General features: G+C 66.2%; 43 protein-coding genes and 2 pseudogenes. 28 read left to right on the top strand and 17 right to left on the bottom strand.

The window, feature by feature from the left end:
- Nucleotides 1–117 precede the first annotated feature (117 nt).
- Both HCU64_RS24665 and HCU64_RS24660 read left to right on the top strand, forming a co-directional pair.
- A pseudogene (locus HCU64_RS24665) lies at nucleotides 118–324 on the top strand (histidinol dehydrogenase); the annotation flags it as partial.
- 160 nt (nucleotides 325–484) lie between these two features.
- Nucleotides 485–841: pseudogene (locus HCU64_RS24660) on the top strand (LysR family substrate-binding domain-containing protein); the annotation flags it as partial.
- Nucleotides 842–1,292: 451 nt separating this feature from the next.
- Here HCU64_RS24660 and HCU64_RS24655 read toward each other — a convergent pair.
- Complete coding sequence (locus tag HCU64_RS24655) at nucleotides 1,293–2,186, bottom strand: LysR family transcriptional regulator (RefSeq protein ID WP_233387089.1); 894 nt, start codon at nucleotides 2,184–2,186, stop codon at nucleotides 1,293–1,295.
- A 123-nt stretch (nucleotides 2,187–2,309) separates the two neighbouring features.
- On the opposite strand from HCU64_RS24655, the gene HCU64_RS24650 reads away from it, so the two are divergent.
- The 14 genes from HCU64_RS24650 (at nucleotide 2,310) to HCU64_RS24585 (ending at nucleotide 17,061) form a co-directional block, all read left to right on the top strand.
- Nucleotides 2,310–3,809, top strand: coding sequence for a CoA-acylating methylmalonate-semialdehyde dehydrogenase (locus HCU64_RS24650; RefSeq protein WP_233387078.1), 1,500 nt, complete (start codon nucleotides 2,310–2,312; stop codon nucleotides 3,807–3,809).
- 246 nt (nucleotides 3,810–4,055) lie between these two features.
- Nucleotides 4,056–4,994, top strand: coding sequence for a LysR family transcriptional regulator (locus HCU64_RS24645; protein ID WP_233387076.1), 939 nt, complete (start codon nucleotides 4,056–4,058; stop codon nucleotides 4,992–4,994).
- 276 nt (nucleotides 4,995–5,270) lie between these two features.
- Nucleotides 5,271–6,005, top strand: coding sequence for a succinate dehydrogenase/fumarate reductase iron-sulfur subunit (locus tag HCU64_RS24640; RefSeq protein WP_233387074.1), 735 nt, complete (start codon nucleotides 5,271–5,273; stop codon nucleotides 6,003–6,005).
- Complete coding sequence (locus HCU64_RS24635; protein ID WP_183509046.1) at nucleotides 6,002–6,331, top strand: succinate dehydrogenase; 330 nt, start codon at nucleotides 6,002–6,004, stop codon at nucleotides 6,329–6,331. Before HCU64_RS24640 ends, HCU64_RS24635 begins: the two co-directional genes overlap by 4 nt.
- A complete protein-coding gene (locus tag HCU64_RS24630) occupies nucleotides 6,328–6,678 on the top strand; it encodes a succinate dehydrogenase, cytochrome b556 subunit (protein ID WP_233387072.1) in 351 nt (116 codons plus the stop codon). Before HCU64_RS24635 ends, HCU64_RS24630 begins: the two co-directional genes overlap by 4 nt.
- 8 nt (nucleotides 6,679–6,686) lie before the next feature.
- Complete coding sequence (locus HCU64_RS24625) at nucleotides 6,687–8,423, top strand: L-aspartate oxidase (protein WP_233387071.1); 1,737 nt, start codon at nucleotides 6,687–6,689, stop codon at nucleotides 8,421–8,423.
- Between the two features lie 40 nt (nucleotides 8,424–8,463).
- Nucleotides 8,464–9,423 (top strand): fumarate hydratase, encoded by a 960-nt coding sequence (locus tag HCU64_RS24620; RefSeq protein ID WP_233387070.1) that lies wholly within the window; start codon nucleotides 8,464–8,466, stop codon nucleotides 9,421–9,423.
- Nucleotides 9,424–9,428: 5 nt separating this feature from the next.
- The gene (locus tag HCU64_RS24615; protein ID WP_233387069.1) at nucleotides 9,429–10,100 is read left to right on the top strand and encodes a fumarate hydratase C-terminal domain-containing protein; all 672 of its coding nucleotides are present in this window, start codon (nucleotides 9,429–9,431) and stop codon (nucleotides 10,098–10,100) included.
- Nucleotides 10,101–10,292: 192 nt separating this feature from the next.
- Nucleotides 10,293–11,036, top strand: coding sequence for a TSUP family transporter (locus HCU64_RS24610; RefSeq protein WP_233387068.1), 744 nt, complete (start codon nucleotides 10,293–10,295; stop codon nucleotides 11,034–11,036).
- A gap of 90 nt (nucleotides 11,037–11,126) precedes the next feature.
- Nucleotides 11,127–12,755, top strand: coding sequence for a thiamine pyrophosphate-binding protein (locus HCU64_RS24605; RefSeq protein WP_233387067.1), 1,629 nt, complete (start codon nucleotides 11,127–11,129; stop codon nucleotides 12,753–12,755).
- Between the two features lie 34 nt (nucleotides 12,756–12,789).
- Nucleotides 12,790–13,803 (top strand): ABC transporter substrate-binding protein, encoded by a 1,014-nt coding sequence (locus HCU64_RS24600; RefSeq protein WP_233387066.1) that lies wholly within the window; start codon nucleotides 12,790–12,792, stop codon nucleotides 13,801–13,803.
- A 513-nt stretch (nucleotides 13,804–14,316) separates the two neighbouring features.
- The gene (locus tag HCU64_RS24595) at nucleotides 14,317–15,081 is read left to right on the top strand and encodes an ABC transporter ATP-binding protein (protein WP_233387087.1); all 765 of its coding nucleotides are present in this window, start codon (nucleotides 14,317–14,319) and stop codon (nucleotides 15,079–15,081) included.
- Nucleotides 15,074–15,985, top strand: a complete 912-nt coding sequence (locus HCU64_RS24590; protein ID WP_233387065.1) for an ABC transporter permease — start codon at nucleotides 15,074–15,076, stop codon at nucleotides 15,983–15,985. Before HCU64_RS24595 ends, HCU64_RS24590 begins: the two co-directional genes overlap by 8 nt.
- Complete coding sequence (locus HCU64_RS24585) at nucleotides 15,967–17,061, top strand: ABC transporter substrate-binding protein (RefSeq protein WP_325170024.1); 1,095 nt, start codon at nucleotides 15,967–15,969, stop codon at nucleotides 17,059–17,061. The genes HCU64_RS24590 and HCU64_RS24585 overlap by 19 nt, the downstream gene beginning before the upstream one ends.
- Nucleotides 17,062–17,099: 38 nt before the next feature.
- On the opposite strand, the gene HCU64_RS24580 is transcribed toward HCU64_RS24585, so the two are convergent.
- Entirely contained in the window at nucleotides 17,100–17,930 is an 831-nt protein-coding gene (locus tag HCU64_RS24580; RefSeq protein WP_233387064.1) for a 3-keto-5-aminohexanoate cleavage protein, read from the bottom strand.
- A 321-nt stretch (nucleotides 17,931–18,251) separates the two neighbouring features.
- Here HCU64_RS24580 and HCU64_RS24575 point away from each other — a divergent pair, with 321 nt between their 5' ends.
- The 4 genes from HCU64_RS24575 (at nucleotide 18,252) to HCU64_RS24560 (ending at nucleotide 22,219) form a co-directional block, all read left to right on the top strand.
- Complete coding sequence (locus HCU64_RS24575; protein WP_233387063.1) at nucleotides 18,252–19,022, top strand: SDR family NAD(P)-dependent oxidoreductase; 771 nt, start codon at nucleotides 18,252–18,254, stop codon at nucleotides 19,020–19,022.
- Nucleotides 19,023–19,041: 19 nt separating this feature from the next.
- Nucleotides 19,042–20,049: an ABC transporter substrate-binding protein gene (locus HCU64_RS24570; RefSeq protein ID WP_233387061.1), complete on the top strand. Its 1,008-nt coding sequence runs from the start codon at nucleotides 19,042–19,044 to the stop codon at nucleotides 20,047–20,049.
- A gap of 35 nt (nucleotides 20,050–20,084) precedes the next feature.
- Nucleotides 20,085–21,026 (top strand): 3-hydroxyacyl-CoA dehydrogenase NAD-binding domain-containing protein, encoded by a 942-nt coding sequence (locus tag HCU64_RS24565; protein WP_233387060.1) that lies wholly within the window; start codon nucleotides 20,085–20,087, stop codon nucleotides 21,024–21,026.
- A gap of 143 nt (nucleotides 21,027–21,169) precedes the next feature.
- Nucleotides 21,170–22,219, top strand: a complete 1,050-nt coding sequence (locus HCU64_RS24560; protein ID WP_233387059.1) for an ABC transporter substrate-binding protein — start codon at nucleotides 21,170–21,172, stop codon at nucleotides 22,217–22,219.
- Between the two features lie 326 nt (nucleotides 22,220–22,545).
- On the opposite strand, the gene HCU64_RS24555 is transcribed toward HCU64_RS24560, so the two are convergent.
- Complete coding sequence (locus HCU64_RS24555; protein ID WP_233387058.1) at nucleotides 22,546–23,319, bottom strand: alpha/beta fold hydrolase; 774 nt, start codon at nucleotides 23,317–23,319, stop codon at nucleotides 22,546–22,548.
- Between the two features lie 31 nt (nucleotides 23,320–23,350).
- The gene (locus HCU64_RS24550; protein ID WP_233387057.1) at nucleotides 23,351–24,739 is read right to left on the bottom strand and encodes a UbiD family decarboxylase; all 1,389 of its coding nucleotides are present in this window, start codon (nucleotides 24,737–24,739) and stop codon (nucleotides 23,351–23,353) included.
- A gap of 182 nt (nucleotides 24,740–24,921) precedes the next feature.
- Here HCU64_RS24550 and HCU64_RS24545 point away from each other — a divergent pair, with 182 nt between their 5' ends.
- Nucleotides 24,922–25,848 carry a LysR family transcriptional regulator gene (locus HCU64_RS24545; protein ID WP_233387056.1) on the top strand — a complete coding sequence of 309 codons (927 nt, stop codon included), beginning with the start codon at nucleotides 24,922–24,924 and terminating at the stop codon, nucleotides 25,846–25,848.
- Nucleotides 25,849–25,907: 59 nt separating this feature from the next.
- Nucleotides 25,908–26,561, top strand: a complete 654-nt coding sequence (locus tag HCU64_RS24540) for a UbiX family flavin prenyltransferase (RefSeq protein WP_233387055.1) — start codon at nucleotides 25,908–25,910, stop codon at nucleotides 26,559–26,561.
- Here the strand turns inward: HCU64_RS24540 and HCU64_RS24535 are convergent.
- From HCU64_RS24535 to HCU64_RS24475, 13 genes are all read right to left on the bottom strand, one after another.
- The gene (locus tag HCU64_RS24535; protein WP_233387054.1) at nucleotides 26,486–26,971 is read right to left on the bottom strand and encodes a TIGR02444 family protein; all 486 of its coding nucleotides are present in this window, start codon (nucleotides 26,969–26,971) and stop codon (nucleotides 26,486–26,488) included. The genes HCU64_RS24540 and HCU64_RS24535 overlap by 76 nt on opposite strands.
- Nucleotides 26,971–28,263, bottom strand: a complete 1,293-nt coding sequence (locus HCU64_RS24530; RefSeq protein WP_233387052.1) for an MFS transporter — start codon at nucleotides 28,261–28,263, stop codon at nucleotides 26,971–26,973. Before HCU64_RS24530 ends, HCU64_RS24535 begins: the two co-directional genes overlap by 1 nt.
- Before the next feature lie 94 nt (nucleotides 28,264–28,357).
- The gene (locus HCU64_RS24525; RefSeq protein ID WP_233387051.1) at nucleotides 28,358–29,149 is read right to left on the bottom strand and encodes an enoyl-CoA hydratase/isomerase family protein; all 792 of its coding nucleotides are present in this window, start codon (nucleotides 29,147–29,149) and stop codon (nucleotides 28,358–28,360) included.
- A 36-nt stretch (nucleotides 29,150–29,185) separates the two neighbouring features.
- Nucleotides 29,186–30,733 carry an AMP-binding protein gene (locus HCU64_RS24520; protein WP_233387050.1) on the bottom strand — a complete coding sequence of 516 codons (1,548 nt, stop codon included), beginning with the start codon at nucleotides 30,731–30,733 and terminating at the stop codon, nucleotides 29,186–29,188.
- Nucleotides 30,726–31,271, bottom strand: a complete 546-nt coding sequence (locus tag HCU64_RS24515; protein WP_233387049.1) for a (2Fe-2S)-binding protein — start codon at nucleotides 31,269–31,271, stop codon at nucleotides 30,726–30,728. Before HCU64_RS24515 ends, HCU64_RS24520 begins: the two co-directional genes overlap by 8 nt.
- Nucleotides 31,268–32,110 (bottom strand): FAD binding domain-containing protein, encoded by an 843-nt coding sequence (locus HCU64_RS24510; protein WP_233387048.1) that lies wholly within the window; start codon nucleotides 32,108–32,110, stop codon nucleotides 31,268–31,270. The genes HCU64_RS24515 and HCU64_RS24510 overlap by 4 nt, the downstream gene beginning before the upstream one ends.
- The gene (locus HCU64_RS24505; protein WP_233387083.1) at nucleotides 32,107–35,055 is read right to left on the bottom strand and encodes a xanthine dehydrogenase family protein molybdopterin-binding subunit; all 2,949 of its coding nucleotides are present in this window, start codon (nucleotides 35,053–35,055) and stop codon (nucleotides 32,107–32,109) included. The genes HCU64_RS24510 and HCU64_RS24505 overlap by 4 nt, the downstream gene beginning before the upstream one ends.
- Before the next feature lie 125 nt (nucleotides 35,056–35,180).
- Complete coding sequence (locus tag HCU64_RS24500; RefSeq protein ID WP_233387047.1) at nucleotides 35,181–36,032, bottom strand: AraC family transcriptional regulator; 852 nt, start codon at nucleotides 36,030–36,032, stop codon at nucleotides 35,181–35,183.
- 52 nt (nucleotides 36,033–36,084) lie between these two features.
- Nucleotides 36,085–37,494 (bottom strand): sodium:solute symporter family protein, encoded by a 1,410-nt coding sequence (locus HCU64_RS24495; RefSeq protein ID WP_233387046.1) that lies wholly within the window; start codon nucleotides 37,492–37,494, stop codon nucleotides 36,085–36,087.
- A 321-nt stretch (nucleotides 37,495–37,815) separates the two neighbouring features.
- Nucleotides 37,816–38,616, bottom strand: coding sequence for an anti-sigma factor family protein (locus HCU64_RS24490; protein ID WP_233387045.1), 801 nt, complete (start codon nucleotides 38,614–38,616; stop codon nucleotides 37,816–37,818).
- Nucleotides 38,613–39,248, bottom strand: a complete 636-nt coding sequence (locus tag HCU64_RS24485) for a sigma-70 family RNA polymerase sigma factor (protein WP_267922690.1) — start codon at nucleotides 39,246–39,248, stop codon at nucleotides 38,613–38,615. The genes HCU64_RS24490 and HCU64_RS24485 overlap by 4 nt, the downstream gene beginning before the upstream one ends.
- Before the next feature lie 164 nt (nucleotides 39,249–39,412).
- Complete coding sequence (locus HCU64_RS24480) at nucleotides 39,413–39,781, bottom strand: cupredoxin domain-containing protein (RefSeq protein WP_233387043.1); 369 nt, start codon at nucleotides 39,779–39,781, stop codon at nucleotides 39,413–39,415.
- Nucleotides 39,782–39,809: 28 nt separating this feature from the next.
- Nucleotides 39,810–40,763, bottom strand: coding sequence for a metallophosphoesterase family protein (locus HCU64_RS24475; protein ID WP_233387042.1), 954 nt, complete (start codon nucleotides 40,761–40,763; stop codon nucleotides 39,810–39,812).
- Nucleotides 40,764–41,112: 349 nt separating this feature from the next.
- Between HCU64_RS24475 and HCU64_RS24470 the strand changes: the two genes are divergently transcribed.
- The 6 genes from HCU64_RS24470 to HCU64_RS24445 form a co-directional block, all read left to right on the top strand.
- Nucleotides 41,113–41,415 (top strand): hypothetical protein, encoded by a 303-nt coding sequence (locus HCU64_RS24470; protein ID WP_233387041.1) that lies wholly within the window; start codon nucleotides 41,113–41,115, stop codon nucleotides 41,413–41,415.
- Between the two features lie 123 nt (nucleotides 41,416–41,538).
- Complete coding sequence (locus tag HCU64_RS24465) at nucleotides 41,539–42,087, top strand: DUF302 domain-containing protein (protein WP_233387081.1); 549 nt, start codon at nucleotides 41,539–41,541, stop codon at nucleotides 42,085–42,087.
- 599 nt (nucleotides 42,088–42,686) lie between these two features.
- Entirely contained in the window at nucleotides 42,687–42,926 is a 240-nt protein-coding gene (locus tag HCU64_RS24460; protein ID WP_233387040.1) for an MbtH family protein, read from the top strand.
- A gap of 5 nt (nucleotides 42,927–42,931) precedes the next feature.
- Nucleotides 42,932–43,678 carry a thioesterase II family protein gene (locus HCU64_RS24455; protein WP_233387039.1) on the top strand — a complete coding sequence of 249 codons (747 nt, stop codon included), beginning with the start codon at nucleotides 42,932–42,934 and terminating at the stop codon, nucleotides 43,676–43,678.
- Nucleotides 43,679–43,724: 46 nt separating this feature from the next.
- Nucleotides 43,725–44,693, top strand: coding sequence for a TauD/TfdA family dioxygenase (locus HCU64_RS24450; RefSeq protein ID WP_233387038.1), 969 nt, complete (start codon nucleotides 43,725–43,727; stop codon nucleotides 44,691–44,693).
- Nucleotides 44,623–54,454, top strand: a 9,832-nt coding sequence (locus HCU64_RS24445) for an amino acid adenylation domain-containing protein (protein ID WP_442786011.1), incomplete at its 3' end; no start/stop codon positions are given. The genes HCU64_RS24450 and HCU64_RS24445, both read left to right, overlap by 71 nt.

The raw sequence follows: 54,454 nt of genomic DNA, 5'->3' as shown, positions 1-54,454 counted from the left end.
GCTCGTGAAGCGCCAGATGTACGGCCGCGGCAAAATGGATCTCCTCCAAGCCCGGCTCATTGGCCTATCGCCATAAGCATCAGCGAGAGTGAGTCAGAGCCAAAGTTGCACGCCGAAACACACACAGGGGGCCTGTGGGTTGGGAAGTTCCTCAAAACCTGCACCTATCAACGTGTCCTGACAGACGAGGCCTCGGCCCTGGTCGGCGAGTACTGCTCCCGTCTCTGCATGCTCGAAGGCTTCGTCGGCCACGCCGAACAGGCGAACATCCGGGTTCGCCGATACGGCGGCAAGAACGTGCCTTATGCGACAGCCGCCGAGTGACCCTCTGACCTCAAGCCTGTCCGAGCCCGAACGGTTCGGACAGGTCGAGGTGCAGCGTGGACCATAGGATGAGTTATCCCGATCTCCCTGTAACGCCGTCCCAACATCTCGGAGGCCGGCGCGCGCTCGTTACAGGAGCCGGGCGAGGCCATGCACATACAATCTCGTGATGCGCTACTTCGACGAGGTCGGCGTTCAACCGAACGTCGTGCAGGAAGCGACGGAGAAGCAGACCATCATCAGCATGGTTTCAGCCGGCATGGGCTTGGCTCTCGTTCCCGAATGGGTCGAAAAGTTGCAGATGGCCGGTGTCGTCTATCGCCCGCTCAACTTTGTTCTAGCCGACCCGCCGCCGGAGGCCCTGTTGGGAGTCTGCTGGCGCAGGCATCAGAAACTCAAAGGGCGCGATCATTTCCTAACCTACCTGCACGAGTTCAATCGCAGGGGATCGGCCGCAGAAGAGAACAACGCCGTAAGCAGCAACGTCGCACCATTCCCTTTGAAGCGGAGCCAGTAGTGGCTCAAATCCGACGTTCTGTACCTACTGCCTTCGGCTGCTTCGGGCCAATTTATGCCGAACGTCCGCTTCGCTCAATTGTCGCCTGGAAGCAGCCTAGCTACATCCGGCCGGCGCAAGCCCTTGAACGCAGCCGGCCAGCTGCCGTCCAACCTCCGAGATACGGGATCGCGTGGACTTTCCATAGACACTTATCTAGTAATCTCAATGACATAGGTGTTCGCAGTTTTATTCTGATTGGTGCGCCAGATTACCTGTATTTCAAAATAGAGCTACGAGCACTTTATTTGGGCGACTCCGTTGTATCTTTTGAGATCGCGCCGCTGCAAGCGGTCCCTTTGTGTTCTCTCGGCACTCCGCTTCACGCCAGTCCATGCCGTTCAAGCTCTATTCTTTCGATCTCAAAAGCGGGCATGAGCCGATCAGGCGGAGCGCGCCGCCTGATCGGCAATCATGATTGCCCTGGCAGGAACCGGTGCCGTTCGTCGCGAAACCGACGAACGATGAACTCCCGGCAGACCGCAACGCGCCGCGCGTCGTGGCTGTCGGGATGGGACATTAGCCAGTAGGTTCTCTGGAATTGGGTGTCCGGCAAGACACGGACGAGCTCTTGGCAATCGGCCACCGCGAAATCGTGCAGGATACCGATGCCTGCTCCGCCTCTCACTGCTTCGAGCTGTCCGATCGCGCTGGCGCACCTGAACACGCGCCGTGTTCGATCCTCCAGGAAAGCGGCGTAATCGAGCGCGGACGCGTAAGTGTAATCGTCGACGCCCGTCACGCCCGCATGCCGCGATAGATCGGACGGCGTCTCGGGCATTCCCTCGCGTTCGAGGTAGGACCGCGCCGCATAGAGCCCCAGGCTGTAGTCGGTCAGCTTCGCGAGGGTCATGCGGCCGTGGGTCGGACGGTCGAGAGCGATGGCGAGCTCGGCTTCCCGCCGCGACAGCGAAAACGTCCGCGGCAACGGCACGAGCTCGACGACCAGATCGGGATAGCGGATGGCCAGCTGGCCGAGTTCGCGTGACAAGAAGAGGTTTCCGAGCGCGTCGGGAGCACCGATCCTGACGGTGCCGGCCGGCTCGACGTCGCCGAGATGCATCTGCGAGGTCGCGGCGATGACCTCCGCCTCGATGCGCTCCGCGACGGGCATGAGGCGCTCTCCGGCTTCGGTGAGAGCGGAGCCGTTCGGCCGGCGATGGAACAGCGTCGTGCCGATCTCCTCCTCCAGACTGTCGAGACGGCGCGCGACCGTCGCGTGGTTGAGGCCCAGCCTTCGCCCGGCCTCGAGCATTTGCCCATGGCGCGCGACGGCGAGGAAAATCTGGAGATGGTCCCAGTTCAAGGGCATTGATTTGCGCACAACGGTTGAGCGGCATCAGCTATTGAAACATATTTTTCGTAGTCCAAAAAAGGCTCGACATAAATGGGCAGGTGCGTCGCTGCCGCCCGAATGAGAGGAAGCGCCATGCCCACCGAGATCGGCCACTACATCGACGGCGGCCGCGCAGGCGGCCGAAGCGGCCGGACTTCGCCGGTCTTCAATCCGGCAAGTGGCGAACAGACGGGTGTCGTCGCACTCGCGAGCACCGCTGACGTCGATCGTGCGGTCGCATCTGCCGTTGCAGCGTTCCCGAAGTGGTCCCGTACGCCTGCGCTACGCCGCGCGCGGATCCTCAACAAGTTCCTCGGTATCTGCGAAGAGCGCATCGACGAGCTGGCGGCCCTGATCACGGCCGAGCATGGCAAGGTGCACTCGGATGCGAAGGGCGAGGTTCAGCGCGGACTGGAAATCGTCGAGTTCGCCGTCGGCATCCCTCAACTCCTCAAGGGTGAGTTTTCCGAAAACGTCGGGACGCAGGTGGACAGCCATGCGCTGCGGCAGCCCCTCGGCGTCGTCGCCGGCATCACGCCGTTCAACTTTCCCGTCATGGTGCCGATGTGGATGTTCCCCGTCGCACTGGCTTGCGGGAACTGCTTCGTCCTGAAGCCGTCGGAGCGTGATCCAAGCCCGTCGATCCTGATGGCTGAGTGGCTGAAGGAGGCGGGTCTTCCGGACGGCGTGTTCTCCGTGGTCCAGGGCGACAAGGAGGCGGTCGACGCCCTGCTTCACCATTCCGACATCGCCGGCGTGAGCTTCGTCGGCTCCACTCCGATCGCGAAGTACATCTACGCCACCGCTACCGCGAACGGGAAGCGCGCGCAGGCCTTGGGCGGTGCCAAGAACCACATGATCGTCATGCCCGATGCCGACATGGATCAGGCGGTCGATGCTCTGATGGGCGCGGCTTTCGGCTCGGCGGGCGAGCGTTGTATGGCGATCTCGGTCGCCGTGCCGGTGGGCGAGAAGGCCGCAGATGCTCTGATCGGGAAGCTCGTCCCGAAGATCAATGCCCTCAAGGTCGGCCCTGGAACCGATCCCGAGTCGGAAATGGGACCGCTGGTGACGAGGCAGCACTACGAGAAGGTGCGCGGCTATATCGATCAGGGCGTTGCCGAAGGGGCCCAACTGCTGGTCGACGGTCGCGACCTCAAGCTCCAGGGCTACGAAGGCGGCTACTTTCTCGGCGGCACGTTGTTCGATCACGTCACGCCGGACATGCGGATCTACAAAGAGGAGATCTTCGGACCCGTCCTCGGGATCACCCGAGCCCCCGACTACGCGACGGCCGCCAAGCTGATCAACGAGCACGAGTTCGGCAACGGCACCGCGATCTTCACCCGCGACGGCGATGCGGCTCGGGAATTCGCTCATGAGATCCAGGTGGGCATGGTCGGGATCAATGTGCCGATCCCGGTGCCGATGGCCTTCCATTCGTTCGGCGGCTGGAAAGCCTCATTGTTCGGCGATCACCACATGCACGGGCCGGAGGGCGTCCGGTTCTATACCCGCCTGAAGACCATCACGACCCGCTGGCCGACCGGCATTCGCGCAGGCGCCGAGTTCGTCATGCCGACCATGAAATAGGGTCGGCCGAGGTCGAGGGATGGGCGCGCGAGCACGTCCGAACACGCCTTGAGGACGATGACGGGAGCCGGTTGTTCAGACCGGCTCCGGTTCGCATCCGGAGAACCATTCGCAGCCCGAGGGCTTTGGGCCACGGGCCGGCTTGACCGAACACGTATCCGATGAACGTGGCGACGGCGGAATTGAGCCGATTGGCACCTACCCGTATGATTTCTTGAACGGCGCTCAAGAAGAAGAGTCGGCAGATTGTCACTTCGGGAACTTCGCACTTTCGTTGCCGTCGCCGAGGGCGGATCCTTCGCAGCGGCCGCCAAGACCGTCGGGCGAACGCAGTCGGCGATCACGGTCCAGATGAAGGTGCTGGAAGACGAGTTCCGGGTGGCGCTCTTCGATCGTTCGAACCGTCCCCCTACCTTGACGTCGGTCGGGCGGGCCTTGCTGCCGCACGCCATTGAGGCGGTCGCTGCCTACGACCGCCTGTTTCAGGTGATCAACGACACGACGGTCGAGGGACATCTCAGGCTCGGCGTCGTGCCGAGCGTGATGACCGGCGTCATGCCGAAGGCGCTCAAGGCTCTCCGGGAGCGCTACCCAGCGCTTCACGTCGAACTGGCCATGGGCCTGTCGAAAGACTTGGTCGGCCGCGTCCAGAAGGGCGCGATGGATGCGGCGGTCGTGAGCGATTTCAAGCTTTCGAACGCTGGCCTTCGCTGGTCGCCGTTTTCTCAGGAACCGCTGGTCCTGATCACTCCGCTCGATGCTCCGGCGAAGAAGGCGGAAGACCTGCTGACGGCATACCCGTTCATCCGCTACTCGCGACACGCGTGGGTCGGGCAACTGATCGACGACTTCCTGAAACGACGAAAGATCCAGGTCCGCGAGGCGATGGTGCTCGACACGCTGGAGGCGATCCGAACCATGGTCCATCACGGATTGGGCGTGTCGGTCGTTCCTCAGCGTTCGACGGACGACGCGAGCGATTTGCCCGTGCGGACCGTTCGGTTCTCAGGGCCGACGACGCAGAGGATCGTTGGTGTCGTCCAAATGGAGGAGCACGCGAAAGCGGCGCTGGTCGACGTCCTTCTGGACGTCCTGAAACGCGAAGCGGCTCCCGGCTCGGGACGGATCGATCGCGTCGCGACGCGGCGGCCGAAGCGAGCCGGCAACGGTGGCGACCCGACCTGAAAACGCGGTCGAAGACCCTGCGTCATCGACGATCCGGGCAATTGCTCCCGCCATCGATCCCGCCGCCGCGTTCCGTACACGGAAGCTGAGAACGGCTCTCTGTTCGTGCCGGGGCGACGCCGCGTGCGCAGCTCCATCGAGGCCTGCCCAGGCAAGGCGAGCTGCCGCGTATCTTCAAAATTGTCGAAGATAATCTTGAGGGAAATTCGATTGTTATAAATCAACGTCGATGTTAGAAAAATTCTCAAGAAAGCCATACGCGGGAGGATATCGAGGATGCCGCAGGCGGATAATGCCTCCCTGACGGTGTCTATCTGGCGCGGCGGCCAGGACGGAAACTTCGAAACATATTCCGTCCCCAATCGTCAGAACCAGACAGTTCTTGATGTCGTCACGCATGTTCAGCGGCACATCGACCCGACACTGAGTTATCGTTTCGCGTGCCGCGTCGGAATGTGCGGCTCATGCGGCATGACAGTGAACGGTCGTCCGAGATGGACCTGCCGCACACACGTCTCCAAGGTTGCGAAGGACGGAAAGCTCCAGATCGCGCCGCTTTCGAACCTGCCGGTCATCAAAGATCTTGCCGCGGACATGCAGCCCTTCTTCGATAAGTGGCAGAAGGCCGGCGGCGTGTTCGAGCCGTCGAAGTCGCGGGCCGAGCCGGTTGAACCGATACGCCCCAACGAGCCGCAACGCATCGCGGCCGACGCGGGCATCGAATGCATCAATTGCGGCGTCTGTTACGCCGGCTGCGACACGGTGCGTTGGAACGACGACTATCTCGGACCGGCCGCCCTCAACAGGGCGTGGACGCTGATGAACGACCTTCGCGACAGCGCTCAGAAGCCGCGACTCGCCGCTGTCGCGGCCAATGGCGGATGCCATGCCTGCCACACCCATCAATCTTGCCAAGAATACTGTCCTCAGAGCCTCAACCCGACGGGTTCGATCTCGCTCCTGAAGCGGCTGGCGACGAAAGCTTATCTCAAGGGTGAGCTGAAGCCATGAACGTGAGGCTCTACATCTGGCAGCGCGGGACTGCCGCGCTGATGGCACCCTTGGTGCTCATCCATCTGGCCGTCATGTTCTACGCGACGCGCCAGGGTCTGACGGCGCACGACATCCTCGGCCGTACCCGCGGCAGCATCGCCTGGGCGATGTTCTATGGAACATTCGTCGTCGCAGCAGCCATCCACGCTTCGATCGGCATCCGGAACATCCTCGTCGAATGGCTTCCCGTCCGGGACCGGGCTGCGGCGTTTCTGTCGTCCGGACTGGGCATCCTCCTGATCCTGCTCGGCGCCAGGGCCGTCTTCGCCGTGGTGTTCGCATGAGCGCACCTCCGCGCCCCTATCGCCGGAATGCGCTCTGGATCGCCGCCATGGTCCACCGGGTCTCCGGCATCGGCCTCGCACTCTTCCTCCCGCTTCACTTCCTGGCGCTCGGTCTGTCGCTTCAAGGTGCGGCCAGGCTCGATTCCTTCCTGCGCTGGACCGACATCCCGCTGATCAAGCTGGCCGAAGGCGGTCTCGTCTTTCTGCTCGGCGTCCATTTCCTGGGAGGATTGCGCGTCCTGTTCGTCGAGAACTTCGACTGGCGCGTGAACCAGTTTCGGGTGGCGACGGCGGCCGGTGGCGCTGCGGCGATGCTCGCATTCGCATTCCTGATCCAGGTTCTGTGAGGTCGACGATGACGATCGAACGCATCGAGACCGATATCCTGGTCCTGGGTTCAGGTGGGGCAGGTTTGTTCGCCGCCCTGCACGCGCACGACCGCGACCCGTCGCTGACCGTCACCATCGCCACCAAGGGGCTGCTCGGCAAATGCGGCTGCACCCGGATGGTCCAGGGCGGCTACAACGTCGCCCTGCACAATGGCGACTCGATCGAGCGCCACTTCATGGACACGATCGAGGGCGGCAAATGGTTGCCCGACCAGGACTTGGCCTGGACACTGGTCTCGACAGCGCCCGAGCGGGTCCGGGAACTCGAGAACGAAGTCGGCTGCTTCTTCGATCGGAACGCCGACGGTTCGCTCCATGGCAAGGCCTTCGCCGGCCAGACGTTCGACCGCACCGTCCACAAGGGCGACCTGACGGGCATCGAGATCATCAACCGGCTGATGGAGCAGGTGTGGAAGCGCCGCTCGATCCGGAAGCTCGAGGAGCATCGGGCGATCGCGATGATCCCGGACACCAGCGGGAAGGCGCTGTCCGGTATCCTGATGATCGACATCCGGACCGGCAAGCTCCGCTTCGTGCAGGCGCGGGCCGTCCTGATGGCGACCGGCGGCGGCCCGACGATGTACCGCTATCACACGCCGTCCGGCGACAAGAGCATGGACGGGCTGGCCATGGCTTTGCGCGCCGGCCTGCCGCTGCGCGACATGGAGATGGTCCAGTTCCATCCCACCGGCCTTCTCGCAGGCCCTGACACGCGCATGACGGGCACGGTCCTCGAGGAGGGCCTGCGCGGTGCCGGCGGTCATCTCCTCGACGGTGCCGAGCGCCGGTTCATGGGCGACTACGATCCGAAACTGGAACGCGCGACCCGCGACGTGGTCAGCCGTTCGATCTATGCCGAGATGAAAGCGGGCCGGACCTCACCCAACGGGGGGGTCTACATCCGCATGAGCCATCTCGGCCCCGACGACGTGGCCAAGAAGTTCAAGGGCATGGTCGATCGCTGCCGCGATTGCGGTTTCGATCTCGCCGGCGGCCTCGTCGAGGTGGTTCCGACGGCCCACTATTTCATGGGCGGCCTGATCTGCCTTCCCGACACGTCCACGGATATGCCGGGGCTCTTCGTTGCGGGCGAGGATGCGAGCGGCATGCACGGTGCCAACCGCCTCGGTGGCAACGGAGTCGCCAACTCGACGGTGTTCGGCGGGATCGCGGGCGACGTCATGCCGGCATGGATCGCCGCCAATGGCGGCCATCGGCCTCCTGACGAAGCCGCGATCGCCCATGAAGCCGAGCGCTGCACCTATCCGTTCGGCCGCAAGCCCGGGGACGTCAATCGCCTGCGCGAACGGTTGATGGACCTGATGTGGGACGATGTCGGTGTGGTGCGCGACGCCGCCGGGCTTGCCCGTGGGCTCGCAGGCCTGGACGCGATCGAGGCCGAGTTGATGGAGATCGGCGTCCCGGATGGCGACCGTGCCTTCAACCTGACTTGGCACGACTGGTTGAACCTCCGGTCTCTCGTCGAGACCAGCCGCGTCATCGCGCTCGCGGCGGCCCGGCGGACGAACTCCCGTGGTGCTCATTTCAGGTCGGACTTCCCCGAACCCGGCGATCTCGAAACCTCGACCTTCACTGTCGTGAGACAGACGGGCTCGGACCTGACGATCACCGACGAGCCCGTCCAGTTCACCAGGGTTCGGCCGGGCGAGTCGCTGCTCGTGCAGGCCGTCGCCGCGGAATAGCGGGCACTCCATCTCCAGATCGATATTCGTCGAGACAGCCATGATCCCTCTCGCAACGATCGAGAAGACGGCCGAAACTCTGATGGAGAAGGCTGCCATCGAGATTCCCGAAGACTATCTCGGTGGCCTCCGGCGTTGCGCCGATACGGAGAAGGGCGACCTTTCTTCGTTCGTGATCCAGGCGATGCTGGAGAACTACGAGGCGGCGAAGGAAGATCGGCGTGCGATGTGCGGCGATACGGGCGTGCCGCGCTGGTACGTGAAATACGGCAACGACGCCCGGCCTGAGAGCGGTCCCATCGGCGTCGAGAGCGCCCTGAGGCGCGCGACCGCGAATGCCACGCAGTCCATTCCGCTTCGTCCGAACCGGGTCCATCCGCTCTGGCGGACCGACCACGACAACAATGTCGGCATCAACGCGCCGGAGATCGACTACGCCTTCCACCCGGATGCGGACTGGATCGACCTGACGACCGTCCACAAGGGGGGCCTGTTCGGCTCCGACTACCGGATGCTGTTTCCCGGCGACGGCATGCAGGGCATCCGACGCTTCTTCCTCGACACGCTCGTCGCCTTCGGCAAGCGCGGGCTCGCCTGCCAGCCTGCCATCGTCGGGGTGGGCCTGGGCGGTTCGAAGGACGCCTGCATGGTGCTCGGAAAGCAGGCTTCCTGCCTGCGCACGGTCGGCAGCCGCAACCCGGACCCGAAGATCGCGGAGCTCGAAGACGAGTTCAAGGAACTCGGCAACTCGATCGGCATGGGCGCCATGGGCTTCATGGGCTCGTCGATGGTCGTCGATTGCAACATCGAGGTCGGTTACTGCCACACCGGCGGCATGCCGATGAGCGTGCACATGTTCTGCCTGTCTTCGCGGAGGGCGACGGCGCGCATCCATGGCGACGGCAGGGTCGAGTACCGCACCGACCCGGACTGGTTCACCGACTACTCGCGCCGCGCCACGGTCGAGTGGCACACGCCCGTCCCGATGGCCACGGAGTGAGGGGCATGGCCAGCACCATCAAAACCGTCGAGCTGACGCTGCCCGCCTCCGTCGAGGCGCTTCGCAAGCTCAAGATCGGCACGGTCGTCTACCTGACCGGCCGGCTCTTCACGGCGCGCGAGGGCGTCTACAAGCGGGCCATCGAGGAAGGCGCCGGGATGCCCGCCGCCAATGTCGATCTCGGCACGGCGAACTTCCACTGCTCGCCCGCCGCCTCGATCGAACCGGACGGTCGCTTCAACGTCGGCGCGGTAACGGCCACCGCCTCGTTCCGCTTCGCGAAGTGGCTGGATGGCTGGTTCAAGCTCTCAGGCTGCAATATCATCATCGGTAAGGGCGGGATGACCTCCGAGATCTATCGGAACGTCTTCGTGCCCAACAAGGCGATCTACCTGACGACCGTCGGCTACGGCACCGGCGCGCTGCTCGGCCGCGGCATCAAGGACGTGCCGGGCGTCTACTGGCGCAAAGAGCTCGGCCTCGCCCAGGCGGTCTGGGTGCTCGACGTCGAACATTTCGGGCCGTTCATCGTCGAGAGCGACCTCGACGGTGCGTCCCTGTTCGAGCGCGAGAACGAGAAGATCGCTCCCGGACTGGCGCGGCTCTACGAGGGCACCAAGCCCGCCACGCTGCGCCGCTACGGCGAGACCGACGACAAAACGGACGAAGTGATCTGACGAGCCCAGCACGGCAGACTGGGAGCCGCGATGGCGTTCTCCGGCCTGTAACCGACGTCACGCCGATGGGAGATGCGCATTGAGGGTCGTCGACGTCCGGATCGGGCCACGGTTCCGGGATTTCCCCAACACGGCCGTGAATGCCAGCAACGGGCGGCGCGACCGGATCACGTGCGCCGAAGGAGGCGGGCCGTGATCGAGACGCTCGTTGTAGCAGCCTGCCTCGGTGGGGCCGGCTTCATCTCCGGGCTGACGGGCTTCGCGTTCTCGCTGATCGCGTCCGGCATCCTGCTCACGATCAAGCCGCCGATCGAAGCCGCGGCCCTCGTGCTGATCTGCAGCATCCTCTCGAACGTCATCGCCATCGTCCGCCTGAAGACGGCGCCGCCCTGGCCGACGGCCCTTGCCATGATCCTCCCCGGCTTCCTCGGCGCACCGATCGGGATCGTCCTCCTGCACGAGTTGCGTCCGACCGCGATCAAGATCGCGATCGGGGTGTTTCTCATCGCCTATGCCAGCTTCCTGGCCTGCCTGCGTCCGGATTTCCACGTGAAGGTCAGAGGCCTGTGGGTCGACGGCGCGGTCGGCTTCGTCGGCGGCATCCTCGGGGGCATCGCCGGCCTGTCGGGTGCCCTGCCGACCGCCTGGAGCATGGTCCGGGACTGGGAGCCGCGGATCCAGCGGGCCGTCTACCAGAGCTTCACGCTGGTGATGCAGATCTGGTCCCTCGCCATTCTCGCGCTCTACGATCCCTTCCCCCCGGAACTCGTCGACGACCTGAAGGTGGGCATCCCCGTCGTCCTGGTCAGCGTCCTGCTCGGATTGGCGCTCTTCTCGCGCATCAACCAGAAAATATTTCGCTCCGTCGTGCTCGCGCTGCTCGCCGTGCTGGGACTGACGACGACCGTGCTCGCTCTTCCGGGTTTGGCTCACTGACGCGGCGCCGGAGGCGCCATGATCGGTGCGCTCGGCCGAGTTCGGCCAGCCACGTTTCAACGACCGTAGCGCGAAAAGGGAGACCACCACATGGATCGATTGCGCGGTGCGGATATCGTCGCGAAGGCGCTCGAACGGCTCGGCGTGACCCGGATCTTCACGCTGTCCGGCAACCACATCATGCCGATCTTCGACGCCTTGCTCGCTACGAAGATCCAGCTCGTCCACGTCCGTCAGGAAGCAGCGTGCGTGCACATGGCGGATGCGTGGGGACGGCTGACCGGTGAGGTCGGTGTCGCGCTTGTCACGGGCGGCCAGGGCATGTCGAACGGCGCCGCGGCCCTGTTCACGGCTCTGGCGGCAGAGTCGCCGGTCCTCCTGCTATCGGGGCATGCCGGTTTGAAGGAGTCGGGGAGGGGCGCTTTCCAGGAACTGGCACAGGCCGATATCGCGCGGCCCATGACGAAGGCCTCATGGACGGCGTCGTCCGTCGCGACCCTTGGCACTGACCTCGCGACCGCCATGAGGATCGCTCTGGAAGGAAGGCCCGGTCCCGTGCACCTCGCCCTCCCGGTCGATCTCCTGGAGGAATCTGTCGATGAGCGGAGCATCCGTCTTCCGGATGCCGTCACGCCGGTCGCGGTGGCCCCAGCATCCGACCTGATCGATCGCGTGGCGCGGATCGTGGCGGACCACGAAAGACCGCTGATCCTGGTCGGACCGGCCATGTGCGGCGACGAGCGGCGGTCCAAGTCGGACGCGCTCGCACGACGCATCGGTGTCCCGATCGTGGCGATGGAAAGCCCGAGGGGGACGAACGATCCGTCGCTCGGAAGTTTCGCGGAGATCCTGGAGGATGCCGACCTTCTCGTTCTGATCGGCAAGCCTTTGGACTTCACGCTGAAGTTCGGTGAGGCGCCGGCAATTTCGGGCGATTGCAAGTTCGTCGTCATCGATCCGGATCCGGAACTCGTCGCGAGAGCGGCGCGAAGCAAGGGCGATCGACTTCTCGCCTCCGGCATCGCCGATCCTTCCGCCGTCCTGGAGGCGCTCGGCTCGTCCGAGGTCTCGGACGGCTCCGGGCATGGCGAGTGGTATCGGCGTGTGGGCGCGGCGCTGTCCTACGAGCCGCCAGAGTGGAACGACGCCGAAAGTCCGGATCGCGTGCACCCGGTGCAGCTTTGCCGGGCCGTTCGGGATTTCCTGGGCAAGCATCCAGGCGGAACGCTCATCTGCGACGGCGGCGAGATCGGTCAGTGGCCGCAGGCGATCGTCAAGGGTGAGCGGCGCCTCGTGAATGGCGTTTCAGGCACGATCGGGGCCTCGATCCCATTCGCCATCGCCACGCGCTGTCTCAACCCGACAGGCCCGGTGATCGCGATCCTCGGCGATGGCACGTTTGGATTCCACATGGCGGAGTTGGACACGGCCGTCCGCTACGACCTGCCAATCATCGTCGTCATTGGAAACGACGCCCGCTGGAATGCCGAGTATCAGATCCAGTTACGTTCCTACGGGATCGATCGCGCCAACAACTGTGAACTCCTTCCCTCACGGTACGAACAGGTTGCCGAGGCGCTCGGGGGTGTCGGCATTCGGGTAACGTCGCCCGGCGAACTCCCGGCTGCGCTCGAAGCCGCCCATGCGAGCGGCAAACCCACCTGCATCAACGTGTTGATCGAAGGCGTTCCGGCACCCGCGATCCGACGGCCGACGTAACGATCGAGACGGCCATCTGAGCGGCGAAGACCATGTGGAGGAGACGATGCAGAGACGCCAACTGATCGCCGGGGCGGCCGCACTTCTTTCGCCCCCCGGTCGCGTCAAGGCCGAGGCGACCGACGTTCGAATCGCGCGCCAACCGAGTCTCGGCCACCTGCCCCTGATGATCATGGAGGAGCGGGAGCTCCTGCAGAAGCAGGCGGACGCGAGAGGTCTCGGCCGTCTCAATGTCGGCTACGTCACGCTCGCGGGCGGGGCAGCCATGAACGACGCCCTTCTGTCGAACGCCATCCAGTTCGCGGCAGGCGGCGTGCCTCCGATGATCCTGCTCTGGTCGAAAACAGCCGGAACGGGGCTCGAGGTCAAAGGCGTAGCCGCCATGAACTCGATGCCGCTTCTGATGAACACCAACAACCCAGCCATCAAATCCCTGAAGGATTTCAAAGACACCGACAAGATCGCTCTCCCGGCCGTCAAAGTGTCGGTGCAGGCCTTCTTCCTTCAGATGGCGGCGGAGCAGGAGCTCGGAGAAGCTCACCGGCACGATCTGGACAAACTGACGGTCACGCTCTCACATCCGGACGGGATGGCTGCGCTCTTCTCAGGTCAGGAGATCAGCGCTCACTTCACGGCTCCCCCGATCCAGGAGCTCGAAGCCCGCAAGCCGGGTATCCGAACCATCCTGAATTCGTTCGACGTTCTTGGGATGCCGTCGACCTTCAACGTCGTATGGGCATCGTCGAAATTCGTGAACGCCAATCCCAAGCTCACCGAAGCCTTCATGGCGGCGCTGGAAGAGGCCATCGGTATCATCCGGGCCGACAAGAAGGCCGCCGCGGCCAGCTATCTTAGGCTTGCGAAAGACCCGAGTGATTCTGCGCTAATCGAGCAGATCTTGAACGACCCGCAAGTGAATTTCACGACCACGCCTCAGGCGATGGCGAAGTATTACGAGTTCATGGAGCGAACCCGTCTCATTTCGCGCGCTCCGAAGAACTGGAAGGATGTCTTTTTTTCGTTCTTGCACGATAAAGCCGGCAACTGATCATCAGCCCTGAAACCGCGCCGTTCAGGCGGAAGACGGACGGGGCCGGAAATTTCTCGTCGAGACCTGGAGACGAACCATCGAGCCATCGATCGGCAGCAAGGATGTCCCTCCGAGAGCTCGAAGACGATCACTTTGACGAGCGAGAGTAGGAGTCTCCAGGCTCGAGACGGCTCGGATCAGCTTGAAAGGCCTTGAACGCCAACTTGAGAAATTTTCAATCTCTGGATATTTTAGTTGAATTATTTCAAGATACAAATGAGTGTTATCCTGCAGCTATGAGTATGCTCAAATAGAAGCGAAGCGATTGGAGGTATCGAGGCAAAGCATCACGACCTCGGGTAGCAAAAGAACATCGCGAAAAAATCCAGCATTGCCGCGCGCGATGAAAATAGACCTTACAACAAAGCCAACGCCAAACAGAAATATGAGCGACAGACAATCATAAAATCAAAATAAAAAACAACACAAAAGCGCGAATAAAAAAATTATCGCACGGAGGGAAACGTGGGCCTGGACACACCATTGCTGGAGGTCGACGGCGTGACGCTCCAGTATAAGACGCCACAGCACCTGGTCACCGCGACCTATCGGGTCGATTTCAAGGTCTGGCCGAGCGACCGCTTCGTTCTTCTGGGTCCATCGGGCTGTGGAAAATCGACCCTCCTCAAGGCGGTCGGCGGCTACATGGCCCCGACCGAAGGTCAGATCCGATTGCGTGGGCGTCTGGTAACCGATCCAGGTCCCGACCGCATGATGGTGTTCCAAGAGTTCGACCAACTCCTGCCCTGGAAGACGGTGAGGCAGAACGTCGTCTTCGCCCTCGAAGCCTCCGGACGCCTCACGGGCCGCGAGGCCGAGGAGCGCGCACGCCACTACATCGACAAGGTCAATCTCACGAAGTTCGCCGACAGCTATCCCCACATGCTGTCGGGCGGAATGAAGCAGCGCGTCGCCATAGCCAGGGGCATGGCGATGGAACCGGACATCCTGTTGATGGACGAGCCGTTTGCGGCCCTCGATGCCCTGACCCGGCGCCGAATGCAGGACGAGTTGCTGAGCCTTTGGGAGGGTACGCGCTTCACGGTCCTCTTCGTCACCCACTCGATTCCCGAGGCCATCAAGATCGGCTCGCGCATTCTTCTGCTCTCTCCCCATCCCGGAGAAGTGAAGGCGGAGCTCAACACCGCAACGTCGCCGAGCGAAGCGATGGAGTTGGAAGGCCGTATTCAACACATGCTCTTCGCTGAGCAGATCGAGGAGGGCGAGAATGTCTAGCGTCGTGCACCGTCTCCATTCCGCGCCTCTCGACACGACGAGACAGAATCCCGCCAGGCCCGAGTTCATACGGCAAGATCCAGTCGGCCAGCCCACGACCGTCGTCGAGAAGCCGCTCTCATTCGCCGAGCGCCTATACAATCAAGCCTGGCTTCGGAAACTCGCAATTCTCGCGGTTCTGGCGGTGGCCTGGGAGATCTACGGCCGCTACCTCGACAACGACCTGCTGTTTCCGACCTTCTCGGCCACCGTTTCGGCCTTCCTGAAGGGGATGGCCGACGGCACCCTGCCGGCACGGATCTGGGGATCGCTCAAGGTCCTGCTCATGGGCTACGCGGTCGGCGTCGTTCTGGCGACGATTCTTACGGGCATCGCCATAGCGTCGCGCATCGGAACGGATCTCCTCGAGACCCTGACCTCGATGTTCAACCCGCTCCCGGCGATCGCGCTTCTGCCGCTTGCTCTGATCTGGTTCGGACTCGGAAATGGCAGCCTCGTCTTCGTCCTGGTCCACTCCGTCACCTGGGCCATCGCTCTCAACACCCATTCGGGATTTCTGTCCGTCAGCCGAACCCTGAAGATGGTTGGCCGGAACTACGGCCTCACGGGTGCGAGTCTGATCCGGAAAATTCTGATCCCGGCAGCCTTTCCGAGCATTCTGACCGGTCTCAAGGTCGGCTGGGCGTTCGCATGGCGAACCCTGATCGCCGCCGAGCTCGTCTTCGGCGTCAGCTCGGGGTCAGGGGGACTGGGATGGTTCATCTACGAAAACAAGAACATGCTCGACATTCCGAACGTGTTCGCCGGCCTCCTGACCGTCATCCTCATCGGCCTCGTCGTCGAGAACCTCATCTTTCAGACCATCGAACGCAAGACCATCGGCGAATGGGGCATGCTGACCTGACGGTCTCCCCACGAAAACCAGAACTGAAGATCGCCTTGGGGTGGATGCGAATGAAACCGAGACACCTGATCGGATCGATCGGCGCGATTGTGGTTCTCTTGGCGAGCGTCACGGCGGCATCGGCCGAGGTCGCGACCGTGCGGCTCGCCCGGCAATTCGGCATCTCGTATCTGCCTTTGACCCTGATGCAGGAGCTGAATCTGCTGGAGACGCGCGCCAAGGAGCAGGGCCTCGACGTGAAGACCGAATGGCTGCGCTTTACCGGCGGTTCGGGCATGAACGAGGCATTGCTCGCGGGGAATCTGGACTTCGCTTCGGGCGGCGTCGGGCCGTTTCTGACGATCTGGGGGCGAACGACCACCAACCTGAAGGTCAAGGGCGTCGCCGCCTTGAATGCGATGCCGCTCTGGCTCGTTTCCGTAAATCCGAACGTGAAGTCGCTCAAGGATCTCGGCCCCGGCGACAAGATCGCGCTGCCGACCGCGAAGACCTCGATTCAGGCCATCACGCTGCAGATGGCGGCGGCGAAGATGTTCGGGGAAAAGGAAGCGAGCAAGTTCGATTCGCTGACCGTTTCGATGGGCCATCCCGATGCCCAGATCGCCATGCTCGGCGGGAAATCAGAGATTACGGCCCACTTCGGCTCTCCCCCGTTTCAGGAGGAGGAGATGAAGGATCCGCGAGCGCACAAAATCGTCGATAGCTTCGACGTTCTGGGCGGCCCGCACACCTTCAATCTCGTCTGGGCCTCGAGCAAGTTCGTATCAGCCAATCCAAAGGTGACGGCAGCGTTCGTTGCCGCTTTGGGAGACAGCCTGAAGCTGATCCGTGACGATCCGGCTAAGGCTGTGGCGATCTGGATAAAGGCTGAGAACGTGAAGCTGAGTCCTGCAGAGGCGGCAGAGATCCTCAAGTCGCCCCAGAACGAGTGGACCACTCGTCCAAAACGGATGCTGTCGTATCTGGAATACATGAACCGGGCAGGGCTCGTTTCAGCGAAGGCTTCCAGCGAGGCGGAACTCTTCTTCCCGAGTGGATCTGTGACGGGTCCGGGGGAGGGGGCAGACGCCCGCTGACCGGCAGCGCCGCCCGGCGCCGACGATCGCCGCGGATGTCAGTTCGCGTGGAGCGACAAGAGCCGCCGTGCCTCCGCCGCCCTCGCCACGGGCCGTCCGCGACTTTCCGCCATGTCCGCCACACGGGACACGAGCTCCGCATTGCTGCGAGCGAGCCGGGTGCGGTCGAAGCGCAGGTTGTCTTCAAGTCCGGTCCTGCAGTGGCCGCCGAGATCCAGGCACCATTCGTTCATGTCGAGCTGCGCGCGGCCGATACCGGCGCCGGCCCAAGTCGCATCCGGCATGATCTCGCGCAGTTCCGAGACCAGGAACTCGAGCAGGCGCCGCCGCGGGGGCAGGGCGTTCGGCACGCCCATCACGAACTGGACATGCACGGGCGCCCTGAGCAGGCCGCGATCGAGCAACGCCTTTGCGCTGTAGAGCATCGCCGCATCGAAGACCTCAATCTCCGGCTTGACGTCGTGCTCCAGCATGGAGCGGGCGAGATCCTCAACGAGTTGCGGCGGATTCTCGTAGATCTGGTTGGGAAAGTTGACCGAGCCTGTCGAGAGCGAGGCCATGTCCGGCCTCAACGCGATGCAGCGCCCACGCTCCGCCTGGCTGCGCCCCCGTCCGCCCGTGGAGTGCTGGACGATCATGTCGGGGCAGTGCCGGCGCACTCCTTCCTGGACTTCCCGGAAGAGCTCAGGATCGGAGCTAGGGCTCTCGTCGGGGTTGCGGACATGGATGTGCGCGACCGCGGCGCCTGCCTCGTAGGCCTCGTGGATCGCCTCGATCTGCTCCGACGGGCGCACCGGCACCGCGGGCGAGTCCGCCTTCCTCGGGATCGCACCCGTGATCGCCACGGTGATGATGACGGGATCGGTCACGGGCTGTTCCTCGAATGGCTCACAGCATCGGCCGGGCCGATGCAGACCACCTGACCGACGCCCGAAGCTGTGGCGCGTTGCGGCCGATTGCGCCGATCATGGCCTTGTCAGATTTCGGATTGCAAGATGATTCATTTCGGTATTTGATATTTTTGCGATGAAGAGGAACCATATTGCCGGCGCTTCTCGAAGCGTTGTCACTCGGTCGGCGAGAGCCACAACGGACGGCGCGGACCAACTCGCCTTGCCGGTCACCGACCCTATCCCTTCGTCCGGGACGTCGAGGTGGCGCATGTGCCGTCAAGCGGATTGGATCTGACGATGACGGGACGCTTGAACGGGTCGACGGCGATCGTGACGGGCGGCGCCAAGGGTATCGGGCGTACGACCGTTGAGATGTTCCTTGCAGAGGGAGCCCGGGTTTGTGCCTTCGATATCGAGGCGCCGGGCTCGGTCAGCGTTGCCGAAATGCGCGCCGCCGTCGCGGCCTCGGGTGACCGGTTCGTCTATTCGCGCGTCGACGTCACGTCCGAGGCGGATGTGGCGCGCGGGGTCGAGGAGGCGATCGATTCCCTGGGCGGGATCGACATCCTCGTGAACAACGCGGGCAAAGGGCCCGACCCCACTCCGATCGAGGACCTGTCTCTCGCCGACTGGGACGCTACGCTGCGGCTCAACCTCACGAGTGCCTTCCTCTGCACGCGAGCGGTGATCCCACACATGAAGCGGCGCGGGTCGGGCCGGATCATCAACCTCTCGTCGCAGGCCGGCCGCAGCAAGAGCGAGGTCTCAAACCTGCCCTATGCCAGCGCCAAGTCTGCCGTACTCGGCTTCACGCGCAACCTCGCCCATGAGGTCGGGCCGTTCGGGATCAGCGTCAATGCCGTCGCCCCCGGCGTGACCCTGACTGGACGCGTCGCTGACAAGCTCGCGCGACGGGCGGATCGCGAAGCCCTCGCTGAGGCGATTCCCCTGCGCCGCTTTGGAGGTGCGCGCGACATCGCCGGCGCCATCCTCTTCCTCGCCTCGCCGGATGCAGCCTACGTCACAGGCGCGACGATCGACGTGAATGGCGGGCGGACCATGATGTGACGTGCCGCGGAGGTCTATCGTGCGACGGTTAGCAATCGGTCTTGCAGCCCTGCTCCTGATCTGCGGGCCAGCGCCTCGCGCGCGCGCCGAACAAGGCGAGTTGCGGATCGCCTACCAGTTCGGCCTGCTCTTTCTGCCCCTCGTGATCATGGACAAGGAGAAGCTTGTCGACGTCGCTGCGCGCGAGGCTGGGCTCGGTGACCTGAAAACCAGTTACATCCAGATGGCCGGCGGTAGCGACATGAACGGCGCGCTACTGTCCGGGGCGATCGACATCGGTTCCGGAGGTGTCCCACCGTTCCTGATCATGTGGTCGCGCACCCGCGGCAACGCCGACGTTAGAGGCGTCGCCGCGATGTGTGCGATGCCGATCAACCTCAATACGCGTGATCCGAACCTGAAAAGCATCGCGGACCTCACGGACCGCAACAAGATCGCGATGCCCGCAGCACGGGTTTCGATCCAAGCAATCATGCTTCAGATGGCGGCCGAGAAAGCATTCGGCCCAAAGGAATTCGGCCGTCTCGACAACCTCGGCGTCAGTCTTTCTCACCCGCTGGCGATGTCGATGCTGCTCTCGGGCCAGGGCGAGATCGATCTCCACTTCGCCTCTCCGCCCTACAACTACCAGGAACTCGAAGATTCCCGGATCCACTCGATCCTGAACTCGCACGACCTCTTGGGGAACGCGACCTTCGAGGTACTTTGGGCAACGCGGAAATTCGTCGAGGGCAACCCGCGCCTGTACACGGTCTTCGTCACGGCCTTCCAGCGCGCCGTCGATCTCATCAATCGCGATCCCCACCGGGCCGCCGAAATCTATCTTCGCGATTCCAAGGAGAAGCTGACGGTCGAGCAGATCGTCCGGATCTTGAAGGATCCCCAGGTCGAGTACACGACCACCCCAAAGCATATCGACCGCTATTCCGACTTTCTCCACCGCACGGGGCAGTTGAAGGCTCGTCCCTCCGGCCCGGATGATCTGTTCTTCCCGCGCCCCGATGTAGCCGACCGGTCGGCCAAATGAATTCAAAGGAATTTCACGGGGAGGGGGCAGCGGGAATGTCGGACATCAATCGAGTTGCCGTCGTCGGCTGCGGCACCATCGGGATGAGTTGGGCAAGCCTGTTTCTCGCGCACGGGTTGGATGTCCAGGCTTATGATCCGGTGCCGGGGCGGGAAGCGTCCCTGCGTAACTTCATCGCCGCCGCGACCACGTCCATCGGCCGTCCTGTGCCTGCCGACACGGCCGCGTTGCGGTGGTGCTCCGAACTCGGGGATGCTGTCGGCACGGCACAGTTCGTCCAGGAGAACGGGCCCGATGCCGAGGATGCGAAGCGGACCCTGCTCGCCGCAATCGACCGGCTGACTCCCGCCGACGGTATCATCGCGACGAGCACGTCCTCGCAACTGCGAAGCGCAATCACGGCAGAATGCGAGCATCCGGACCGGCACATCGTCGCCCATCCCTTCAACCCACCGCACCTCGTCCCTCTCGTGGAGATCCTGGGCGGTGCCGATTGGGCCGTCGAGCGTGCGACCACCCTGTACCGGCGCCTCGGGCGGCACCCGATCGTCATGCGCCGCGAGATGCGAGGTCACATCGCCAACCGGCTGACCTCCGCCCTTTGGCGCGAGGCGTTGTTCATCTTGCAAGAAGGCGGCGCGAGCGTCGCCGATATCGACGACGCGGTACGCTACGGTCCCGGTCTGCGCTGGGCCATCATGGGCCCGTACCTGACCTACCATCTCGCTGGAGGTCCGGACGGCATCGGCCACTTCCTCGACCATCTGTTGCCGGGCCATGTGAAGCGCTGGGCCGACCTCGGGACGCCGGTCCTCGACACGGATCTCAAGGCGAGGATCGTGCAAGGAGTGCTCGACGCTCTCGGCGAACGCTCGATCGCGGATTGCACGCGCGAGCGCGATGCGATGCTCGTGGCTCTCGCCTCGCTCGGCGCTACGACGGACGAACGGCGAGGCGACGCTCGTGGAGACTCATAGATTGCTGAGATTGCGAGCCCTGGGTTTCGTTCGCCGGACTGCTTCCGCTAGCAGTATTGTGCGTAGTCGAATGATCGTCCCTGCATTAGCTTATCCGCGGATCGCCCCGAGGGGTTGATCCCGCCTAGGAGTACCGGCGCATCATGGACAGGATCCAGACCCGTATCGACGCCGACCCGAGCTGGACCCGTCGCAGGCTTCTACGAACGGGGGCATCGGTAGCGGCTATCGGGTCCGGACTTCTTGGAGCGAGTCCGGCCCGCGCGGAGGCATCTGAGCTGCGGATCGCCAAGCAGCCGGGGCTGTCCTACCTGCCGGCCACGGTTGCCGAGCATCTTGGCCTCGTCGAAAAGCAGGCCAAAGCTGCAGGGCTTCCCGACGTCAAGGTCAGCTGGACACGGCTGACGAGCGGCGGCGCAAGCAACGATGCGCTGCTCTCGGGCGGCGTCGACATGGTGATCAGCGGCGGCCCGAACATGCTGATCCTCTGGGGCAAGACATCCGGGCGGGTGAAGGGTGTCGTCTGCACCGGCGCCTTGCCGATGAAGCTCATGAGCAACAATCCGAAGGTTCACTCGCTGACGGACTTCACGGATACGGACCGGATCGCCACGCCGACGATCCGGGTCGGAACTCAGCCCACTGTTCTCGGCATCGCGGTGGAGAAGGCCTTCGGCCTGGGCGCCCTCGAGCGTTTCAATGCGATGACGGTTGCGATGGGCCATCCCGACGCAATGATCGCCCTGCAGAACAAGGGCAGCGTCACGGCGCATTTCTCGCTGCCGCCGTTCCAGGAGCAGGAACTCGCGATGCCGGGCGTGCACACGGTGCTCGACTCGGTGGACGTCATGGGCGGCCCGATCACGAATGGTTGCGTGTACAGCACCACGACCTTCCACGACGCCAACCCGAAGCTGACTGCCGCCTTCGTCGCCGCGATCCACGAGGCGATCGCGCTGGTCGGGCAGGACAAGCACCGGGCCGCCGAAAGCTATCTCGCGGTCAACAAGGAAAAGATCTCGGTCGACGAGTTGGCAGATCTCATCGGACGACCCGAGATGGTGTTCTCGGCGGCCCCCGCGAACCTATTGCCTGCCGCACAATTCTTCTCGCGAGCCGGCTACATCAAGCAGAAGCCGACGGACTGGCGCGAATTCTTCTTCCCTGAGGTTCACGACCTACGCGGCAGCTGACAAAGGGAGGGCGGTCGCGGACGCGCCTGATTGAACGAGACAGACGCCGATCAGCCAGACTAGCAAGAAAAAAGGAGACCGCTTTCGAGGACCACTCGGCGGCGGAAGCGGGTCGAAAGCCGTTGCGGCTCCAAAGTTCGCTTCCCTTGCGGTATGGCCGCTTCGCGCGCGTTGCGGGCGTTCGACCAGCTTTCATGAATTTTCGGGAGCTCACATTCGACCGTGGCACGCAATCTCTGAAGTCGGTTGCGCAATGCTCGCGCTCCGCCGCCAACGCGCCTCAGGCCTCGACATGCTGGTGAAATAGAAATCTTTAGAGATGCCTCTTAAATCCGAATCAGATTCATAATTTCTTGCTCGATAATTTCTGGCTTATCCCGATGGGGAAAATGGCCGACATCGGAAATATTTGTGATACCTACCGGACCATGACTGTATTGAGCAATCAGCTCTGCTTGCCGCGATGATCCGTAGGGGTCCTTGTCGCCTTGGATAATTGCGATGGGCACCGTCACACCGCACAGCGCCGGCACGATGCTCCAGTCTCGGCGTAACGGCGCTAGCCACGCATCGCACCAGCCGTAAAACGCTCCTTCGACATCGTCGTGACGCCGAGCGAGGGCTCGACGAAGCCCACCCCTTTCGAATGCTGCCTTCGCTTGCTCGATTCCCGCCAGGGTGACGTCTTCGGCAAAGACATGCGGGGCGATCAGCACAGCACCATGAATCCGTGGATCGCCGGTTGCTGCGGCGAGCGTGGCGATCGTTGCACCGTCCGAATGGCCGATGAGAACACAGCGATGGATGCTGAGAGCGTCCAGGATCGCCGGAAGGACGTCACGTGCCTCGCGCTCGAGATAGTCGAGCGGTCTTGGCCGCTCCACTGGGCTCGATGCACCGTAGCCCTGCCTCGTATAGGCAACGGCACCTAGACCCGTCTCTGTCACGAGCCGCAGCATCAGCCCGGTCCAGTCTTGGGCCGAGCCGAGGCCCTCGTGGAGGTAGATTAGCGTCGGACCGGCCTGCGGACCGGGACCGGCACGTAGCAGCTCAAGTCTGACTGTGCCGAGTTCCAGAAAGGCGGCCGATACTTCCGGCATATCGCGATCCGTGCGCGCGCCACGTACCCCGTCAAGCGCCGTGAACCTCGCGCCAAGCCACACCGCTCGAGATGACGGCATTGAGGTCGACCTCGGCCTCCCCGGGCACGCGAATGCGCTTGAATTTCATTTCGGGCGCTGCCAGCGGAATGGTGGCATCGAGCCCCATCTTCGCGCCTACGCCCTTATCCGTCGAGGGATCGAGCTTCGAGCTTTGCGCATTGTGGATGATGACGAGGTCGCGGTCGGCCTGGAAGCGCGTTGCCACGGCCCACTCGACCTCCTGCGGGTCATGGATGTCGACATCGGTATCCACAACGACCGCGTGCTTGATGTCGTAATGCGCCGCGAAGGCACCGAGCAGCACGTTCTTACCCTCGCCGTCCTGCGTCTTCCGCAGCTTGACGTAGAGGTGGTAACGCCCGACGCCGCCGAGCGAGAGATGCACGTCCTCGACGCCCGGAAAGCTGCGCTGCAACGTCGCCAGGATCGTCGCCTCACGCGGGATCGCGCCGAGCAGGAGATGCTCCAGGCCGCCACCGACGATCATGTGGAAGATCGGGTTCGTCCGGTGCGTGACGGCGTCGACCTGCATCACGTGCCGATCTGCCCGCTCGCCGTAGTACTGCGGGAACTCCCCGAACGGTCCTTCCGGTTCGCGCACCGTCGGCAGCAGCCGGCCTTCGATGACGATCTCGGCTTCAGCCGGCACTCGCACGTCGTTCGAAACGCACTTGAGGACGTCGAGTGGCGCCCCGCTGAGCGCGCCTGCGATCTCGAGCTCGTCCCGGCCGAGCGGCACGATCGCCTGGCTCGCCAGCAGGCAGGCAGGATCCACGCCGATAACGAGCGCGACCTCAAGCCCTGTCCCGGAAGCCTCCGCCTTTCGGAAGAAGTTGTCAGTATGACGCGGCAGGACCAGAACGCCGATGCGATCCGGGCCGCTCACCTGGCAGCGGAGGATTGCGACGTTCTGCACGCCGCTCTCCGGATCACGCGAGATCATCAGGCCAGCGGAGATGTAAGGGCCGCTATCGTGCTCGTTCATCGTCGGCACGGGGAACAGTTCGAGCACGTCGATCCCCTCGCAGTGCACGACCTCCTGGGCCGGCCCCGTCTCGCGCTCGCGCCAAGGCAGAGGCTCGGCGGCGGATCTCTGGTAATGCGCGATCAGCCGGTCCTCGGTGACACCGAAGGCTTCGGCCATCCACGAGCGGCTGGAGACGAGGCCCGACACGACCACGCCCGGGTGGCCACCCGGCTGCGGGAAAAGGGTGGCCCTGCGGCCATCCATGCGGTTCGCGATCGCGGCCGCCTCGTGCCTCAACCCGATGCCCGGCCGTGCGATACCGAGCCGCCCATCGCTGGCGAGACGATCGAGCCATTCCCGAAGGGATCGAACCGGCCGAACGTCGCCCATGGGGATCATCCTCACCTCGCTGGCGCCCCTGGTTGGACGCCTTGCCGCGTCCCTTTGGTAGGCCTCTGGCCGTAGTCGCAGAAGTCATGAATGGTGATGTGGACAATCAGCCTAGCTGAAGGTCGTCGTGGGTGCCGGTCCGGCCCTTTCCGGCTGTAGATAGGGAAGGGAGGCCTCAGCGAATGGATCTTCGCCAGATCTCGTATTTCGTGGCGCTATTCGAAGAGCGCAGTGTGACCCGTGCGGCCAAGCGCATGCACGTGGTCCAGCCGGCGCTCAGCATGCAGATCGCCAAGCTCGAACAGGAGCTCGGGTTACGCCTGTTTGATCGCCTACCAAAGGAAATGGCACCCACGGCCGAGGGCGGTACACTCTATCGCCTCGTTCAGCCGATCCTGCGCGACGTCGCCGATGCCCGCACGACGATGGCCCGGCTCTCGAAGACCGTCTCGGGCCGAGTCACCGTCGGCATCCTCTCGTCCCTTTCGATGAGTGTGGTGCCAAACGTCCTGTCCCGGTTCACCTCGGCCTATCCCGACGTGGAACTCTCGCTGGCCGACGGGTATTCCAGCATCTTCATCGAGGGCGTGAGCTCGGGCGCGCTGGACCTCGCGGTCATCAACCGTCCACCGAAGAAGATCAGTCTCGTCATGGAGCCTCTCCTCGAAGAGGAGATGGTGGTGGTCGGCGGCCGCGACACCGTGCTGCCCATCGAGATTCCGGTGCAGACCCGCGACTTGCCGCAGCTCGACTTGGTATTGCCTTCCAAGAGGCACGGCCTTCGCGTGGAGATCGATCGCCGGCTTGCGGCAGAGGATATCGCACTCGCTCCGCGCATCGAGCATGATCTCCCACCGGCCATCGCCGACTACATCGCCCAGTCGAACGCCTTCACGGTCCTGCCGAGCCTTGCTGTGCGACAGCACCTAGCGGCAGGCATTCTGAAGGCCTACCGGATCGTGAAGCCGCGGATCATCCGGCACTTGGTGGTTGTCCATCACCCACAACGACCGATGTCGGCGGCCGCCCTCAAGCTGGTGGAGATCCTGAAGGAAGAAATCGACGTCGCGGCAACCGCGTTGCGAGACGTCGTCGTGGGCGACACCTGATGCCGGCGATCAATCAGCCTTATTCGACCACGGCGACGGGGGTCGGATAAGCTGCCTCGATGAGTGCCCCGCTTCCCCTCGTCGTCGGCATATCTGGCGCTTCCGGCGTCGTCTTCGGGGTGCGTCTGCTCGAGATCCTTCGCGAACTCGGCGTGCCGGCCTATCTCGTGATGTCGCGCTCGGCGGAGATCACGCTCGCCCACGAAACCGACCTCAAGGTCGCCGACGTGCACGCGCTTGCGCAGAGGACCTACGCGCAATCGGACATCGCAGCGGCGATCTCCTCCGGTTCGTTCCGCACCCAGGGCATGATCGTCGCCCCCTGCTCGATGCGTAGCATGGCCGAGATCGCGAGCGGGGCGACGACGGGCCTGCTTACCCGGGCTGCCGACGTCACGCTGAAGGAACGCCGGCGGCTGGTGCTGCTCGTGCGGGAAACGCCCCTGCATACGGGCCATCTACGGACCATGACCGCGCTCTCGGAGATCGGGGCGATCATCGCGCCGCCGGTTCCCGCCTTCTACGCGCGGCCGAAGGATCTCGATGAGATGATTGATCACACGCTCGGCCGTACGCTCGACCTGTTCGGGATCGAGAGCGGACGCGTGCGGCGCTGGCGGTTCGACGAGGCCGATGGTCAAAGCCCGCGAAAGGCTTCGAGCAAGCGCGCGACCGGCTCATCCGCCAATGGACGTTCGCGCGCCGCGCCGTAGGTCGCGAGCGCCCAGCGCGCGGTGGTCTCCCTGTCGATCGTAGCGCCCACCGGAGGCGCGTCGGCGAACAGAGCGGCTTGGACGAACCGTTCGGCCCTAAGTTCGGCGGCCTTGACGTCTTTGCGCAGGCTTTCGGTCTCGAAGTCTGGAAGAAGCGGGCCCTTCATCGCGCGGCGCACGGCGCGCAGCGGCTCGACCACGGCCCTCCGCCAAGACGAGACCCGCCGGTCGGCCTCGGCGATCGCACCGGCATCGAGAGGCCGCTTCGTCGCCGCACACCACAGCAGGTAGAGCACGACGTTTACGTCGACGCCCGACTCGTCCTGCAGCGTTAGGCAGGCTTCGGCGACGCCCGGTCGGCCGTAGAGGTCGAGGGAGAACAGCCAGAGCGGGTCGTCGGGCATGTCCATCAGCCGGTCCCGGCGCGTTCGAGGTTGCCGCGCGTCTCAGCGCTGAGGAAGGCACCAAGCAGAAATGCGAGCGTCACCCCCGTGAGAAAGATCGCAAGCGTCATCGGGATCTCTGCCGGCCCGGCGGCGGTGAGCGAGACCAGGGCCGGCAGGATGCCACCCAAGGCGAAACCGATGTTCCACGAAAGCCCGGTTCCGGTCGCCCGGAGTGCGGTCGGGAACGTCTCGTTGAGGAAGATCAGGAGGGGCGCGTAGCTCGCATTGGCGACGAAGGAGAGGAGGCAGGCGCAAGCGCCGATCAGCAAAACGTTCTCGGTTCCAGCCATGATCAGGTAGAGCGCGGGAAAGGCGAGGAGGCGAACCGCACCCATCAGCAGCAAGCTCGCGCGACGCCCGATACGCTGGCTGAGTTCGCCCACCGAGCAGGCTCCGAGAGCCGCCGCGATATTGGCTCCGACCAGGATCATCGAGGCGGTCGCGTTCGGCACGTTGTTCACGAGCTTGAGGAAAGTCGGCAGATAGCCCGAGGTCAGGTAGTAGGCCGCGCCGCCGCCGAAGGAGACCAGCACCGTCAGCAGGAAGGTCGGCAGGCGCTCCGCCGAGAACAACGTCCGGATCGGCGAGGCCTGCGCGGGAGTTCCGGCCTTCTGGTTCGCCTTCTCGGCCTGCAGCTTCTTGAAGATCGGCGATTCTTCGAGGTTGCGGAAGATCACGAGGCCGACCACCGAGGTCAGCAGACCCGAGAAGAACATCAACCGCCAGCCCCATTGGGCGAAGGCCTCACCGGGTGCGATCGTCGAGACGACCAGGAACACGAGCGAGGCCAGCAGGCCGCCGATCGCCGAACCACCGCCGCCCACCATGCCCGAGATCAGCCCGCGCCAGCGCTCGGGCACGGATTCGGTGCCGATGGTGTGCGAGGCCGCCACCACGCCGCCGACGAAGATGCCCTGCACTACGCGAAACAGCAGGAACACGACGGTCGCCGCCGTCCCGATCTGCGCGACCGTCGGCAGGATGCCGAAGATCGCCGTCGAGACGCCGACGCCGACCACCGCGATGGTCAGCGCCCGCTTGCGGCCGAAGCGGTCGGCATAGGAGCCGAACAGGGCCGAGCCGAGCGGCCGTACCAGCAGCGTGACCGCGAAGGAGGCATAGGCGCCAGCCAGCGACAGCATCGGCTTGTCGCCGGGGAAGAACAGCGCGCCGACGACAGGCGCGACGTAGAGCAGGATGAAGAGATCGAAGAGGTCGAGCCCCCAGCCGAACAGGGAGGCGAGCGCCGCCGTCATGCGCTGACGATCGGTCGGGGCCGATGACGTGGCGCCTCCCGGCGATGGTTCGGCTGCGATCTTCAGTGCTCGACCCTCCCTGATCCGGTGATACTCAAGAGCCCTTGAACTTCGGCGCGCGCTTCTCGTGGAAAGCCTCGACGCCCTCGCGGAAATCGTCCGACTGGCGCAGGCGGCTGTAGCAGTGGCCTTCGAGCTCGATGGCGATGGCCAGCGTCGAATCCTCGGTGTCGTTGAGGAGCTTCTTTGCGGTCCGCTGGGCGATCGGCGAGAAGGCGCGCAGCTCGTCGACGAGCGCGTCCACGGTCTTCTCGAGATCGGCATCGGGCACGCATTCCGTGGCGATGCCCCAGTCGAGGGCCTGGCGGCCGGGGATGCGCTTCGAGCGCATCACGATGTCCTTGGTGCGCGTGATGCCGACGATCTTCTGCAGGCGGGCGGAGCCGCCGGAGCCGGGGATCTGGCCGAGCTTCTGCTCGGGCAGCGCGTAGCGGCAGGTCTCCGACACGATGCGGAAGTCGCAGGCCAGCGAGATCTCGAAGCCGACGCCGAAGGTGTAGCCGCGGTTGGCCGCGATCACCGGCTTCGAACAGCGTGCGGGCGCGGCGATATTCCAGGCGAGCTTCGAGACGTGCTCGGGCGACGCCTCCAGGAAGCCCTTGATGTAGCCGCCGGAGGAGAAGTGTTCGCCCTCGGCGCGCAGCACGATCACGCGCACGCGGTCGTCCTCGTCGAGCGCCTCGAAGACGCGGCGGATCTCGTCGCGCTGGGGCATCGCGATTACGTTCATCGGCGGCCGGGCGAGGATCACGTCGGCGCGTTCACGGGCCGGGTCGATCTCGACGCGAAAGCCGTCGAGGTTGCTGAGGCGGGGATCTGTCGTCATCGGGCACTCGCTGGGTTTGGTCTTTGGCGGAAAGGGTCAGGCGGCGGGTTTCGCGTCGTCGCCCTCGGCGGCGAACTCGCCCGCCACGAGGTGTCGGCGCAGCAGCTTGCCGACCGGCGATTTCGGCAGCTCGGACACGAAGACGTAGCGGCGCGGCAGCTTGTGGCTGGGAAGTCCGGACTGGCGGCAATGGGCGTCCAGAGTCGTCCCGTCGACGGACGACGCGCGCTTCACGAAGGCCGCGACGATGCGGCCCCAGCGCTCGTCGGGCAGCCCGACGATGGCGACTTCGGACACGGCCGGATGAAGCGACAAACAGCTCTCGATCTCGACCGGGGAGACGTTCTCGCCGCCGGTGATGATCATGTCGTCGATGCGGCCGGTGACGAAGAGGTCGCCATCCTCGTCGACGAAGCCGGTATCGCCAGAGAAGTACCAGCCGTTGCGGAAGGCCTTGGCGTCGGATTCGGGACGGCGCCAGTAGCCGGAGAAGGCCTCGTCGCCCGAGGCGATGACGGCGATCTCGCCCTCTTCGCGTGGCTTTGCCATCGCATCGGGTGTATCGTTTCCGATCGGCGCGACACGCACCATCGTGTTGAGACCGGCCCGGCCGGCCGAGCCCGGCTTTGTCGCGGCATCCTGGTTGATCGTGAAGGTGTAGACCTCCGACGAGCCGTAGTGATTGACGAAGAGATCCGGCCGGAAAGCCTCGGTGAGCCGCTTGAGCAGGCCGTCCGTCATCGGAGCACCGGCAAAGCCGAGCTTGCGCACCGACGAGACGTCGGTCTCCGCGAAATCTGGGTGGTGCACGACGTCATGGTAGAGCGTCGGCACGAGGTAGAGGTTGGTGACCTTCTCCGCCTCGATCAGCTTCAGCGCCCCGGCCACATCGAAGCGCGGCAGGCACACGAAGGTGCCTCCGATCAGCGACATGGCGAGCAGCGAGCGCACCCCCATCGTGTGATAGAGTGGCATGACGCCGAGCGTACGCTCGCGATGCGCGTAGAGGTTCTGCGCCACGTGGGCCAGCGCGGCCGCCCGCTCCGCCTGATGCGAGCGCGGCACGCCCTTCGGCTTCGCCGTCGTGCCCGAGGTGTAGAGCATCACCGAGGTGTCGGAGATTTTGGCGCGCGGCTTGGCCGGGGTGGCATTCGTCACCAAGATGTCGGCGAAGGCAGTCTCGCCGCTCATCGGTTCGATCCCGACGGCGACACGCGGCAGGGCTGCCGTGGAGGTCGCGGCACGTGCGTGCTCGGCGGAGACGGGCTCGAACACGATCGCCCTGGCCTCCGAGTTCTCGACCGCGAAGTCGACCTCGTCGGCCTTCGCCCGCCAGTTGATCGGCGTGATGACGATCCCGACGAACTGGCAGGCCCAGTGCAGTGTCGCCGCCTCGAAGCGGTTTTGAAGCACGGTGACCAAATGGTCGCCGGATTTCAGCCCGAGTTGCTCCAGGCCGGCAACGGCAGCCGAAATGGTCTCGAACCATTCGGCATAGGTCAGCCGCCGCTCGCCATCGACGATGGCGATGGCCTTCGGGTCCCGCGACACGCTCGCCAGGAAGCTGGCTCCGAGATCAAGCATGGCCGTCGGTCCTCGATGTCTTTGCCTCGCCGGTGCCTCGCGTGTCGCCTCGCATCTCCGCGGCCGCCTCCAGCGCGGCCGCGATGATCGGGGCATAGCCCGTACATCGGCACAGGTGACCGCCGATCACCTCGGTGATCTCTTCGCGGGACGGGTCGGGATGACGGAAGAGATGGGCGTCCAGCGACATCAGGATGCCGGCGGTGCAGAAGCCGCATTGCAGGGCGTGATGCCGCCGGAACGCCGCCTGCAGCACGCCGAGCCGGCCCGGCGCCGGCCCGAGACCCTCGACGGTCCGGATCTCGGCGCCCTCGATGGCCACGGCCAAGGTCAGGCAGGCACGGGCGGGCGCGCCGTCGATGGAAATGGTGCAGGCGCCGCAGACGCCGTGCTCGCAGCCGACATGGGTGCCGGTGAAACCGAGGCCGTAGCGCAGGGCGTCGGTGAGCAGCATGCGCGGCTCGACCTCGACCTCGGCCGGGGCTCCGTTCAGCGTGAAGGAGACGATGTGGCGCCGCTTGGCGTCGAGCCGGCTCATGCGGCGTCCCTCCGATTGGCGCGCTCGGCGGCCTGTTCCAGGACCTGCCGGCCGAGCTTGCGCACGAGGTCGCGCCGGAAGCGCGCGGTCGCGTGGACGTCGTCGCCCGCGCCGAGCTCCCAGGCGAAGGCGTTGAGCGCGTCGTCGAGGGCGGAGCCGTCGAGCGCGCCGAGATCGCGCGCGAGCGGCCGGTCGCCGACGCCGCCGACGGCGAGCCGCATCCGGCCCTGTTCGACGACCGCCGCGCAGGCGGCGATGGCGAAGTCGCCGTGGCGGCGACCGACCTCGGCGAAGGCGTAGCCGGTGCCGGGCCTGATGGTCGGGAAGGCGATGGCCTCGATCATCTCGTCGTCGGCCTTGTCGGTCAGCATCATGCCGACGAAGAAGTCCTCCGCCGCTACGCTGCGCTTGCGCTTGGCCGAGCGCAGCCGGACCGACCCTTTCAGCGCGACGAGGCAGAGCGGGATCTCGGCGCTCGGATCGGCATGGGCGACCGAGCCGCAGAGCGTGCCGCGGGCCCGCGTCTGGACGTGGCCGACCCAGGGCAGCGCCAGCGAGAGCAGCGGAACCTCGGCGGCGAGGCCGGGACGCGCCAGCATCGCCGCCTGCCGCATCCCGGCGGGGGCAACGAGGCTGCCTTTCTCGACTGCAGGGCTCGCGAGTGCGGCGATCCGCATCACGTCGACCACCACCGCGGGCTTGGCGAGGCGCATGTTCAGCATCGGCAGCAGCGACTGGCCGCCAGCCATGATCCGCGCGTCGGAGCCGTACTGCTTCAAGGCGGCCAGGGCCTCGTCGAGGCTCTCGGCGCGGATGTAGTCGAAGGGAGCGGGCTTCATCGGCCGATCCCCAGCATCGCGAAGATTCGTTTCAGGAAGCCCGGCCCGCCCCGGCCCCCGCCGGCCTTGCGGGCAAGCGCCGAGAAGAAGCCGCCGATGATGACGCGCGAGGCGCCGTCGAGCAGGCGCCCGCCCACCGCGGCGGCCTTGCCGCCGACATGGGCTTCGTAGGTGTAGCCGATCCGCGTGCCGCCCCCCTCGATGGGCTCCAGGGTGATGCGGCCGTTGCCGCCGCCATTGCCGAGGCCGCCCGTCACCGTGCCCGACAGGGTCGCGGCCCGCGGCGCATCGAGGTCGGTCAGTTCGACATCGGCCTTGTAGCGGCCCTTCACCGGCCCCACGCCCAGCGTCACATCGGCCTTGAAATGCGTGTCCGAGAGCTTCTTCACACCATGCGCGCCGGGGATGACGGAGGCGAGCACGTCCGGATCGAGCAGCATCGCCCAGACCTTTTCCGGCGGGGCGGCGACCTCGGCTTTGCCTTCGCCGCGCATGGTGCGGTCGCCCGGCTTGGTCGACGCCTTCGGTTTGTCGTGGCCCGGGGGAGGGGCCGGCTCGTCGCCGGCGGCGGCGAGGGCCGCGATCTTGGCGGGCGTCAGAGGCAGGTCGATCGCCTCGATCCCGAGGGCATCCGCCACCGCGTTGGCGAGGCAGACCGGCGTCGACATGCAGTTGCCTTCGCCGACGCCCTTGGCGCCGAGCGGCGTGAAGGGGGAGGGGCTCTCGACATGGAGCACCGTCAGCTCCGGCACCTCGGTCGCCGTCGGCAGCAGGTAGTCGGCCAGCGTACCGGAGAGGAAGGCGCCGTCCTGCCCGTAGGACAGCTCCTCGTAGACGGCCGCGCCGAGCGCCTGGGCGAAGCCGCCGCGCACCTGCCCCTCGACCATGCCTGGGTGAAGGATGCGCCCGCAATCGTGCATCGTGACGTAGCGGTCGATGCCGAGCTTGCCGGTGACCGGATCGATCTCGACGCCACAGAAATCGAAGATGAAGCCGTGGCAGAGCGAGGAGTTGATACCGTCCGCCTCGTCGGGCGCGGTCAGCTCCGGAGGCGTCCAGAACACGGTCTCGCGGATGCCGCCCTCGACATCCTCCGGCACGAGGCCCGGCGACCAGTGGCTCGTCGCGGCGACGCGGGCGAAGGGCAGCGAGACGTCCGGATTGTGCCGCGACGTCACGCGCCCCTCGGCGAAGACGAGATCGTCGGCCACGACGTTGAGCTGGGCCGCCGCGATCCGCGCCAGCCGGCCCCGCAGCTTGACGGCGGCGAGTTGCGCGGCACCGGCTACGGCGGCAGCGAACCGGCTCGAATAATTGCCGGAGGCGATCGACCAGGCATCCTTGGCCGTGTCGAGCTCGGTCACGACGCGGACCAGGCTCATCTCAAGACCGAGCGCGTCGGCCACGACCTGCGCGAGCACGGTGCGGTGACCCTGGCCCTGCGGGGTCGAGGCGACCTGCACGGTGACACTGCCGACCGGATCGATGGTGATCGAGGCGGTGGCCTGCGCGCCGTTCTTCGGGCCGGCCTTGGCCCGCTCCTCGGGCGTCAGGACCGTGGTGATGTAGCCCATATTCGAGACACTGGGCTCGACCGCTGCGGTGTAGCCGATGCCGTAGAGCCGGCCCTCGGCACGGGCCGCGTCTCGGCGGCGCTTGAGTTCGTCGAGGCCACCGTCGCGGGCGGCCACGGCGAGGGCTTCCTGATAGTTGCCACTGTCGTATAGGGCGCCCGTCGCAGTCCGGTAGGGGAAGGCATCGGCCGGGATCAGGTTCTTGCGGATCACCTCGAACGGATCGCGCTTCAGCATCACGGCGATGCGGTGCATCAGGCGTTCGAGCGGGAAATAGACCTGCGGTCCGCCGAAGCCGCGCACCAGCCCGGTCGGCGTCTTGTTGGTGAGCACCACGCGGTTGCGGATCGCGACGTTGCGGATCGCGTAGGCGCCGGTGAGGTTGCCGTGCATCCGGTAGAGCGTGGCGGGCTCCGGCGCGCGCAGGTAGGCGCCGCAATCCTCGAGCTGGTCCCAGTCGAGGGCGGTGACGACGCCCTCGTCGTCGAAGGCGGCCTTGAGGGTCGTCACGCGGTTCGTCGCCGAAACCGAGGCGGCGAGATGCTCCAGCCGGTCCTCGACCCATTTCACCGGGCGCCCGACCAGCCGGGACGCGGCCGCGATCAGCACCGCATAGGGCGCGACGCCCTGCTTCACGCCGAAGCTGCCGCCGGAATCCGGCGGCGTCCTGATCCGCAAGCGATTGCCGGGCACCTTGAGCGCCCGCGCCATCACCGTGTGGATGCTGAACGGGCCCTGGAAATTGGCGAGGACGTCGTAGCTACCGTCCGTCGGCTCGTAGGTGGCGACGAGCCCGTAGGTCTCGATCGGCGAGCCGGTGTTGCGTGGGTAGTGGACCGTCACCGAGAGCTGGTGCGGCGCTTGTTGGAAAGCCGTTTCGGGGTCGCCGTAGCGAAAACTCCGCTCGCTCACGAGATTGGCGCCGACGCCCTCGTGCAGCACGTGCGCATCGGCGGCGAGTGAGGCCTCGGGATCGACCACGGCCGGCCGCAGCCTGTACTCGACCTCGACGAGCTCGGCGCCGTCCTCGGCGAGGTAGCGGTCGCGGGCGATCACCACGGCGACGGGCTCGCCGACATAGCGCACGCGGTCGGTGCCGATGACCCGCGCATCGACCTTGGCCCGCACCGCGGGAACGAGGCCGGTGGTGATGTCCTGGATGTCCGCGCCGGTGACGACCGCGATCACGCCCGGCAGCGCCAGGGCCGCGCTCTTGTCGATCGCGACGATGTCGGCATGGGCGTGCGGCGATCGCAGGATCGCGGCGTGCAGCGTGCCGGGCGGCGTGCCGAGATCGTCGACGTAGCGGCCGCGGCCGGTCAGCAGCGCGGCGTCTTCCACGCGCTCGATCGATAGTCCGACGTGACCCATGGGCTCGATGCTGAGCAACCGTCTCCTCCCGGAGCTCTTGCGGGCTCCATGCACGAAGAGAGACTAGGCGCGCGCCGGGGGAGGGACCATGCCGGGGCGGCCCCGCGGCTTACCAATCCGTCTCATTAATGAGCCGGCGCACCCCGGCGTGCGATCCTGCGGAAGGCGCTTGGCGGCACGCCGACATGGTCGCGGAAGAAGCGCGAGAAATGCGCGGGCTCGCCGAAGCCGAGCCGCGTGCCGAGTTCGCCGATCTCGTCCTCAGCACCGACCAGCGCCTCGACGGCGCGCTCGACGCGGATCGCGTTGAGGAAGACGTTGGGCGAGGCGCCCGTCATCATCTCGAACTGCCGATAGAAGTGCGCCCGCGACAACCCGGCCTCGCGGGCGAGGGTGCTGACGCCGCCAGCCGCGCCCGGGTTCTCCCGCATCCGCTCGATGGCGCGGCGCACCCGCCAATCGGAGGCCGGCCGGGCCGCGTCCCGGCTCGAGCCACCAACGTCGCGCCAGGCCGTGAAACGCTCGATCACCGCGATCATCAGGCGGGACAGGAGCTCGTCCTGGATGTGGTTCGAGCCCGAGGCGTAGATCAGCTCCGCCGCGAGATCCTGGGTGATGGCGCGGATCGCGGGTGTGGTGGCGCCGGTGGCGCGCTCGAAGAAATCGGGCGCGCCGCTCGCGGCCCAGTTCGGCCGGAAGCCGCGCAGCCAGTCCGGCTCGATGTAGAGCGCGAGGATCACCGCCTTCTCGCGCGCCGGGTCATGGACGTAGGCGTGGGTCTCCCAGGCATTGACCAGCACGAGCTGGTCGTCGGTCAGCGAGACGAGCCGGTCGCCGACCAGGAACTGGGTGTCGTCGCCATCGACCTTGAGCAGCACGTGGCAATGCGGATGGGCATGCCGCACCAGCGCCCTGTCCATGTCGAGCAGGGCGACGCGGCCGAAGGCGCCGTGGGTGATCTCAAGCGCTTGCGACATGCCGGATAACTCGCGGGCCTGCGTTTCGGCTGCAGCGCGTCCCTTTCATCGCTCAGGCCCGCCCGGGATCGTCGCTCGGGACGGCATGGCCCGGCAGGTCGCGGGCGCCGTCACCCTTCAGGAAGTGGCCCAGCACCATCACGACCAGCGGGATGCCGAAGGCGATGTAGGCGTTGTCGACGCCGTAGGGATCGCCGGCCAGGAACCAGCCGACCGTGCAGATCAGCGAGGCGACGATGCTGACGACCGCCGCCTTGCCGCTGCTGAAGCGCGGGGCGAAGAAGGCGAAGAGCACCAGCACGGCCAGCGTCGCCCTCAGCGACTTCGCGAGGAAGGTCACCTTGAGGATGTCCGGCGCGTAGATGGCGAGCGGGATCGGCAGCAGGCCGACCGCGATGGTGGCGAACCGGACGAAGGCGAGCGAGCCGCGTCCCTCGCCGGCGAGCGGCAGGTAGAAGTCCTTGTAGATCAGGGTCGCCGCGCCGATGCTCAGCGCCGAGATCGTACCAAAGAGCGAGCCGGCCACGCCCGCCACGACGATGGCGGCGAGCCCGCTATCCATGCGCGCGATGAGCTGCGGCAGGGCGTCGATCGGCTTGATGCCCGGCAGGGCCGCCGAGGCGCAGACTCCGACGAGGGCGGCGAGGATGCCGAAGGGCACCAGCAGCACGGCACAGTAGAAGCTCGCTTTCCGCGCGGTCTGCCCATCCGGCACCGTGTTGATCGCCTGGATGACGTACTGGGTCGAGAAGACCGCGCCGATGCCGGCGATCAGCCAGGCGCAGATCTGGGCCCAGCCGACCTTGTCGACCGAGAACATGTCGGGCGGCACCCGCAGGGCGAGCTCGCTCGGGCCGCCGACGAGCCAGAGGCCGAAGCCGGCGGCGACGAGGATGCCGAGATACTTCACCATCGCGTGGACCACGTTGGTGTAGATCACCGAATGCATGCCGCCGACGCCGACATAGAGCGTCGAAACGATGCCGGTGATGACGATGGCGGTGGTGCGGTCGACCTTGAGCAGGCCGGCCAGGATCGAGCCGCCGCCCGCATAGGTCGAGATCGCCACGATCTGCAGCGCGAAGATCATGATGACGGAGGTGGCGAGCTTGGTCGGCCGTCCGTAAGCGTGGGAGAGAGCGCCCGAGATCGTGTTCTCGCCGAGATCCTTGAAGCGGCGCGCGAGAAAGACGGCGTAGAGGACGAAGCCGATGCCGAGCGCTGCGATGTTCCAGGCGGCGGACAATCCCGCCTTGTAGGCAGTCTGCGTGGTGCCGACGCTCGCGGCAGTGCCAATGAATTCGGACATCAGCAGGAAGCCAATGAGGAAGGCGGGATGACGTGTGCCGCCCGTCGTGAACTTCTCGGCGCTCTTGGCGTAGCGCTTCGCCCAGAGGCTGATCAGCCCCATGCCGAGCATGTAGGCGAGGGTGAGCCCCAGAACCAACCAATTCGACTGCATCGCCTGCCTTCAGCGCACGGCAAGCGGATCCGTCGTGACGGTTCTCGGCGTGCCGTTCCCTCCCGAGTATGCTCGCCGCCCCAAGGGGTCTGGCCGGCATACTTCACATTGATAGACACACAATGAGGTGATGCGCCGAGCTTGCCAAAGTGCGATTGCTTATTTGCGCGATCATCGCAGCTGATATGCGCAGCCAAGCATGCCGCGAGCACCAGAGAATGGCTTAAGAATTCTATTACTTTGGCATATCATTCAAGAATACTTGCTCAAATTTTCGCTAAGCTCACATCAGGACAGGTGGCAACCTGCATCGGCGGTCATTCACCGAGGCGCGCGCTCGGCGAAGTCGTCCCGGAATTCCTTCAACTCGACCGCGTTGAGGTCCGACACCGCCCAGAAGGTCAACCCGGCCTGTTGCCAGCCCATGAAGTTGTAACCCTCGATGGCGCCGGATTTCGGCCCCTGATGACCCGATGGCCAGAGGAATAGATTGATGACGTGCTTGTGCCGCTTGTAGATCAACGCCGCAACAACCCGGTTGTCGACGTAGTCGAGACGGCCGCCGACCAGCGGGAAGCCTTGGTCGGCGAGATCGATCACCGGTGGTGAGAAGTCGATCTTGCCCAAGAACCACGGCTTCACCGTGTGCTGATCCGAGGTCTGAACGTCGGTCAGGTGGCTTGCCAGCAGTGATCGGACATGACCGGCTACAAGTTGCTTTGAGAGATCGCCGCCGTCATCCGGGCGCGTGATCATGACTGCGAGGGCGAGGCTGGCCGCGATGGCGAGCCCACTTGGTACCATGGCCCAGCCCTGTGCCGCTTCGCGCAGCCGCGAAAGCCAGCCGCGTCCCGCCGCAGGTCTCGTCGGAGCCGTGCGGCCCTCTTCCTGGGCGAGCGAGGCGATGATCCTCGCGCGCAGATCGTCGGGCGCGCGCCAAGCGACGCCGTCGCGCGCGAGTCCTGCGCGGAGCGCGCGCAACTGGTCGAGCTCCGCGGTGCAGGCTGCGCATCGGGCAATATGGTCTTCGCAGCGCAGAACGTTGGCCGCGTCCAGCTCACCGTCGACCAGAGCGTGGAGCAGCGCGGTTTCTGGACAATGCGGATCGGTTTGGCGCGTCATTGCCGTTCCTCGCCGCTGCGGCTGCGCCAAGCCTCGCCGAGCATCTGCCGAGCCCGGGCGAGCCGCGACATCACCGTGCCGATCGGTGTCGCCGTGATGTCGGCGATCTGCTTGTAGGAAAGGTCGTCGAACTCGCGCAAAACCAGAACCTCACGGAATGAATCCGGCAGCGCCTCGATCAGCCGGCGAATCAGACTCGCTTCGCTGTCGCGCACGAGCGCGGATTCGGGGGTCTCCTGATCGGGATCGAAGAGTTCCCGGTCCGGCGTCTCGGTGTCTGGCATCTCCCCGGCTTGCGCGGCCGGAGCCAGCGGCTCGCAGAGAGCGCGGACCCGGCTTCGCTCGCTGGCCCAGCTACGCACGCAGTTGCGCACGATGGTGAGCAGCCACGCCCTGGCATCGCCTCCGCGGAAGCCGTCGAAGGCTCTGAAGGCGCGCAAGAAGGCGTCCTGCACGATGTCGTCGGCGGCATCTGCGTCCCGGGTCAGGAAGCGGGCGAGATTGTAGGCGGCATCGAGATGCGGAAGCACCGTCTCTCGGAAGCCCGCACCGCCGGCCGAAGAGGCGGCTTGCGCACCGGGCACCGGCCGTGCGGATGCTCCGGAAAAGGCAGCGCCTTCGACGGTCGACATGGCGAGAATCCGCCAGGACGCGATGCGCCGTCCCGCGGCGTCGAGCCAGGTCGAGATGGTGAAGGGAGACCAGATGCCCCCTGGCCATCCGGCCCCAATCAGCGCGTCCGCTCTCACGAGACCGCTCCCGCATCCGTTGCCGACATGGGCGAAATCGTGCCGGCTCAGCCCGCCGGGGCCTTCACCACGACCTTGCCGGTCATGTGCGGGTGCAACGAGCAGAAGTAAGGATACTCCCCTGGCGCATCGAAGGTGAAGGTGTAACGATCGTCGGTATCCAGGGCCTTCGAGCGGAAGAGCTTGGTCTGCGAGACCACCGTGTGTGGGATGTCGTCGCCGTTGATCCAGATCACCTTTGTGCCTGGCGCAACCGTCACCGTCTCTGGGCCGAAGGTGAAGTTGTCGATGCGGATGGTGACGGGCTCGCCGGCCATTGCAATTGACGAAGCGGCCAGAGCTACGATCGGCAGGGCGAGGGCGGCAGCGAGCCTTTCTCGGATGTGCGCACGTATGAGGGCGGATGCCAAGGTCATGGTAGACTCCTGATCGAGGGGAGGGCGGTCAGCCGGCGAGCGGAGTGTCGATGACGGCAAGCGGTTCGTTGCCGTGCACAAGGCTGACGCTGGCAATGCCGAGATGCTGGCGCAGCTCGCCGGCCGGCACCTTCATCGGCCCCGGCGAGGGGGCGCTTCCCGGCGCCGGTTGCGGAAAGGCCGTCGAGCGCGCGGTATGGAACGCGATGGTGCCTTCGACCTTTTGGATGATCTGGTGGATGTGCCCATTCAGCACCGTCACCGAGCCGAAACGCTTGAGCAGCGCGAGGGCACGGGCACCGTCCTGCGTACCCCAGCCCCATTCGGGATAGACCGTCCAGAGCGGGATGTGCGCGAAGACGACGATGGGCTTACTCGATGAAAGCCCCGCGATATCCTTCTCTAGCCAGTCAAGTTGCTCGGCGCCGAGATTGCCGAGGCCGCCTGCCTTCAGGTCGACGACGTTGACGAGACCGATGAAGTGCACGCCGTTCTGGTCAAAGCTGTACCAACCGGCGCCGCGTGAGCCTTTTCCGTAGCGGTCGAGATAGGCGCGGCCTGGTTCGTCATCGAGCAGGTCGTGCTCACCGGGCACGTAGAACATCGGCACGCCGGTCTCGCGAAGGATCTGGTCGGCATCGTCGAACTCCCGATCCTTCGACAAATGGCTGATGTCGCCAGTGTGAATGATGAAGGATGGCTTCTGCGGCAACGTGCGGATTTTCTCGACCGCCTCGCGCAGGGTGCCCAGCGCATCCGGGTTTGCCGGCTTGTTGAAGCCCACATGGCTGTCGCTGATCTGGAGGAAGCTGAACGGCGCCGGAGATGCCTCCGCCGCCAGCGCCCGCTCCAGCCCCACAGCTCGCGGGAGGCCGCCTCCGAGCGTCCAGAGGAGGCCAGTGCCTGCCCAGACCATACACTCGAGCGCGCCGCGGCGACTCGGCCGCGTCGGGTCGTCGTTCGGGTCCGTGGGATCATGCATGGTCCGGCTCCGTCTGTTCGGGGGACATCGACGTCCCTTGCGGATCCAGACCGGCCCCGGCCCCCGGATATTCCCGGCATTGCAAAAATAAAATGGCGCGGCAGCGTCGCTAGTACGCGCGCGAGACAAATCATCAATCGTTCTCTGTCGATTTTTATTTTGAGACCGGGAATAAACTGACCCAGTGAGCGGTCTTGTTGCCGTGAGAGGCGGAACGCCCCTCGTATCGATCCAGCAGAGCCAAGATCTCGAACACTATTCGGGTCGCAGGATGGCGGATTTGGCAGCGTGCCAGATCCGGAGCCGCCCGCGTCATTGGATCCGGCTGGCCATCATCAAGGAGACCGACATGACCATCCATAGCCTCGTTCGCACCCCTGTCCGCACGGTTGCCGCCGTTCTGCTTCTCCTGCCAATCGCTGCCGCTCCGGCTTACGCCGCTCATCGCCACGCACCACGCATTGGCGTTCCGACGAGCTACGACAGCCTCGGCTCCTTTGAGCCCACCCGGACCGGCAGCATTAGGTCGACAGGCGATTTCGGCTTCCCCGGCCGGTCGATGCGGAGCAGCACGCTCGGCAACGCCGAGTTTCCCGAACGTGATCCGATCGCACAGAACCTCGGATCGACCTCGGGTGGTGGACTGAACTGAAGCTCGAGCTCCGCCAACGCGCTCTGCGCGTTGGCTTTGAATGGACCATAACGACGGATCGTACGGTGTTCGTCCCAGGGTCCGGATAGGTATGGCTTGGCTGGCCAACCGACGTTGGAAGCCGTGCTCTCACCCGTGCTTTATCGTGGCCGCAACGCCATCAAGCGCACGTTTGCCGCCTCGCAGATGGTGTACCGTCTGCCACTCCTTATCAGCATACTTGCCTGCGCAATTCTGCCGGTGATTGTGCCTGTTTCGCCGTCTCTCGCCACGGAGAAGAAGATGACCGACACGACGCAGCTCGAGAGCACTTACGGCTTCGCGGAGACAGTGCAGCGGCTGTGCAGCACGCTGGAAAGCAAAGGCCTGACGATCTTTGCGGCCATCGACCAGCGTGCGGCGGCCCAGTCGGTTGGGCTCGACATGCCGCCGACCACCCTCATCGTCTACGGCAACCCAAAGGGTGGCACGCCCTTGATGCTCGTCGCGCCCGATTTCGCCCTCGAGCTGCCGCTCAAGCTGCTGGTGCGCGAGGACGCCTCCGGCAAGACGCTGGTGCTTTACACGCCAGCTGCCGCACTCGAAGGCCTGCATGGCCTTCCGGCCGGTATGGCCGCGAAGCTGGGAGCAGCGGAACCGCTGATCGCCGCAGCCGTCTCGGCCGGCAAGTAGGGCCGAGCACCTCGGTGATGTTCCACGGCGGCCGGAGACGGTGCCGCAATCAGCAGAGGGTCTCGACGCACCAGCGACCGGGATCGCAGTCTTCGTCTTGAGCTATTTCACCCGCACGCCCCGCTTGTCGACGACTGTCGAGAACGTCTCCGCCAAGCGCGGCGGCCGGCGTTTCTTGCTGAGGGGACCAAATCAGCCGCTGCCCCGCGCGACAGTCCATTCGTCTGCCGGCAGCTGCCAACATCCTGTTGCAAATGTAGCTTGAGAGCCGTCCGACAGGACCTCTTCCGCGCCATGCACGGCGAGGCCGCGGGCTCCGTGGGCTTTGTGATCAAGCACTTTCCATGTGGCCCGCCACTAAATTCGGCGGGAGGCCGTTCGTTCTCCCTATGACTGAAACGGACCGCAGGCCCCCAAGCGAGCATTCGCTTCGAAAGGCATGCGCACATTTCGATGTGAGGCGTTCGAAGCCGTCTTGCGCCGAGTGAGCCCGGTCCTGGGCAAGCGTGTCGCGACGCTGATCGCTGGTGTCGAACCGCAGTCTGACGAGCCGACGCGGAGCGACCTCGGAGCCGCTGAGCAAGACAGGAGAGACAGCCGTGATTTTCGATCGGGACGACATCACCTTCATCGTCGTGGTGAACCACGAGGAGCAGTACTCGATCTGGCCGGAATACAAGGAGATCCCGGCCGGTTGGCGCGCGGTCGGCAAGAGCGGGCCGAAGAAGGATTGCCTCGGCTACATCGAGGAGATCTGGACCGACATGCGGCCGCTCAGCCTGCGCAAGCACATGGAGGAGCAGACCGACGCGGGCGGAGCCAATCCGTCGGTCCACTGATCGCGGTGGCGCGGGAGAGCGACAACGCGGCGGTAAGGCTGTTCTGCCTGCCCTATGCGGGCGGCAGTGCGATGGCCTATGCGCGCTGGCGGCGGCTGCTGCCGCCCTGGATCGCACCGGAGCTCGTCGAGTTTCCCGGCCGCGGCGCGCGCATGGACGAGCCGCTCGGCACCGATCCCCACGATCTCGCCTGGCAGCTCGCGGACGAAATCGGCGACCGGCTCGACCGGCCCTATGCCCTGTTCGGCCACAGCCTCGGGGCGGTCGTCGCCTACGAGCTGGCTCACGTGCTGGTCGCGCGGAGCGCAGCGCCACCGCTGGTGCTGTTCGCCTCGGGCACCGAGGCGCCCTCCGTGCGGGACGACAGCGACTGGCGCCGCCCGCGCAGCGATGCCGAGCTGATCGCCGAGCTGCGCGCCATGCGCGGCACCCCCGAGGAGGCGATTGCCAGCGCCGAGCTGATGGAGACCTTCCTCCCGATCCTGCGCGCCGACTTCTTGATGTGCGGCGCCTTCGCCTACCGCCCGCGCCCCAAGCTGCCGTGCCCGATCCATACGCTCGGCGGCACCGAGGACGATTGCGCCGGGGCGGCCCTCGAAGCCTGGGGCCGCGAGACCGAAGCCGGTTTCCGGCTCGATCTCGTGCGGGGCAGTCATTTCTTCATCCACGAACGGCAGGCCGAGGTACTCAGCCTGATCGAGAAAGATCTGGCCGAGCGGCTGCCGAAAGACGCCCTCGCAGCCACCGCCTGATCCACGCCGAGACGACACGAAACCCGCAGACGGAGCCACCCGCGACATGAGCGCCTTCACCGTCCGTCCTCTCCTGGAGGGCACCAGCCTGCCGATGCTGTTCGAGGCATCCGGCTCGTCGATCCTGCTCTCGGACGCGCTGCCCGAGATGCGGCCCGAGATCGACCGGCACCTGCGCACCGGCGGCGGCGTGATGTTCCGCGGCTTCGACCTCGACGGGGCGGATGCCTTCCGCGCCTTCGCGGGCAATTTCGGCCATCCGCTCCTGACCTACGAGTTCGGCTCGACCCCGCGCAGCCAGGTCACCAAAGGCGTCTACACCTCCACCGAATACCCGCCGCACCAGCACATCCCGCTGCACAACGAGCAGGCCTATACGCGGGATTGGCCGATGAAGATCTGGTTCTACTGCATGCAGGCGGCGCCCGAGGGTGGCGAGACCCCGATCGCCGACAGCCGCGCCATCTTCAACGACGTGCCCGAGGCGATCCGCCAGGCCTTCGTCGACAAGGGCCTGATGTATGTCCGCAATTACGGCAATGGGCTCGACGTGCCGTGGCAACAGGTCTTCGGCACCGAGGACAGGGCCGAGGTCGAGGCATACTGCGAAAAGCACGGCATCACCTGCGACTGGAAGGATGACGGCGAGTTGCGCACCCGGCAGGTCTGCCAGGGCGCCGCGCGCCATCCCGTCACCGGCGAGTGGGTCTGGTTCAACCAGGCCCATCTGTTCCACGTCTCGAACCTCGAGCCCGAGGTACGCGAGAGCCTTCTCGACATAGTCGAGGACGAGGAAGAGCTGCCGCGCAACGTCCTCTACGGCGACGGCACCCCGATCGACGATGCGACCCTCGACACGGTGCGCGGCGTGCTGAAGCAGCACACGGTGATCTTCCCCTGGCAGAGCGGGGACGTGATCATGTTGGACAACATGCTCACAGCGCATGCCCGCACGCCCTTCAAGGGCCCGCGCAAGGTCATCGTCGCGATGGCCGAGGCCCACGGCCAGCACTGATTTTCCTGGCGGGCCACGGCCCGCCTCTTCGCCGCGGCATCACACCCAGTCAGCGATCAGCATGCGAAACGACTCTCTCGTCGACCGGCTGCGGAGCCACGCCGCGCTCAAGCCCGAGGCCCGCGCCCTGCGCTTCCTCGACGGCGACACGCTGGCCGCCGACCTGACCTATGCCGAACTCGACGCGCGCATTCGCGCGGTGGCGGCACATCTGCAGCAGGGTGTGGCGCGGGGCGAGCGCGCGCTGCTGCTCTTCCCGAACAGTGTCGACTACGTCGTTGCCTTCTATGCCTGCCTCTATGCCGGCGTGATCGCGGTGCCCGCCTACCCGCCGGATCGCGGGCGCACGCAGCACGCCACGCGTCTGCGCGGCATCATGATTGACGCCGAGCCGCGCTTCATCCTGACGACCGCGGCGCTGAGTGGCCTGATCGCGGCCGAGCTGCCGCCGGATGCCGATAGCCGCATCATCGCAGTCGATGTCGTGCCAGCCTCTGCGGCCTCCGACTGGCGGGAATCCTCGCCGGTGCCCGACGACATCGCGTTCCTGCAATACACCTCCGGCTCGACCGCCCAGCCGAAGGGGGTCTGCGTCTCGCATGCCAATCTCGCGGCCAACGAGCGCGCGATCACCGACGCGTTCCGCATGAGCCAGGACGACATCGTCGTGAGCTGGTTGCCGCTGTTCCACGACATGGGCCTGATCGGCGGCCTGCTGCAGCCGCTCTACCTCGGTATCTCCGCGGTTCTCATGGACCCGAAGAGCTTCACCGAGCGCCCGCGCCGCTGGCTGGAGACGATCCAGCGCTTTGGCGCGACCTTCAGTGGCGGTCCCGACTTCGCCTACGCTCTCTGCGCCGACCGGATCAGCGATGCCGTCGCCGAAACGCTTGACCTCAGCACCTGGCGCATCGCGTTCAGTGGGTCGGAATTCGTCCGCGCCGGCACCCTCGACCGCTTCACCCGGCGCTTCGCAGCGAGCCGGTTCTCGCCCAAGGCGCTGTGCCCCGGCTACGGCCTCGCCGAGGCGACCCTGTTCGTCACCGGCAGCCCGCCCGGCGAGAGCGCGAGCATCGTCAATTACGACCGCACAGCGCTGGGGCAGGGCCGGGTCGTCGAGGCGGAGGACGGCTCGCCGCTGGTGGCGGCCGGCCATACCCGGCCCGACCATACCATCCACATCATGCGCACCGATGGCAGCCGCATGGCCGATCAGGACACGATCGGCGAGATCTGGGTTCGCGGCCCGAGCGTCGCCCGCGGCTACTGGCGCAACGAGGCAGCGACGCAGGCCGCCTTCGTCGAGACCGAGAGCGGCCACTGGCTGCGCACGGGAGATCTCGGCTTCGTGCGCCGGGATGGTGGCGTCGTCGTCACCGGGCGCATCAAGGACATGCTGATCGTGCGCGGCCAGAACCTCTTCGCCCTCGACATCGAGACGGCGGTCGAGGCCGAGATCGAAGTGGTGCGGCCGGGCCGCGTCGCCGCCTTCCCGGTCGAGATCGATGGCTGCGAGGGCATCGGCATCGCCGCCGAGTTCCGCCGCGGCATCGCCAATCTCGTACCTGCCGAAAACCTGCGCGACGCCCTCGCCAAGGCCGTGATCCAGGCCTGCGGCGAGGCCCCCGTGGTGAGCGTACTGCTCAATCCGCGCGGCATGCCGCTCACCACCAGCGGCAAGCTGCAACGCGCGGCTTGCGGCCTGCGCTGGGAGAGCGGTCTCGACAGCTTTGCCGTGTTCGTCGGCGGCAGGCGGGTGGATGGGGCTGTGGCCGCAACCGCATCCAACCCAACACCTCAGGATGAGGGAGTGGGTGGGGGAGCGGTCGCGAGTGCCGTTATCGAGGCGTGGCGCGAAGCCCTCGCGCTCACCGACATCGCCCCGGCGGACGATTTCTTCACCCTCGGCGGCAACTCCATCGCCGCCGCCCAGGCCGCCGCCGCCTTGCGCGAGACCCTGAAGGTCGAGCTCGGCCTCTCGGCTTTCTTCCGCCACCCGACGCTCGCCGCCTTCGCCGCACATGTCGGCACGCTGCCGCGCGCTGCCTCGGACGGCATCACGCCGGTAGTGCCGGTCTCGCGCGCCGCGCCGCTGGCGCTGTCGCATGCCCAGGAGCGGCTCTGGTTCCTCTGGCAGATGGCCCCGGCCAGTACCGCCTACACCGTTGCCGGAGCGATCCGGCTGCGCGGCACGCTCGATGCCGGCTCGCTCTCACGGGCGCTCGATGCCGTCGTCGCCCGGCACGAGGCCCTGCGCACCACCTTCGAGGCGGGCGAGGGTGGCGGAACGCAGATCATCCACGAAGCAGCCCCGGTGCCGGTGGAGATCGTCGATCTCAGCGCCCTCGACGGCGCGGCGCAGGCCGAGGCCGTCGCCGAGCGGACCCGCGACGCGCTCGCCGTGCCCTTCGACCTGACCACCGGCCCGCTGCTGCGCGCAACCCTGCTGCGACTCGGCGCGGAGGAGCACGAATTCGTGCTCACCGCCCATCACATCGTGGTCGACGGCGTCTCGATGGGTGTGCTGCTCGACGAGATCGGCGCGCTCTATCTCGACGCTGCGGCCGCCTTGCCGACACTGCCTGTGCAATATGCCGACTACGCCGCCTGGCAGCGCGGCTGGCTCGGCGCCGGAGAGGGCGAGCGCCAGCTCGGCTTCTGGGCCGGGTGGCTTGGCACCGAGCATCCCGTCCTCGCCCTACCGCATGACCGGCCGCGCCCGCCGCAGCAGAGCCATCGCGGCGACACGGTCACGCTCGCCATCGAGGCCGACCTCGCGGCCCAAATCCGCGCGTTCGCCCGCACCGAACAGGCCAGCACCTTCATGGTGCTGCTCGCCGCCTTCGCCGTGCTGCTCCACCGCAATTCCGGCGAGCAAGATCTGCGCATCGGCGTGCCCACCGCCAACCGGCGGCTGAAGCCGCTGGAGGGGCTGATCGGCTTCTTCGTCAACACGCTGGTGCTGCGCCTCTCCACCGACGACCGGCTCAGCTTCTCAGGTCTGCTGGCCCAGACCAAGCAGGCCGTCATCGAGGCGCTCGCCCACCAGGACGTGCCCTTCGAGCGCCTCGTTGAGCGCCTCGCCCCCGAGCGCAGCCTCGGCCACAACCCTCTCTTCCAGGCCAAGTTCAACTACATGGCCGAGCCACGCGGCTTCACCTCGGTGCCCGGGCTCGATGCCGAGATCCGCATCGTCGACCTCGCCGGCGCGCATTTCGATCTGGCCCTCGACATTCTCGACGGCGCCGATGGGATGAAGGCGACGTTCAACTTCGCCACCGACCTCTTCGACCGTGACACGATCGAGCGGATCGCCGCGCAGTTCGGTGACGTTCTCCGTCAGGTCGCGGTTGCCGCCGATCGGCCCCTGGCGAACCTCACGCTTCCGGAGGCGAGCCAGCGCCCGATCGCCACCGAGCGGCAGGCCTTTTCGGCCGTGACGTTCCCGCAGCTCTTCGCCGATGCCGCGCGGTCCTGGCCCGAAGCCGAGGCCGTCGTCGACGCCGACGACAGCCTGACCTATGCGGAACTCGATGCCCGCTCGAACGGGCTCGCGACCGATCTTCGCGCCAGCGCGATCGCCGCCGAGACCCGCGTCGCCATCCTCGCCGAGCGTTCGAACACGTTCGTGATCGCACTCCTCGGCGTGATGAAAGCCGGTGGCGTCGCCGTCCCGCTCGACCCGTCATGGCCGCTCGGCCGCGTGCGGGCGTTGCTGGACGATGCCGGGATCGCCACCGTCCTGTCGGCCGGAGACGCGCTCAAACTCGCCCGCGAGACCGGCCGCACCGTCATCGATGCAGGCAGCGTCTCACCGCAGCCAGGCTCGGCAGCTTTCCCGGCGATCGATCCGCGTCAGGCGGCCTACGTCATCTACACCTCGGGCTCGACGGGGAACCCGAAGGGCGTCGTGGTCGCTCATGGCGCGCTCGCCAACTACGTGCAGGCGCTGCTGCTGCGCCTGCGGCCCGAGCCGGGCGACGTCATGGCCATGGTCTCGACCCCGGCGGCCGATCTCGGCCACACCGTGCTGTTCGGTGCGCTGGCCTCCGGCGCCGGCCTCGACCTCTTCCCGCGCGACAATGCCTTCGACGCTGCGCTGTTCACCGCCCGAATGCGCGATCACGCCGTCGATATCCTCAAGATCGTCCCGAGCCACCTGCGCGGGCTGATCCAGGCGGAGGCCTCCGGCGACGTGCTGCCGCGCAAGACGCTCGTTCTCGGCGGCGAGGCCTGCGATCCGGCGCTCGTCGCGGAGATCCGCCGGTTGCGGCCGACGTTGCGCATCCTCAATCACTACGGGCCGACGGAAACGACGGTCGGCGTTGTCACTCACGAGGTCGGTGAGGCCAGCGAGGTCGTGCCGGTCGGCCTGCCACTCGCCAATTGCGAAGCGCATGTCCTCGATGCGTCGCTGAACCCCGTCCCGGCCGGCGTCGCAGGCGAACTATATGTCTGCGGTGAAGGGCTCGCCCGCGGCTATCTCGGCAACCCCGTCGCCACGGCGGAAAGCTTCGTGCCGAACCCGTTCGGAGCGCCGGGCAGCCGGCTCTACCGGACCGGCGACCGGATGCGCGCGGACCGCGACGGCAACCTCGTCTTCCTCGTGCGCAGCGACGACCAGATCAAGCTGCGCGGCTACCGCATCGAGCCTCGCGAGATCGCGCAGATGCTCGCGGCGGATCCGAGCTTGGCGGAGGCCGTCGTTCTAGCGCAGCCCGTCGTGCCGGGCGAGGCTGCCCGCCAGCTCGTGGCCTACGTCACCGCCGCGCCAGGGGCCGCCCCCGAGCCCGCGGCGCTCAAGGCGAGGCTCGCCACGCAGCTGCCGGACTACATGATTCCGGCGCACATCCTTCTGCTCGACCGCCTGCCGCTCACGGCCAACGGGAAGCTCGACCGCAAGGCGTTGCCGCTCCCCGAGGCGGCGCCCGCGGCGAACACAGCCGCCGAGCCGATGGGCGAGGTCGAACAGGCCATCGCCGAGATCTGGTGCCAGGTGCTGCGCCGCGACAGCGTCGGTGCCACCAACAACTTCTTCGAGCTGGGCGGGGATTCGATCCTCAGCCTCCAGGTGATCGCCCGGCTGCGCAAGCGCGGCATCAAGCTCACCCCGAAGCAGATCTTCGACCGGCAGACGGTCCGAAGCCTCGCCGAAGTCGCCGGAACGGTAGCCCCGAAGGCCGCCGCCGCGAAGCCGGCCGAAGCGCCGGCCGCGTCCATCCCGCTGCTCCCGATCCAGGACCGTTTCTTCGCCGAGGTCACCGTCGACCGGCATCACTGGAACCAGTCGCTCCTGCTCGCCGCGCGCGAGCGGCTCGATCCGGAGCCCCTGGCCAAGGCCTTGCAGGCGCTTCTCGACCATCACGAGGCGCTGACGACACGTTTCGACGAGGGCGCGTCCGGTTGGCGAGCGGAGCGCGGGGCAGCTGCCCCCCGCACCGACCTGTTGCGCCGGGTCTCAGCCGCTGGTTCGGCGGCCATTGCGGGCCTCTGCGCCGAGGTGCAGGCCAGCCTCGATCTCGGGGCCGGCTGCCTGGTCCAGGCCCTGCTGATCGACAGGCCCGAAGGCGACCAGCACCTGTTGATCGCGATCCACCATCTCGCGGTCGACGGCGTGTCCTGGCGTGTCCTGCTCGAGGATCTCGTGACCGCCTACGCTCAAGCGAGCGAGGGGCGTCCGATCGATCTCGGGGCGAAGACCGATAGCTTCGCGCATTGGGCCACACGCCTGCGCGAACCCCCTGCACCGGCAGCGGAACTTCCGTTCTGGCTGGCCCAGGGCAACGGCTTGGATGCCGGCCTGCCGAGCGACCGCATTCCGGCGACACCCGAACTCCTGGCGGATGCCGAGACGGTGGCCTGCATCCTTGATGCCGGCCTCACCCGCCGCCTCCTGACCGAAGCGCCTTCCGCTTACCGCACTCAGGTCAACGATCTGCTTCTCGCCGCCCTGGCGCGCACATTGAGCGGCTGGTCCGGGCAAGACGCCGTGCTGGTCGAACTCGAAGGCCATGGCCGCGAGGACGTCTTGCCCGGCATGGACGTGTCACGGACCGTCGGCTGGTTCACGACCGTGTTTCCCCTGCGCCTCGATGGAGCGCGCGGCGACGCAGGCGCTCTGATCAAGCGCACCAAGGACGCCATCCGCGCGATTCCCGAGCGCGGCCTCGGCTACGGTCTGCTGTCCCGCTTCGGCCGCGCCGAGCAGCGCGCGGCGCTCGAGGCGTCGCCGCAGCCGCAGGTGACCTTCAACTATCTCGGCCAGCTCGATGCAGCCTTCGGTTCCGATAGCCTATTTGCCCTGACCGACGAGGATCCGGGTCCGTCTCGCTCGGCGAAGGCGCCGCTCGGCCGCCCGCTCGGCATCGTCGGCGAAGTGCGCGAGGGCTGCCTGCGTCTATCCTGGCGCTACGGCCGGCAGCGGCACGACCGGGCCACGATCGCGCGGCTGGCCGAGCTCTACGCCGACACCCTGCGCGACCTGGTCGAGCACTGCGCCAGCGCTTCCGGCCTGACGCCGTCCGACGTCCCACTCGCTGGCCTCGACCAAGCCGGTCTCGACGCCTTGCTCGGCGCGTCCGGCCTCGATCCGCGCGGGATCGAGGACATCTACCCGCTCGCGCCGACGCAGGCCGGCATCCTGTTCCACAGCCTCTCGGAGGGCGACAGCCGACGCACCTACGTCAACCAGGTCGCGGTGACGGTCGAGGGTATCGACGCCGCCCGGATCGAGGCGGCCTGGACGAGTGCCACGCGGCGGCATGCCGTGCTGCGCACGAGCATCCATTGGCAGGGCCTCGACGGCACCGCCCTTCAGATCGTGCACGCCGATCCCGCATTGCCTTTCGTAGTCGACGATTGGGGCGGCGCCGATGGGCTCGAACGGCGCATCGCCGAGGCCGAGCGCTCCGAGCACGAGGCACCGTTCGCGCTCGATCGAGCCCCCCTGCAGCGGGTTCGGCTGATCCGCCTGGACGATGGGTCCGGGGGAAGGCCGCGGCATCGCCTGATCTGGACGAGCCATCACATCCTGATGGATGGCTGGTCCTCCGCACGCCTGCTCGCCGAGATCATGGGAGCCGAGGGCGCGGCTTCGTCCGGCGGACGCTATCGCGACTACATCGCGTGGCTCGCCACCCGCGACCAGGCGGCGGCCGAGGCGTTCTGGCGCGAGGAACTGGCGACCCTCGACGAGCCGACGCTTCTGGCACCGGCTCTGCATCGAAGCGGTGCCGGAGAGCCGGGCCATGGCAGCCTGCCGCTCGCCCTCGACGGCGACGCCTTCGCGCGCCTATCGGGCTTCGCCCGGCGCGAGCGCATCACACTGAACACACTGGTGCAGGCGGCATGGATCCTCGTCCTGCGTCGCCTCACCGGGCGGGACGCGGTTGCCTTCGGCGCCACCGTCGCGGGCCGGCCCGACGAGCTTCCGGGCGCCCAGGACATGATCGGGCTGTTCATCAACACGCTGCCCGTCATCGACGACGCCTCTCCGGCGACGGGCGCCGCCGCGTGGCTGCGCACGCTCCAGGACAGGAACCTGCGCCTGCGTGAGCACGAGCATACGGCTCTCGGCCTCATCCAGGCTCTCGCCGGACGGCCCGGCCAGCCGCTCTTCGACACCATCGTGGTGTTCGAGAACTATCCGATCGACGACACGCTGTTGCGGGATGGCGAGGCCGGCTCCGGCCGCCCCGCCTTCACCGACCTGCGCCACGCTAGCCCGACCAACTACGCGCTGACGCTCTACGTCTTCGCGGGTGCGGACCGGCTCGACCTGCGTTTCGACCACGATCTCGCGCTCTTCTCAGCCGAGCAGGTCGACCTGCTTCGGAGCAGCGTCGCAGGCCTGCTCGCTNATCTGTCGCAGGCGCCGCTGCAGCGGGTGCGGCTGGTGCGGCTGCCGGACGATGCCGAGGGGGCCTCGCGGCATCGCCTGATCTGGACGAGCCATCACCTCCTGCTGGACGGCTGGTCGTCGGCGCGGTTCCTGGCGGAGGTGCTGGAGGCGTATCGGGGCGAGGGGGGCTCGTCTTCCGCCTCTGGCACCGCCCTGTCGTCGCCCGGCCTGTACCGGGACTACGTGGCCTGGCTGGCCGGGCGGGACCAGGAGGGCGCGGAGGCGTTCTGGCGCTCCGAGCTCGGGGATCTGGAGAACCCGACCTATCTGGCCGAGGCCTTTGCCGGCGACTCGGATTCTGCCGCGGGCGCTTCCGATCAAGCCGGGGGCGAGGCCGGCCCTGACGACGGCGCGCTGATCGAGCGCACGGTGCTGGTGGAGGGCACGGCCTTCGATCGGCTGCGGGCCTTCGCACGCGCCGAGCGGGTGACGCTGAACACCCTGGTCCAGGGGGCCTGGTCCCTGCTGCTGCGGCGGCTGAGCGGCCAGGAGCGGGTCTGCTTCGGGGCGACGGTGTCGGGGCGCCCGGCGGAGCTCGCCGGCAGCGAGACGATGTTCGGCCTGTTCATCGCGACGCTGCCCGTGCTGGAGGGGACGCCTCCCGATCACGCGGTGGGAGACTGGCTGCGCCACCTTCAGGAGCGCAACCTCGCCCTGCGCGAGCATGCCCATGTCCCGCTCTCCCGGCTGCAGCGTCTGGCGGGCCAGGCGGGGCGGGCCCTGTTCGACACCCTGGTGGTGTTCGAGAACTATCCGGTCGATGCCGCGCTCAAGGGCGAGGCAGGCCCGTCATCCTCTCCCATGTCCTCCTCTCCCGCGACGGCGCGGTTCGGCGACGTCCGGGTCTCCGAGCGTGCGAACTACCCGGTGATGGTGACGGCCTCGGCCGGCACCGGCCTGCGGCTTCACCTGCAGGTGGACGGGTCCCGGTTCACGCCGGGGCAAGCCACCCTGATGGCGCAGGGCCTGCAGGACTGGCTCGTCGCGATCTGCGCGGATGGGTCCCGCTCGCTCGGGTCGGTCGCCTCGGCGGGCGATGCGGACCGGATCGCGGCGGCCGTGGCGGCGACGCGGGCGGCGGGGGCGGGTGCGATCCCGGCGGCTGGCGGGTCTCTCCCCCTGGTGACGGAGGCGATCGCGGCACGCGCCGCACGCGCTCCCGATGCGGTGGCGGTCGTGGAGGGCGATGGATCCGTCCTCAGCTACGGAGAACTCGAGGCACGGGCCGAGCGTCTGGCGGCGCATCTGCGCGGGCTGGGGGTCGGGGCTGGCTCCGGGGCGCCCGGTACCGGCGAGAGCCGGGTCGGCCTGGCGCTCGGCCGACGCGTGGGCCTGCTGGTGGGGCTGCTCGCGGTCCTGAAGGCCGGCGGCGCCTACGTGCCGCTCGATCCCGCCTATCCGGCCTCACGGCTCGCCCAGATGTTCGCGGATGCCGGCCTGTCCCTGATCCTGGTCTCGGACGATCGGGAGGACGTCCCGGAGGAGGCCGCCCAGGCGCTGGCCTCGGGCGGAGCCCGCCTGCTGCGGATCGATGACGGCGGTGGGCTGGTCGAGGGCTCCAGCAAATCTTCGTCCTCGCCGTCATCCCTGCCGGGCCTGCCTTCGCCGTCAGGCCCATCCGCATCGTCCCTGGCCTATGTGATCTACACCTCCGGCTCCACGGGACTGCCCAAGGGGGTGATGATCCCGCACGCCGCCCTGGCCAACATCCTGTCGAGCATGGCCGCCGCTCCCGGCATGGCAGAGGGCGATGCCGTCCTCGCCCTGACCTCGCTCTCCTTCGACATCGCCGTGCTGGAACTCCTGCTGCCCCTGACCGTGGGCGCCCGGATCGTCCTGGCCGACCGGTCGGCCTCGCGCG

The organism is Methylobacterium sp. C25 (assembly GCF_021352225.1).
Classification (GTDB): Bacteria; Pseudomonadota; Alphaproteobacteria; order Rhizobiales; family Beijerinckiaceae; genus Methylobacterium.
The sequence above is the reverse complement of the archived record's forward strand: the minus strand, read 5'-3'. Positions and strand labels throughout refer to the sequence as shown.

Bases quoted from the DNA above. Each gene is read 5' to 3' on its own strand.
- HCU64_RS24635 (WP_183509046.1), top strand. From the start codon at position 6,002: ATGAACGTGAGGCTCTACATCTGGCAGCGCGGGACTGCCGCGCTGATG.
- HCU64_RS24520 (WP_233387050.1), bottom strand. From the start codon at position 30,733: ATGCTTGATCTCGGAGCCAGCTTCCTGGCGAGCGTGTCGCGGGACCCG.
- HCU64_RS24490 (WP_233387045.1), bottom strand. From the start codon at position 38,616: ATGACGCGCCAAACCGATCCGCATTGTCCAGAAACCGCGCTGCTCCAC.
- HCU64_RS24575 (WP_233387063.1), top strand. From the start codon at position 18,252: ATGACGGGACGCTTGAACGGGTCGACGGCGATCGTGACGGGCGGCGCC.
- HCU64_RS24530 (WP_233387052.1), bottom strand. From the start codon at position 28,263: ATGACGGCGGCGCTCGCCTCCCTGTTCGGCTGGGGGCTCGACCTCTTC.
- HCU64_RS24625 (WP_233387071.1), top strand. From the start codon at position 6,687: ATGACGATCGAACGCATCGAGACCGATATCCTGGTCCTGGGTTCAGGT.
- HCU64_RS24540 (WP_233387055.1), top strand. From the start codon at position 25,908: ATGAGTGCCCCGCTTCCCCTCGTCGTCGGCATATCTGGCGCTTCCGGC.
- HCU64_RS24550 (WP_233387057.1), bottom strand. From the start codon at position 24,739: ATGGGCGACGTTCGGCCGGTTCGATCCCTTCGGGAATGGCTCGATCGT.
- HCU64_RS24525 (WP_233387051.1), bottom strand. From the start codon at position 29,149: ATGACGACAGATCCCCGCCTCAGCAACCTCGACGGCTTTCGCGTCGAG.
- HCU64_RS24510 (WP_233387048.1), bottom strand. From the start codon at position 32,110: ATGAAGCCCGCTCCCTTCGACTACATCCGCGCCGAGAGCCTCGACGAG.
- HCU64_RS24650 (WP_233387078.1), top strand. From the start codon at position 2,310: ATGCCCACCGAGATCGGCCACTACATCGACGGCGGCCGCGCAGGCGGC.
- HCU64_RS24450 (WP_233387038.1), top strand. From the start codon at position 43,725: ATGAGCGCCTTCACCGTCCGTCCTCTCCTGGAGGGCACCAGCCTGCCG.
- HCU64_RS24555 (WP_233387058.1), bottom strand. From the start codon at position 23,319: ATGCCGGAAGTATCGGCCGCCTTTCTGGAACTCGGCACAGTCAGACTT.
- HCU64_RS24495 (WP_233387046.1), bottom strand. From the start codon at position 37,494: ATGCAGTCGAATTGGTTGGTTCTGGGGCTCACCCTCGCCTACATGCTC.
- HCU64_RS24560 (WP_233387059.1), top strand. From the start codon at position 21,170: ATGGACAGGATCCAGACCCGTATCGACGCCGACCCGAGCTGGACCCGT.
- HCU64_RS24535 (WP_233387054.1), bottom strand. From the start codon at position 26,971: ATGGACATGCCCGACGACCCGCTCTGGCTGTTCTCCCTCGACCTCTAC.
- HCU64_RS24640 (WP_233387074.1), top strand. From the start codon at position 5,271: ATGCCGCAGGCGGATAATGCCTCCCTGACGGTGTCTATCTGGCGCGGC.
- HCU64_RS24545 (WP_233387056.1), top strand. From the start codon at position 24,922: ATGGATCTTCGCCAGATCTCGTATTTCGTGGCGCTATTCGAAGAGCGC.
- HCU64_RS24480 (WP_233387043.1), bottom strand. From the start codon at position 39,781: ATGACCTTGGCATCCGCCCTCATACGTGCGCACATCCGAGAAAGGCTC.
- HCU64_RS24590 (WP_233387065.1), top strand. From the start codon at position 15,074: ATGTCTAGCGTCGTGCACCGTCTCCATTCCGCGCCTCTCGACACGACG.
- HCU64_RS24515 (WP_233387049.1), bottom strand. From the start codon at position 31,271: ATGAGCCGGCTCGACGCCAAGCGGCGCCACATCGTCTCCTTCACGCTG.
- HCU64_RS24585 (WP_325170024.1), top strand. From the start codon at position 15,967: ATGGGGCATGCTGACCTGACGGTCTCCCCACGAAAACCAGAACTGAAG.
- HCU64_RS24505 (WP_233387083.1), bottom strand. From the start codon at position 35,055: ATGGGTCACGTCGGACTATCGATCGAGCGCGTGGAAGACGCCGCGCTG.
- HCU64_RS24605 (WP_233387067.1), top strand. From the start codon at position 11,127: ATGGATCGATTGCGCGGTGCGGATATCGTCGCGAAGGCGCTCGAACGG.
- HCU64_RS24470 (WP_233387041.1), top strand. From the start codon at position 41,113: ATGACCATCCATAGCCTCGTTCGCACCCCTGTCCGCACGGTTGCCGCC.
- HCU64_RS24500 (WP_233387047.1), bottom strand. From the start codon at position 36,032: ATGTCGCAAGCGCTTGAGATCACCCACGGCGCCTTCGGCCGCGTCGCC.
- HCU64_RS24475 (WP_233387042.1), bottom strand. From the start codon at position 40,763: ATGCATGATCCCACGGACCCGAACGACGACCCGACGCGGCCGAGTCGC.
- HCU64_RS24630 (WP_233387072.1), top strand. From the start codon at position 6,328: ATGAGCGCACCTCCGCGCCCCTATCGCCGGAATGCGCTCTGGATCGCC.
- HCU64_RS24615 (WP_233387069.1), top strand. From the start codon at position 9,429: ATGGCCAGCACCATCAAAACCGTCGAGCTGACGCTGCCCGCCTCCGTC.
- HCU64_RS24620 (WP_233387070.1), top strand. From the start codon at position 8,464: ATGATCCCTCTCGCAACGATCGAGAAGACGGCCGAAACTCTGATGGAG.
- HCU64_RS24485 (WP_267922690.1), bottom strand. From the start codon at position 39,248: ATGTCGACCGTCGAAGGCGCTGCCTTTTCCGGAGCATCCGCACGGCCG.
- HCU64_RS24565 (WP_233387060.1), top strand. From the start codon at position 20,085: ATGTCGGACATCAATCGAGTTGCCGTCGTCGGCTGCGGCACCATCGGG.